The organism is Atlantibacter sp. (genome assembly GCF_032062175.1).
Classification (GTDB): Bacteria; Pseudomonadota; Gammaproteobacteria; order Enterobacterales; family Enterobacteriaceae; genus Atlantibacter.
The window spans coordinates 1-57,671 of the sequence record NZ_DAMBQK010000023.1 but is presented as its reverse complement, the minus strand read 5'-3'; the positions used below and the strand labels follow the sequence as shown (position 1 = coordinate 57,671).

The window sequence follows — 57,671 nt, the reverse complement described above, 5'->3', positions numbered from 1 at the left end:
ACAGCGAAAAATCGTCCGGCAGCGTGGAGCCGTTAAAGATCTCCTGTACCAGTTCCTTGTAGCGCGGCCCGAAGCAAATCGTGTGGTGCGCCAGCTGCGGGTGCGGCGCGTTCAGACCGAAGTACAGCACGAACAGCGAGTTGCTCATGCGCTTCCCGGCCAGCTTCTCGCCTTTGGCTTTGCCGTGCGGATTGTGGCCGAGCAGCTTTTGATAGGTGTTCACCACATCGGCATTGGAGGCTACCGCGTCGGCGGCGAATACGCGTCCGTCCTGGGCCACCACCTGAGTGACTTTCTGCTGATTCACTTCGATGCGCTCAACCGCCGTGTTCAGCTCCAGCGTGCCGCCCAAATCGGTAAACAGCTTCACCATGCCGTTGACCAGCGCCCCGGTGCCGCCGCGTGGGAACCAGACGCCCCATTCCCGCTCCAGGGCGTGGATCAGGGTATAGATCGCCGAGGTGGCAAACGGGTTGCCGCCTACCAGCAGGGAGTGAAACGAAAACGCCTGGCGCAAGTGGTCGTCCTGGATAAACCGCGACACCGCCTGGTAGACGTTCTCCCAGGCGCGTAGCCGCATCAACTGCGGGCTGACTTTGACCATATCGCTGATGTGCAAAAACGGCGTTGCGCCGAGCCGCAGGTAGCCCTCTTTAAACACCGCTCTGGAATAATCCAGAAAGCGGGCGTAACCCTGCACGTCCGCCGGGTTAAAGTCGGCGATTTGCTGCTGGAGTAGCGCCTGGTTATTGTTGTAGTCGAAGCGCTTGCCGTCCTCCCAGCACAGCCGGTAAAACGGATCGACCGGCAGCAGTTCGACGTAATCCTCCAGCCGCTTTCCCGCGCTGACGAACAGCTCCTCCAGCGCGCTGGGATCGGTGATCACCGTCGGTCCCGCGTCAAAGGTAAACCCCTGGTCGTGATAAACATAAGCGCGCCCGCCGGGCTTATCGCGCTGTTCCAGCAGCGTAGTCTGGATGCCCGCCGCCTGTAAGCGGATGGCGAGCGCCAGCCCGCCGAATCCTGCGCCAATCACCACGGTTTTTTTCATTATTTATTCCCTGTGTTTATCGCCGCCCGTAGCGCCCCGAAAACGGGGACGGGAGGCTTGCCTGTTAGTATTCGCGCTTTATCGGTCAGCGTCAGGTTACCGGCGTAGAAGCGGGCGATGGTGGCATCGGGTAAGCGATAAAATTTTTGCATCACCTGCCAGCGGCGATCCGCCTGGCCTGCCAGAAACAGCATCCGGTTGAGCAGGCGCAGGAATTTCTGGCTGCGCCACTGGCGGGTCGCCATCCCCTGAACCAGCCGGTGCAGGCCTGGCGCGTCGATACGATCCTGTTCAACGATGGCGTCGGCAAGCTGCGCCGCCAGCGGCAGAGAGTAGCCGGTGACCGCATGGAACAATCCGGCGCGCATCCCGGAACAGGGCTGGCTGGCGTGCAGCGGCGCGTCGCCCGCCAGCGTCAGCGGCAGGCAGCCGGTTTCTTCACGCAGCAGTTGCTCCAGTACCAGGCCGTGCTGTGCGGCGTACTGGCGGATGGCGTCGCGATAGGGTTCCGCCGCTAAGTCAGGCGCGTTGCTAAAGCGGGTGTCCTCAATCAGCAGCGTGTCGGGCGTCAGCGGCAGTAAATAGAAAAACCGGTAGGCGTTGTGCTGGGCCACGGTGGCATCCATCAACAGCGGGCGCGTTAAGCCGTGCGGCTCGGCAAGCCGCCACTCCTGTCCGACGAACAGTTGCCAGGCGCAGCGCCAGCCGGGCATGGCGCGCTGGCCACGCCCGTCAATCACCGCCCGGGCGCGCAGCGTGGTGCCATCGGCCAGTTTTACGCTGTCTGGCGTGACGGCAGCGACCGGGCAATTCAGCCACAGATTGTCGCCCAGCGCCTCGCGCAACCGGCTCGCAAAGCGGTCGGAGGTGACGGTGTAATAGGGCTGATCGATATCGCGCATCAACTCCGGGAAAATCACCTGATAACCGGGCCAGTGGTGGGCCACCAGTGGGGCGATCCATTGATGCTGCCCGGCGCTGAGATCGTGGTGATGAAACGACCAGGTATGGTTACCCCCCGGCGACGCCCCTTGTTCAAGCAACAAAATGTTCATTCGGGGATGGCGCTGTTTTAAACGCCAGGCGATCAGGCCGTTCGCCAGGCCTGCGCCCACTAAAATCAGGTCCAGGCTCATGGCTGCCCCGTCCCGCGATAAACCGGGCGTCCGGTGAGCAGTGCCTGTTCAACGAGAGCCGCCGCCCGCGCTGCGCCGCCCGCGTCACGCAACGCCTGGCTGGTCTCTTCCAGCCGTTTGCCCACGCCGTTATTGTCGTCCAGCAGCGCGGTGATCTCCCTGGCGATGGCTGAGGCCGTCGCCAGCCGGGAAACCCGTCGCCCCAGATTGTGATACGTCACCCGCGCCGCCACGGCAGGCTGATCGAACGCCACCGGCATCACCATCAGCGGGCGCCGGGCGGCAATGCCTTCCAGCACGGTGTTGAACCCGGCATGGCACAGAATCAGATCGGCGTTGAGAATAACGTCGCGTTGGGGAACAAAACGCTCAACGCGATGCGCGCCGTTACGGTACAGTCCGTCGGCCTGCGCGGCGTCCAGCCCGCCGCAGTGGGATATCGTCACTTCGACGCCCGCCAGATGGCAGGCCCGCGCCAGCGTGCGCAGCAGCGAATAGTGGTGTCCGTGCAGCGTGCCCAGCGTGGCGTACGCCACCGGCCTGGGATTGCGGAGCGGGGGCTGCGTCGCGTCCACCGACTGAAACGCGCCGATATAGTGAAAATGGTCGGGCAGGGCGCGGCGCGGGAAATCAAACGCCGCAGCGCCCTGGGCCACCTGGGCCAGCGGCGACAGGCAGTGATCCAGCCGATAGCGACCTGGCAATCCAAAGCGGCGGCTGTAATTGTCGATCACCCGGTAATGCGCCTGCATCAACCGGTCATACACCCGCTCGCTGCCTGCGTAGAGCTTGCGGGCCGCGTCATCATCGGCATAGTTGAAGGGCATCACCGGCAGCGGTAAGTCTGGTTCACGGTTGACGGGCAGGGCGCAGGCCGCTGACACGAACGGCAGCCCCAGATAGCTGCTGACCAGCCCGCCTGCCGGCTCCATCTGGTCGGCTATGACGCCGTCCACCTGCAAACGTTTTAACAGGCCCGGCAGCTCACGGCACAGCGCGTCGGTATGCCCGGCGAGCGTGCCGGCGATGCGGAAAAAGGTGCGCGCGGCAGGGTCGCGAAAGCGCTGCTGGGCTTCGCGAATCGCCTCCGGCAGCGGCGTACAGCCGCTGATGCGCGGATTATCGCGGGCGATCAGTTCCGGGCTAACAATAAACGTTAGCCGATGCCCTTTACCGCTCAGGTGCAGCGCCAGCGCTTCCATCGCCCGGATATGGCTGAATAACGGCGGTACGATAATGGCAAAATGGCTCATGTCAGCGACCGCACCAGATGATGTCAGCGCGTTTCAGTGCCTCCAGGCTAGGGCTGCCGGTGCAGAAACAGGCCAGTTTTAACTGATCGATGGTCAGGGAAAAACGCGCTACCACCGCCTGACTGGATTCGGTGGCGCTATCAAGGATCGCCGCTGCCTGTCCGGCGAGGCTGGCCCCGAGCCGTAGCGCTTTCGCCACATCAATACCGGTGCGGATGCCGCCGGAGGCGATCAGCGTGGCCTCCGGGTACGCCCCGGCAATTGCCTTAACCGCCTCGGCGGTAGGAATGCCCCAGTCGGCGAAGGCCATCGCCAGCGCCCGCAAGTGCGGATCTTCCGCGCGTTTGCCTTCAACCGCCGCCCAACTGGTGCCGCCTGCGCCCGCCACGTCAATGGCGCTGACGCCAGCATCAATCAGCCTGCCAGCGACGGTGGCAGAAATACCGGCACCCACTTCCTTGACCACGACCGGCACATCAAGATAACGCACCACCTGGGCGATGGCGTCGAGTTTGCCGGCCCAGTCGTGGTCGCCATCGGCCTGGAGCATTTCCTGCAAGGGGTTGAGATGGACAATCAGCGCGTCGGCTTCAATCATCTCTACCACCCGCCGTGCCGCGTCGATGCCTTTTTCACCCGCCAGCTGCGCTGCGCCCAGATTCGCCATCAGCGGAATGTCGGGTGCCAGCCTGCGCAGCGACTTGTCGATGCCGCTGTCAGACTTGCCTTCCAGGGCGATGCGCTGTGAACCTACGCCCATGGCAACCCGCAGCTCCTGGGCCGCTTCCGCCAGATGGTGATTGATAAATTTCGAGCGCTGCGCGCCGCCGGTCATGGAGCTTATCAGCAACGGCGCATTCAGGGTTTTGCCGAGAAACTGGCTGGATAAATCAATGGCCTGGTAATCAATTTCTGGCAGGGCGCAATGCACAAAACGCCAGTGTTCAAAGCCGGTGGATGTCCCCGTCACGTCCTGTGGAGAGTTAAGGATAATGTCCAGATGATCGTTTTTCCTCTGTACAATTCCCTGGTGTTTCAACGCCATGGTATTCCTCCAACCTGGCTGGTAAACGAGTGTCTAAAGGGGTTGATCAGGCGCTTTTCATGGCGGGTTTTTCTCCCGCCAGCGTAAGAGTTAACCAGGCGTGAATAAACTGGCGGGTTTCCTGCCCGGCCACGCACACGGCGGCCAGGTGTTCATTGGCGGAATGAAAATGGTGATAAACCCGATCGCAAACCCGTTCCCGGCCCAGCACGTTCACCAGCGTCGGCTTACCGGCATCTTTGTTGCGGTCTTTCCCGGTGGTGAAGTGAGAATCTGACAGGTCATCCAGCAGTTGAAACAGTTGACCAAAATCGGTGGCGAACGCCGATAACCGCTGGTGGGTGGCGTCGCTGGCGCTGGCGGCAAGGGCGATCACCTGCAACATGGCAATAAACAGCACCCCGGTTTTCAAATCGTTGGTGGCGGTAATGTCGTTGATATTCTGGGTGTGCCCGACGCCCGCGAGATCGCGAAACTGGCCGAGCACCAGCCCTTGTTCACCAACCGCATTCGCCAGCGCGCCCACCACGCGCGCTTTTTGTTCGCCGCTCAACCCGCTGGCGGCAGAGACCTGCGCGAAGGCTTTGGTCAGCAGGCCAATCGCTGCGAGGATCGCCACGCTTTCGCCATATTTTTTATGGATGGTCGGCTTGCCGCGCCGCATGTCCGCGTTGTCCATACAGGGGATATCGTCGAGGATCAGCGAGGCGCTATGGATCATCTCCACGGCGCAGGCCAGATCCAGCAGGGTCTTCTTTTCGCCCGGATACCCCAGGTCGTGCGCGATCAGCATCATCATCAGGGGGCGGATCCGTTTTCCTGGTCCTAAGACGCTCTCCTGCATCGCCATGCCCACTGCGGTTTTACTGTCGCAACTGTTCAGTAATCCGCTGAGGTGATGCTCGATAGTGCTTTTGATTTCGTGGACCGACACGCCACCGGACGGGGTGTTTTGATTCTCGCTCATTGATGAGGGACCGCCATGGAAACAGACTTGAGTATGTGTTTAACCGTAGACTGCGGCGCGGGGGTTCGCCAGTAATGCGGTGTACAAGTTTGTAACTTTACGATGTACAAGTTTGTAATCGCCAGGGCAGGCGGGATCGGGCCTGGCGTGTAAACAAAAAATCGCCATCTGACGTGTTGCCAGATGGCGATGCAAGCGTGCTTACAGCCCGCGTTGTTCCATCAGGCAGGCAAGGTCAATCAGGCGTCGGGAGAACGCCCATTCGTTATCATACCAGGCGAGGATTTTCACCAGATTGCCGCCGATGACCAGCGTTGACAGCCCGTCGATAATCGATGAACGGGCATCGCCCTGATAATCGCTGGAAACCAACGGCTCCTCGCTGTATCCCAAAATCCCCTGCAACGGGCCGTCGCTGGCGGCGGCGCGGAAGGCGGCGTTGACCTCTTCAGCGGTGACATTGCGTTTCAGCGTCACGGTTAAATCGACAATCGATACCACCGGAACCGGTACGCGCAGTGAATACCCGGTCAGCCGACCGTCAAGTTCCGGGATCACTTTGCCGAGCGCTTTCGCCGCGCCGCTGGAATAGGGAACAATCGACAGGGCAGCGGCCCGCGCGCCGCGCAGATCTTTTTCCGGCTGGTCATGCAGCGCCTGGCTGTTGGTGTAGGCGTGCGTGGTGTTCATCAGGCCATGTTCAATGCCAAATGTTTGGTGCAGCACCTGCGCCGCCGGAGCCAGTCCGTTGGTGGTGCAACTGCCGTTGCTGACCACAAAATGCTTCCCGGGATCGTACTGCTGATGGTTTACGCCCATCACCACGGTAATGTCGTCGTTTTTTGCCGGGGCCGAGATGATGACGCGCTTTGCGCCGCCGTGGGTAATGTGTACCGCCGCTTTTTCGCGTTCGGTAAAGAACCCGGTGGCTTCAATCACGATATCCACGCCAACGCTGCGCCACGGGATTTCCGCCGGATCACGTTGGGAGAACACTTTCACCGCTTTACCGTCGATGCGTAGTTCGCCTTCGCCTGCTTCGACCGCAAGCGGCAGGGTGCCCAGCAGGGAGTCGTACTTCAGCAGGTGCGCCAGGGTCTTGCTGTCGGTCAGGTCGTTAATCGCCACGATCTCGACCTGTTGATCTTTCAGGGCTGCCCGGAAGACGTTGCGCCCAATGCGGCCAAAGCCGTTAATGCCGATCTTTAACATAGTTACCTCCTGATGTGCGGTTTCTGCCATCAGGGTAGGCGTCAGGCGTAATGGCGTAAATGACAAAAAAGGATCACTTTACGCCAATTTGCGGCAGTGGAAGCGCTGGCGGTATTCGCCGGGGGTAAGGTGCAACTGTTTCTCGAAAATACGCCGTAGATTGATACTGCTGCCGAAACCGGTGATCTGTGCGATGCGCTCCAGGGTTTCGGTGGTTTGCTCCAGCCGGTCGCGGGCGGCGGCCAGACGGGCTTCGGCGACGTAGCGGGCAGGGGAGACGCCGGCTTCCCGGGTGAAAACGCGGGTGAAGTTGCGCGGGCTCATGGCGACGCGCTGCGCCAGATTTTCTACCGACAGATCCTCTGCGAGGTTCGCCAGGATCCAGGTTTGCAGCTCGCCCACTGGACCGTCATGCGCGGCCTGATCGAGCTTATAACGGCTGAACTGTAACTGCCCGCCGGGACGGCGCAGGTACATCACCATATCCTGGGCCACGTCCCGGGCAAGGGTAAAGCCGTAGTCCTCTTCCACCAGCGCCAGGGTTAAATCAAAGCCGGAGCTGACGCCACCGGAGGTCCACATCGGGCCATCCTGCACGTACAGCGGGCCGCTTTCTACTTTAACCTGCGGGTACGTTGCCTGTAGGGTTTCCAGCAAGCGCCAGTGGGTGGTGGCGCGGCGGCCATCCAGCAAACCCGCCTGCGCCAGCAGCATCGCGCCGCCGCAGATTGACGCCACGCGCCGTGCATGAGGCGCGGCCATGTGCACCCAGCTTGCTACCGCGTCGCGCTCGTCCAGATGGGTGCCGCGCCCGGTGATCATAATGGTGTCGCGGGCCTCGAACGGGTCCAGTTCAGTGAGGCGATGATCCGCCAGCAGGTTTAACCCCGACTGCCCGTGGATCACCTGGTGTGGCTGGGTCGTGGCGATAGTGATGCGGTAACGGGGCGCGCCGGACGAACCGGGATGCAGCCGGTTGGCCTGCATCAGGATGTCGGCAATACCGGCGGCTTCGAACAGCATGCCGCCATCAGGGACGATAATCAGGATAGTTTTCATGTCCTGAAATGTAGGCTTTTTACAAAATAAGTCAACCGGGCTGAGCGGCGGGCAGCCAGTTTGCGCCACCGCCCGCGGCTGGAAGGCGAGTCCGTTTAGCATAAAACGGTCAGCTTACTCCGGTGCCTGGCCTTCTCCCTGTTGGGAAGGCCATTTCCAGTTCTGCACCTCGGGCAGATCCTCGCCATGCTCACGCACGTACTGATGGTGAGCGGCGATTTTTTCCTGCAACACGTCAAGAATGGCGTCGGCTTTGCCCTGCAATGATGGAACCCGCAGGATCGCCGCCTGCGCCAGATGAAAGCGGTCCAGCTCATTCAACACCGTCATATCAAACGGCGTGGTGGTGGTGCCTTCTTCCATAAACCCGCGCACGTGGAAATTACGATGGTTGTTGCGCTGGTAAGTCAGGCGGTGGATCAGGCTCGGATAGCCGTGGAAAGCGAAAATCACCGGCTTGTCAGGCGTAAATATCACCTCAAAATCCTGCTCGCTTTTGCCGTGCGGGTGCTCATCCTGGGTTTGCAGCGCCATTAAATCCACCACGTTGACCACCTGAATGCGTAAATCGGGTAGATACTCGCGCAGCAAATCCACCGCCGCCAGGGTTTCCATGGTCGGCACGTCGCCCGCGCAGGCCATCACCACATCCGGGGATTCCCCTTGCGGCACCGTGCCCGCCCAGTGCCAGATGCCCATCCCGGCGGCGCAGTGTTCCGCCGCGTCGTCCAGCGTCAGCCACTGGGGCGCAGGCTGTTTACCGGCTACGATAACGTTAATCCGGTCCCAGGTTTTCAGGCAGTGGTCGGCGACGCACAGCAGCGTGTTGGCATCCGGCGGCAGATAGATGCGCACAATATCGGCCTTTTTATTCGCCACGTGATCCATAAAACCGGGGTCCTGGTGGCTGTAACCGTTGTGATCCTGACGCCAGACGTGCGAAGAGAGCAGATAGTTGAGCGATGAAATGGGCTCACGCCACGACAGCTTGCGCGTGATCTTCAGCCATTTGGCGTGCTGGTTAAACATCGAGTCGATAATGTGAATAAAGGCTTCATAACAGTTAAACAGGCCGTGCCGCCCGGTTAACAAATAGCCCTCCAGCCAGCCCTGGCACTGGTGCTCGCTGAGGATTTCCATCACCCGGCCATCCGGTGCCAGCTGTTCATCATAGGGTTTAAGCGGCTCCAGCCAGGTACGATTGGTCACGTTGAACACGTTGCTGAGGCGGTTGGATGCGGTTTCATCCGGCCCAAACAGGCGGAAGTTGTCCGGGTTGCGCTGGAAAATCCCGGCCAGATAAGCACCCAGCGCAGAAGTCGATTCGGCCTGGGTTTCCCCTGGCTTGACGACATCCGCGGCATATTCCCGCAATGGCGGTGTAACCAGTTCCCGGCGCAGGCGGCCGCCGTTGGCCCAGGGCGAGGCTCCCATACGCTTGTCGCCCTCAGGGGCAAGGGCACGCAGCTCAGGCTTCAGCGTGCCGTTCTCGTCAAACAGATCTTCTGGCTGATAGCCGCGCATCCAGCGTTCGAGGATCTGGCGGTGCTCGTCATTCTCGCGGCACGAGGAAATCGGCACCTGATGGGCGCGCCAGAAATCCTCGACCTTTTTGCCATCGACCGTTTGCGGGCCGGTCCAGCCTTTCGGGCTGCGCAAAATGATCATCGGCCAGCGCGGCAGTTGCTTTGGCGGATTGCCGCTGCGCGCCTGCTGCTGATACTGGTGAATGCTCTCCAGCGCCTTTTCCAGGGTTTCTGCCATCTGGCGGTGCATTTTCTCCGGTTCATGACCGCTAACGATGAGCGGCTCATAGCCGTAGCCCCGGAAAAGATGCTGTAAATCGTCATCGCGGGTGCGCCCGAGGATCGTCGGGTTGGCGATTTTATAGCCGTTAAGATGCAATATCGGCAACACCGCGCCATCGCGCGCCGCGTTAAGGAACTTGATGCCGTACCAGCTGGAGGCCAGCGGGCCGGTTTCCGCTTCGCCATCGCCAATCACGCAGGCGGCAATCAGCGATGGGTTATCGAACACCGCACCAAACGCATGGGACAGCGAGTAGCCCAGTTCGCCGCCTTCGTTGATGGAGCCCGGCGTTTCGGGAGCCGCGTGGCTGGGGATGCCGCCGGGAAAGGAGAACTGTTTGAACAATTTTTTCATGCCGTCAGCGTCAACGCTGATATCGGGATAGATTTCGCTGTAGCTGCCTTCAAGCCAGGTGTTGGCGACCATGCCGGGCCCGCCGTGCCCCGGTCCGCAGATATAAATCATATCGAGATCGCGCTGGCGGATAACCCGGTTCAGGTGCGCGTAGATAAAGTTCAGGCCCGGTGTCGTTCCCCAGTGCCCCAACAGGCGTGGCTTGATATGTTCGGGTTGGAGCGGCTCGCGCAGCAGCGGGTTATCCATCAGATAGATTTGCCCGACGGAGAGATAATTGGCGGCTCGCCAGTAGCGGTCGATTAACTGAACGTCATGGTCAGAGAGTGTTTGTGTCTGCGTCATGCTTTCTCCACGTTGTCATCGTTGTCGATTACGTAAGGTGCTGGCGCTCCTTAACAGAAATACTGATTCAAGCCTGGCATAGATCCATGGAAGGTCGGGCGTATAAGACTTTTCGGAGAGCAAAACAAAAAGCATGTTGTCGATTGCTGGATAAAAAAACACCCGTACAATAGTTCTCTCTTTGACGTATTTTTAACCGCGCCGGGCCCAATGATCCTGATTAAAACGATTTCACTCAGTCTTCTTTGCATCATCCTGCTTTCCCTTGTCGCCAGCGTCGGCCAGGCGATGTATCACCGCGATCCTGAGGCGCAGAGAGGGTGGTGGTCCGCCCGCAGCGATTCTGCCGGACTGGCGCCCGATCCGCGTAAAAATGCCGGTCTGGCGGTGGTGCAGGTCTACGCGGCACCGACCTGGGGCTGGAAAGGCGTGGTGGCGGTGCATCCGTGGATCATTTTCAAACGCGCCGGGGAGACCCAATACAACCGTTACGAGGTGATTAGCTGGGGATCGGGAGAGAAAGTCAGGCGTAATCGCAACTCGCCGGACGGCTACTGGTATGGCTCAAAACCCCGTTTGCTGGTGGAGCATCGCGGAGCAGAAGCACAAGCCATGATCCCGCAGATAGAAGCGGCGATTGCCTCTTATCCGTGGCCGGATAGCTATCGCGTCTGGCCGGGGCCGAACAGCAATACCTTTATCGCCCACATCGGGCGCGAAGTGCCTGCGCTGAAGCTGGATATGCCTGCCAATGCAATTGGCAAAGACTTCCGCTCGCTGCGTAATGTGATTGGCTTGCCGCCGTCAGGGCGTGGCGTACAGATATCGCTGCTGGGCGTTGCCGGAGTGACGCTGGGGGCGGAAGAAGGGTTTGAGGTGAATGTGCTGGGGCTAAATGTGGGCGTGGATGTCTCGCCGCTGAAGCTGAGGCTGCCGTTTATTGGCGGAGTCGGTCGGGACAATTTGCAGAAGCAGAGAGAGGGGGGCGAGGAGTAAATTACGTGCCGCCTGAGCGCCGTGAAATTCGCAAAACTCTACGGCGCGTTTGAAGGAAAAGAGATTTTGAACAACGCCGGGGAGATTGTGCAGCGTTCAGGGGAAAAATATATTGCCTGTCTGAGATAACGTCACAAACAGGCGTTACTCATTGCCCCACTGGTTGAGAAAATCAGCTATCTCATCGATACGGCCTTCATTAATCCCAGCCTCAACAGCCATCTCTTGCTGAGCCTCTTCGCTAATTTCCTCGTTATTCATCAGGCGGGTGATCAACAACTGGAAATAGTGCGCCAGGGCGTCGCGTTCGGGCTCAGAGACAGGCGTTTTTGTTTCTGTCGAGTACTCGTCGGCAATGTCATAAAATTTCAGTGGGATGGCAGGTGTCATAGTCATTTCCTTTTAGAAAGAAGCACAGGCTGGAGCATAGCATTTTTATGGGGATCTGCGGTGAGCCGATTATTGAACTTAGTGCTCCCTGTTAACAACGCGAGCCTGCTAAAATCAACGGATAAATATCCCTTTATGACAGGTTACCTCGACAATGGCTCTGATCCCCAAAAACTACGCGCGGCTGGAAAGCGGCTACCGTGAAAAAGCATTAAAAATCTATCCCTGGGTCTGCGGGCGCTGTTCACGTGAATTTGTTTACTCCAACCTGCGCGAACTCACGGTCCACCATATCGATCACGACCATACCAACAACCCGGAAGATGGCAGTAACTGGGAGTTGCTGTGTCTGTTTTGCCATGACCACGAACATTCGAAGTACACCGAAGCCGATCAGTACGGCACCACCGTGGTGGCGGGGGAGGATGCGCAAAAAGATGTTGGGGCAGCCACCTATAATCCGTTTGCCGATTTAAAGTCGATGCTCAACAAGAAATAAGAGTAAAAAAAATCCACGCCGACGCGTGGATTTTTTCATGCCCGCTAAAAAACTTAGACGTTGAACAGGAAGTTCATCACATCGCCATCTTTCACGATGTAATCTTTCCCTTCAGCGCGCATCTTGCCGGCTTCTTTTGCCCCTTGCTCACCCTTATAAGTAATGAAATCCTCATAAGCGATAGTCTGAGCACGAATAAAGCCTTTCTCGAAATCGGTGTGGATTTTACCGGCGGCCTGCGGGGCAGTCGCGCCAACCGGGATGGTCCATGCGCGGACTTCTTTCACGCCAGCGGTGAAGTAGGTTTGCAGGTTCAGCAGGGCATAACCGGCGCGGATCACGCGGTTCAGGCCAGGCTCTTCAATGCCCAGCTCGGCCATAAACTCTTCGCGGTCGGCGTCGTCCAGCTCGGCGATATCCGATTCCACGGCGGCACAAACCGGCACCACAACGGAACCTTCAGCCGCGGCGATTTCACGGACTTTATCCAGGTACGGATTGTTCTCGAAACCGTCTTCGTTAACGTTGGCGATATACATGGTCGGCTTCAGGGTCAGGAAGCTCAGGTAGCGGATAGCCGCTTTGTCTTCCGCCGTCAGGTCCAGCGCGCGCAGCATCCCGGCATTTTCCAGGTGCGGAAGGCATTTTTCCAGCGCCGCCAGCTCGGCTTTAGCGTCTTTGTCGCCGCCTTTGGCTTTCTTCTGTACGCGGTGAATGGCGCGCTCGCAGGTTTCCAGGTCAGACAGCGCCAGCTCGGTGTTGATAACGTCGATATCTTCCGCCGGGTCAACTTTACCGGCTACGTGAATGATATTGTCGTTTTCGAAGCAGCGAACCACGTGGCCGATGGCTTCGGTTTCACGGATGTTGGTCAGGAACTGGTTGCCCAGGCCTTCGCCTTTGGATGCGCCTTTCACCAGGCCCGCGATATCCACGAATTCCATGGTGGTGGGCAGAATGCGCTGGGGCTTAACGATTTCCGCCAGTTTGTCGAGACGCGGATCGGGCATTGGAACCACGCCGGTGTTCGGCTCAATGGTACAGAACGGGAAGTTAGCCGCTTCAATACCGGCTTTGGTCAGCGCATTGAACAGAGTGGATTTACCGACGTTCGGCAGGCCGACGATACCGCATTTGAATCCCATGGTTTAGATCACCTTAATTGCTTGTTTATCATTGAGTTAAAACAGGCTCAATGACTGAAAATAAATAACTTTGCCTATTATACATGTAACAGGCGTTATTCGGGGCGTATTTCACCCCGTCGCCCGATAAAAAGCCGTCTATTGCGCCTTAAAGGCGTGCAAACGGTTAGTGGCTTTGGTCAGACCTTCTTTTAACCAAATCTCGGTGCAACGCGCCGCTTCGTCTACGGCGTCATCAATTAATTTCTGCTCGGAGGTGGGCGGTTTACCCAGCACAAATCCAACAACTTTGTTTTTATCGCCGGGATGACCGATTCCCACGCGCAAACGGTGAAAATTCGGGTTATTCCCCAGCTTGCTAATGATATCTTTCAGGCCGTTGTGCCCGCCGTGGCCACCGCCTAATTTAAATTTGGCCACGCCAGGCGGCAGATCTAATTCATCGTGGGCCACTAAGATTTCATCCGGCGCGATGCGGTAAAAGCCCGCCATTGCCGCGACCGCTTTGCCGCTCAGGTTCATAAAGGTCGTCGGGACCAGCAGTCGCACATCTTCTCCGGCAAGAGACACCCGCGAGGTGTAGCCAAAAAATTTGGCTTCTTCTTTCAGCGGCGCGCGCAGGCGTTCCGCCAGTAAATCCACATACCATGCCCCGGCATTATGGCGGGTCGCCGCATATTCAGCGCCGGGGTTCGCCAGGCCGACAATCAATTTTATCGTCACGTTGTTATTCCAGTTTGCCCGTAAATCGCCAGGTAGTTTACTTCGCTCAGGTCATGATGACAAAGCGGCACGATCGGTGGCCTGATAGTATTGAATAATAACTATACTGAACCATTAGAATTTCATGCAGTTCAGCAAGTTATATGTCAAGATTTGTGAGCTCAGGCGCGTAAATGTGATCCCAGGCGCAACAGAGAACCATAACTGTTGTCTATACTTTACACACAAGGAATGGGGATATTCCCACACACCCTTTCGTTCCGGAGGTGACATATGAAACGCAAAAACGCTTCGTTACTCGGTAACTTTCTTATGGGGTTGGGCTTAGTTGTCATGGTTGTTGGCGTCGCGTATTCCATCCTGAATCAGTTGCCTCAGCTAAACCTGCCACAATTTTTCGCCCATGGAGCGGTATTAAGCATCTTTGTCGGGGCCGTTCTCTGGCTTGCTGGCGCACGCGTTGGTGGGCATGAACAGGTTTGCGACCGCTACTGGTGGGTGCGCCACTTTGATAAGCGCTGCCGCCGCGACGAACATCGTCATAGCTAACTCATCAATTTTAAAAGACGGCTCCGCAGGCGGGGCCGTTTTTTTGCTTCAACAGCCATCAGGCGCACTGATGCAGGCGCAGCGGCCCGCATCAGCGTAACGATTACAGCTCGGCGAGTGCCGCCTCGCGGTCAGGAAAGAATGCCAGACGCCCAGGGATCGGCTTGACGTGGGCGCGGGCAAGGGTGCGCAGCGGCTGGAATTCCAGATGGCAAATGCGCAGCTCGCAGCCTTCCGGCAAACGGGCGATAAAGCGTTGCAGGGCGTCCAGCCCGCCGGCATCCAGCACCGGCACCGCATCCCACTGCATCACGATGATGCGTTTCCCTTCGGCCTGCTGCATCAGCGGGCCAAATACCCCTTCAGCCGCCGCAAAGAACAGCGGACCGGTAACGCGCACCGCCAGCACATCGTCCGGCACCGTGACGTTGAGCGGCGCGAGGCGCGTCATGCGCGCGACCCGGCGCATAAACAGCAGCGAGGCCAGCACAATGCCGACGCTGATCGCGATCACCATATCGAACAGCACGGTGAGCGACATACACAGCAGCATTACCAGGATGTCGTCTTTCGGCGCATGGCGCAGCAGGCTGACCACTTTGTGGGCCTCGCTCATATTCCACGCCACCATCAGCAGCAGCGCCGCCATAGCCGACAGCGGCAGCCAGGAGAGCAGGGGAGCCAGCGCCAGCAGCGCCATAATCACCAGCAGCGAGTGGATCACGGCGGCTACCGGCGAGGTGGCCCCGGCGCGCACGTTGGCGGCAGAGCGGGCAATCGCCGCCGTGGCGGTGATCCCGCCAAAGAACGGCGCAATCAGGTTGCCCAACCCCTGACCGATCAGTTCGCTGTTGGCGTTATGTTTGGTGCCGGTCATGCCGTCGAGCACCACCGCGCACAGCAGCGATTCAATCGCCCCAAGCATCGCCATGGAAAACGCGGCGGGCAGTAGCGCCTGAATGGATGACCAGCTCAGGGTGAAACCGGAGTCGGGAATATTCCACGGCAGCATCAGTTGCGGCAGCAGTTGCGGAATGCCGCTGCCCTGGGTGCCGTCCGCCAGTACGTAATGGAAGCGGGAACCGATGGTGGCGACGTCGCCGCCGAGCATATTCACGGCGGCCATTACCGCACAACCTGCCAGCAGCGCAGGCAGATGTGGCGGCAGGCGAATGCCGAAGCGCGGCCAAAACACCAGTACGCCGAGAGTCACAATGCCGATGGCCGCATCGCCCATGTTCAGGGTCGGCATCGCCATCACTAACGCGCCGACCTTCTGTAAATAGTGTTCCGGCACGTGCGCCATTTCCAGGCCAAAGAAGTCTTTGATCTGCATGGTGGCGATGGTGATACCAATACCGGAGGTAAAGCCCAGCGTCACGGACAGCGGGATATATTCAATCAATCGGCCAAAGCGCGCCAGGCCGAACAGCACCAGAAATAGCCCGGAAATCAGCGTCGCCATTAACAGGCCCGCCAGCCCGAACTGCTGGGCCACCGGATAAAGGATCACCACAAAGGCGGCGGTAGGGCCGGAAACGCTAAAACGCGAGCCGCCGCTTAAGGCAATGACGATCCCGGCGACGGCGGAGGTGTACAGGCCGTACTGGGGCGCAACGCCGCTGCCAATGGCCAGCGCCATCGCCAGCGGGATAGCGATAATCCCGACGGTGATCCCGGCAATTAAATCGCGGCTAAAGCGCGACGCGGTGTATTTCTCCCGCCAGCAGGCGTCGATGAGGGCGCGAAATGGCAGGAAATGGGCGATTGAAGATGTTTTCACTGTGTTTCATCCATGAGCGCATCATCTGTTGAGTGTATGTCAGATGAAGGAGGCATTAGTCATACAAATACATCATGCAATAAAAAAAACCCGCCGCAGCGGGTTTCTGAACGCATGTCTATCAATGTTCGAACATTGCAGAAATAGATTCTTCGTTGCTGATACGACGAATCGCTTCTGCCAGCATGCCGGAAAGGGTCAGGGTGCGAACTTTTTCCAGCGCTTTGATTTCCGGTGCCAGCGGAATGGTGTCACATACGATGAACTCGTCGATCACGGAGTTCTTGATGTTTTCCACTGCGTTGCCGGAGAAAATCGGGTGGGTTGCGTAAGCGAAGACGCGTTTCGCGCCGCGCTCTTTCAGCGCTTCTGCCGCTTTGCACAGGGTGCCGCCGGTATCGATCATGTCGTCAACCATTACGCAGTCGCGGTCAGCCACGTCGCCGATGATGTGCATCACCTGGGATACGTTAGCGCGCGGACGGCGTTTGTCGATAATGGCCATATCGGTATCGTTGAGCAGTTTAGCGATAGCGCGAGCGCGCACCACACCGCCGATATCCGGGGAAACCACGATCGGGTTGTCGAGGTTTTTCTGGATCATATCTTCGAGCAGAATCGGGCTGCCGAAGACGTTGTCTACCGGCACATCAAAGAAGCCCTGAATCTGTTCTGCGTGCAGGTCCACCGTCAGAACGCGGTCTACGCCGACGCTCGACAGAAAATCAGCAACCACTTTTGCGGTGATCGGCACACGCGCGGAACGCACGCGGCGGTCCTGGCGAGCATAGCCAAAGTACGGGATCACAGCGGTAATACGGCCTGCGGAAGCACGACGCAGGGCATCTACCATCACAACCAGTTCCATCAGGTTGTCGTTGGTGGGGGCACAGGTGGACTGGATGATGAAAATATCACCACCGCGTACATTTTCATTAATTTGTACGCTGACTTCGCCGTCGCTAAAGCGACCGACAGCAGCGTCGCCGAGGGAAGTGTACAGGCGGTTGGCAATACGTTGTGCTAGTTCCGGGGTGGCGTTACCAGCAAAAAGCTTCATATCAGGCACGAGAAGAACCTCAGGCATGCGTCCAGTGGTGGATGACGACATCAATGCGGGTGAAGCTCGCCATCCAGGCGGTGTATTTAAAGAGCATGGCGCAACATCTGGAACAGGGTGACGTTGTCACCATTACTCAGTATGCCCGGAATTCCTGCGCTATTCGTCAACAACTACGTCAAGTGCTTGATGCAGCGGAGAGCGGTTAACTCCCCTGGCGACAAAGCCATGCAGCCATTCCGGGGCTTGTTTAAGCACCTGGCGAGCAGCGGATTCTGTGTCAAATTCAGCAAATACACAGGCCCCTGTGCCAGTCAGGCGCGACGGCGCGTATTCTAACAGCCAGGAAAGCGCGGCATCAACCTTACGAAAACGTTTTCTTGCGATAACCTCGCAATCATTGCTGAATTCACATTTTAGTAACGCTTCCAGGCTGCGTTTCGGGGTGTTTCGCGGTAAATCCGGATCGCCGAAAATCACCGGCGTGGAAATGCTCTCGCCGGGGTGCGCCACCAGATACCATTTTTCAGCCGGTTCAACGAAGGTCAGCAGTTCGCCCACGCCCTCAGCGAACGCGGCGCGGCCGCGCACGAATACCGGCACATCCGCACCCAGCGTAATGCCGAGCTGCGCCAGCTGTTCATCGCTAAAGCCGGTTTTCCACACATGGTTCAGCGCCACCAGGGTTGTCGCGGCGTTGGACGACCCGCCGCCCAGCCCACCGCCCATCGGCAACTGCTTATCGATAGCGATATCCGCGCCCAGCGGGCCAGTAAAACCGTTGTCGCGCGCATGGGCCGCCAGCATCCGCGCGGCGCGGACGATCAGATTATCTTCATCCGCCACGCCGTCCACCGGGGTCAGCAGACGGATCTGGTCATCATCGCGCGGATCGATTTCCAGGGTGTCGCCGTATTCAAGAAACTGAAACAGGGTCTGGAGAACGTGATAGCCGTCGGGGCGACGGCCAGTGATATATAAAAACAGGTTCAGTTTTGCAGGAGAGGGCCAGCGACGCATTATTTCACCGTCCAGCTATCCATCTTCAACTTGATGCGCTGATCGCCTTCGCGCAACTCCATATTAGCGGGCAGCGCCGGCTGGGTATTGGTGTCATAACTGCCGTAGGTCACGGTCCAGTTTTTGCCGTTCTGGCTGTAATTCACTTCGCGCAGGCGGTAGTTTTCATCCAGTTTGTAATCCGTGGCGTCGCCCGGGATCCCTAAAATCCACTGGCGCAGGCTGTTGAGCGGGATCGGCATCCCGGTCAGCTTGCCGATCATCTCTTCGGCGTCGGTCGCGGTATAACGCTGGCCTTTGTTATCCACCAGTTGTACCACGCCCGGCTGCGCGTTCAGCTCCAGCTCGGTGCTGCCCAGCGGGTTGGTCAGCAGCAGGCGATAGCGGTCCTGGCCAGTTTGCTGCCAGAAAAAGCGCGCATACACTTTTTGCCGGTCAGAAAGATAGGCGAACGAGCCGCGCGTCTGGTACTGGGAAATCTTCGCGACCTGCTGCTGATGCTGCTGCCACTGCGGAGAATCGGGGCTTTTGCCCGGACCTTTTGGCGTTGTCACGGCACACGCCGTTAAGATCAGGCTTGCCAGCGGTAAAAGACGGACGAACGGGAAAGGGGAGCGAATCATGGTGGCGGCAAATCCTTGAAAGTAGGTTAGCTTGATAACCTTTCATGCTAGCTGTCAGCGAGAAATGCGTCTACGGTCAAGTTATCTTAAATGATCGGTTCACCGATTGATTCAAAAGAGGTCGCTCTCTTTTATTGACCCTGCTCATCCTGTATGATGCACCAGGTTCAACCTTATCAACGCTGGTACTATTCCCGCACACATGACCCTTTTAGCACTCGGCATCAACCACAAAACGGCTCCGATTTCACTGCGAGAACGCGTTACGTTTTCGCCGGAAACGCTCGACCAGGCGCTGGAAAGTCTGCTGGCGCAGCCGATGGTGCAGGGCGGGGTGGTGTTATCCACATGTAATCGTACCGAACTCTATTTAAGCGTCGAGCAGCAGGACGATCTCCACGAACGCCTGGTGCGCTGGCTGTGCGATTACCACCAGCTTGATGAAGCCGAAGTGCGCAACAGCCTGTACTGGCACCACGACAATGACGCCGTCAGCCATCTGATGCGCGTTGCCAGCGGGCTGGATTCGCTGGTGCTCGGCGAGCCGCAAATTCTCGGCCAGGTCAAAAAAGCGTTCTCGGATTCCCAGCGCGGGCATACCCAATCCAGCGAACTGGAGCGCATGTTCCAGAAGTCGTTCTCCGTGGCCAAACGGGTGCGTACCGAAACCGAAATTGGCGCCAGCGCGGTATCGGTGGCCTTCGCCGCCTGTACCCTGGCGCGGCAAATCTTTGAATCGCTCTCGAAAGTCACCGTGCTGCTGGTCGGCGCGGGGGAAACCATCGAACTGGCGGCGCGTCATCTGCGCGAACACAACGTCTCGAAAATGATCATCGCCAACCGCACCCGCGAGCGCGCCCAGCGTCTGGCGGATGAAGTGGGCGCCGACGTTATCGAACTCAGTGAAATCGACGAACGCCTGAAAGACGCCGACATTATTATCAGTTCCACCGCCAGCCCGCTGCCGATCATCGGTAAAGGCATGGTGGAGCGCGCGTTAAAAGCCCGCCGCAATCAACCGATGCTGCTGGTGGATATCGCGGTACCGCGCGACGTAGAGCCGGAAGTGGGCAAACTCGCCAACGCCTATCTCTACAGCGTGGACGACCTGCAATCGATCATTCAGCACAACCTGGCGCAGCGCAAAGCCGCCGCCGTGCAGGCTGAAACCATCGTCGCCCAGGAAGCCAGCGAATTTATGGCCTGGATGCGCGCCCAGGGTGCCACCGAGACCATTCGCGAATACCGCAGCCAGGCCGAACAGGTGCGTGACGATCTCACTGCCCGTGCCATTGCTGCGCTGCAACAAGGCGGCGACGCCGAAGCCATCATGCAGGATCTTGCCTGGAAGTTAACCAACCGGCTGATCCATGCGCCAACCAAATCTCTCCAGCAGGCCGCCCGTGACGGGGATGACGATCGCCTGCATATTCTGCGCAACAGCCTTGGGCTGGAGTAGCACAACAATACATATAACAAGGTGAAACACCGCCTATGAAGCCTTCTATCGTTGCCAAACTAGAAGCCTTGCAGGAGCGCCACGAAGAAGTTCAGGCCCTGCTTGGTGATGCTGCGACTATCGCGGATCAGGATCGCTTTCGCGCGCTCTCCCGTGAATACGCACAGTTGAGCGATGTATCGCGCTGTTTTTTGCTCTGGCAACAGGTTCAGGAAGACATCGAAACGGCACAAATGCTGTTGGATGACCCGGAAATGCGCGACATGGCGCAGGAAGAATTAAGCGAAGCGAAACAGAAAAGCGAACAGCTTGAGCAGGAATTACAGGTACTGCTGCTGCCGAAAGATCCTGATGATGAGCGCAACGCGTTTGTTGAAGTGCGCGCCGGAACCGGCGGCGACGAAGCCGCGCTGTTTGCCGGCGATCTGTTCCGCATGTACAGCCGCTACGCCGAATCGCGCCGCTGGCGGGTCGAGATCATGAGCGCCAGCGACGGCGAGCATGGCGGCTATAAAGAAGTGATCGCTAAAATCAGCGGCGACGGCGTCTATGGCCGGTTGAAATTCGAATCCGGCGGCCACCGCGTCCAGCGCGTACCGGCTACCGAATCCCAGGGCCGTATCCATACGTCCGCCTGTACCGTGGCGGTAATGCCGGAACTGCCGGAAGCCGAGCTGCCGGACATTAACCCTGGCGATTTGCGTATTGATACGTTCCGCTCCTCGGGCGCGGGCGGCCAGCACGTTAACACCACCGATTCCGCGATCCGTATTACCCACTTGCCGACCGGCATTGTGGTGGAGTGCCAGGACGAACGCTCCCAGCATAAAAACAAAGCCAAAGCGCTGTCGGTGCTGGGCGCGCGTATCCATGCGGCGGAAATGGCCAAACGCCACCAGGCTGAAGCGTCAACCCGCCGCAACCTGCTGGGCAGCGGCGATCGCAGCGATCGCAACCGCACCTATAACTTCCCGCAGGGCCGCGTAACCGACCACCGCATCAACCTGACGGTGTACCGTCTGGATGAAGTGATGGAAGGCAAACTGGATATGCTGATCGAACCTATCGTCCAGGAATACCAGGCCGATCAGCTCGCCGCACTTTCCGAGCAGGACTAATGGAGTTTCAGCACTGGTTACGGCAGGCCGCCGCACAGCTTATTAATAGCGAATCGCCGCGTCGTGACGCGGAGATCCTGCTGGGCCTGGTAACCGGCAAAGCGCGCACCTTTATTCTGGCGTTCGGCGAAACGCCGTTAACCCAGGCGCAGTTGGCTGAGCTTGACGCGCTATTAGCCCGGCGCGCAGCGGGGGAACCCGTCGCGTATCTTACCGGCGTTCGGGAATTCTGGTCGCTGCCGCTGAGGGTTTCGCCGGCTACGCTGATCCCGCGCCCGGACACCGAATGTGTGGTAGAGCAGGCGCTGGCCCGCTTGCCCGCTGAACCCTGCCGTATTCTCGATTTAGGTACCGGCACCGGCGCGATTGCGCTGGCGCTGGCCTCCGAGCGCCCGGACTGCCGGGTGGTTGCGGTGGATAACGTGCCAGACGCGGTGGAGCTGGCGCAGCGTAACGCCGCGCGCCTCAACATCGCCAATATCGACATCCGGCAAAGCGACTGGTTTAGCGCCGTTCAGGGCCAGCGCTTTCAGCTTATCGTCAGCAATCCTCCTTATATCGACAGCGAAGATGCGCATCTCCAGCAGGGCGACGTGCGGTTTGAGCCGCTGTCTGCGCTGGTGGCGCAGGATTCTGGCCTGGCCGATATCGATTTTTTAATTCGTGAAGCGCGGGCTTACCTTGAACCCGGCGGCTGGCTGGTGCTGGAGCACGGCTGGCGGCAGGGCGAGGCGGTGCGCGCGTTGTTTCATCAAGCAGGATTTATCGCAGTAGAAACCGGTCTGGATTATGGCGGCAATGAACGCCTGACCATGGGACAAATAACATCACAGGAGTAAGTCATGGCAACGTATTTTGCGCTTAAGCACGTGCATATTCTCACCGCTTTCCTTTCTGTTAGCCTGTTTATTCTGCGCTACTGGTGGCAATATCGCGATTCAGCCATGTCGACCAAACGCTGGGTGCGGATTGTCCCGCACGTTAACGACACGCTGTTGCTGGTAACGGGTGTGGCGCTGGTGATGATCACCCATTTCTACCCATTCACCCCTCAAGGCGCATGGCTGACTGAGAAGCTTTTTGGCGTTATCATCTATATCGTTTTAGGTTTTATCGCGCTGGGCAAACGCCCGCGTAGCCAGCAGGTGCGCTGGATAGCCTTTCTGCTGGGCCTGGTAGTCATTTACATTGTGATAAAGCTGGCTACCACCAAAATACCGTTATTGGGGTTTGTATGAAGTCGTTAGCCGATTTCGAGTTTAATAAAGCGCCGTTATGTGACGGCATGATTCTGATTTCGCAGCTGATCCGCGAGGACTTCCCGACGAAGGACGTTTACGATCGGCTGCAATCGCTGGTCGCGCTCGCCCGGGAAGAGATCAGCGGCGGGCTGCACCAGGATATCCAACTGGAAAAACTGCTGGATCTGTTTTACGGCGAGTGGGGCTTCCAGGATTCCCGGGGCATTTACAAGCTGTCCGATGCGCTGTGGCTGGATAAAGTGCTGGAAAACCGCCAGGGCAGCGCCGTTGCGCTGGGGGCGATTTTGCTGTGGGTTGCCGAACAGCTGGATATCCCGCTGATGCCGGTGATTTTCCCGACCCAACTGATCCTGCGCGCCGACTGGATGGATGGCGAAATGTGGCTCATCAACCCGTTCAACGGCGAAACTCTCGACGAACATACGCTGGAAGTGTGGCTGAAAGGTAACATCAGCCCGGTGGCGGAACTGTTCGTGGACGATCTCGAAGAGTCCGAAAACGCTGAAGTGATCCGCAAGCTGCTCGACACCCTGAAAGCGGCGCTGATGGAAGAGCGGCAGATGCTGCTGGCGCTGCGCACCAGCGAGGCGCTGTTGCAGTTCAATCCGGAAGATCCGTACGAAATCCGCGATCGCGGGCTGATCTACGCCCAGCTTGACTGCGACCATGTGGCGTTGACCGATCTGAGCTACTTCGTCGAGCAGTGTCCTGAAGACCCAATCAGCGAAATGATCCGGGCGCAAATCAATTCGATTTCTCACAAACAGATTACCCTGCATTAATCGCAGCACGTTTCTGATTTACACCTGATAAGGCGAACGTATGAAACAAAAAGTGGTGAGTATTGGTGATATCAACGTAGCGAACGATCTGCCGTTCGTTCTCTTCGGCGGTATGAACGTTCTGGAATCGCGCGATCTGGCGATGCGCATCTGCGAACATTACGTCACCGTGACCGACAAACTCGGTATCCCTTACGTATTCAAAGCCTCCTTTGATAAAGCGAACCGCTCGTCGATTCATTCTTATCGCGGGCCGGGCCTGGAAGAAGGGATGAAAATCTTCCAGGAGCTGAAACAGACCTTTGGCGTGAAAGTCATTACCGACGTTCACGAAGCCTCCCAGGCGCAGCCGGTGGCCGATGTGGTTGACGTGATCCAGCTGCCGGCGTTCCTCGCTCGTCAGACCGATTTGGTCGAAGCGATGGCGAAAACCGGCGCGGTGATCAACGTGAAGAAACCACAGTTTGTCAGCCCAGGCCAGGTTGGCAACATCGTTGACAAATTTATCGAAGGCGGCAATGACAAGGTGATCCTGTGCGATCGCGGCAGCAACTTCGGTTACGACAACCTGGTTGTGGATATGCTCGGCTTCAACGTGATGAAGAAAGCCTCTGGCAACTCGCCGGTGATCTTCGATGTCACCCACGCACTGCAATGCCGTGACCCGTTTGGCGCGGCATCCAGCGGACGTCGCGGCCAGGTGACCGAGCTGGCGCGCGCCGGTATGGCGGTCGGCATCGCCGGTCTGTTTATCGAAGCGCACCCGGATCCAGCCAACGCGAAATGTGACGGCCCGTCCGCGCTGCCGCTGGCGAAACTGGAGCCGTTCCTCAAGCAGATCAAAGCGATTGACGATTTGGTTAAGAGCTTCGATGAGCTGGACACGGAAAACTAATTTTCCGCTGTGATAAAAAAATGCCCTGCAAATTTGCAGGGCATTTTTGTTTTCGCGGTCAGGCGAATATCGTCATCAGATAGGCGGCGAACAGCGCCAGATGCGCGGTGCCGTTAAGGACATTGGTGCGCCCGGTGGAGAACGAAATCTGGCACAGCACCAAAGAGGCCAGCATCACGATCATTTCTGGCGCGCCGAGACCGAAAATCAGATCGTTGCCGGTCAGGATCGCAATCAGCGTCACCGTCGGCACGGTCAGCGAGATGGTCGCCAGTACCGAGCCAAAAAACAAATTCATCGCTCGCTGCACCTGGTTATTCATCACCGCTTTAATCGCGCCCAGCCCTTCCGGGGAGAGGATCAGCAGCGCCACCAGGAAGCCGGTAAACGCCACCGGCGCATTCAGCGTGGTCAACAGCGACTCCAGCGGGCTGGCGTTCATTTTGGTCACGGCAATCACCGCAATCAGGTGCACCACCAGCCAGGCCGCGTGCCATACGTTGCTGTGCGCGGACGGCTTACCGTGGTGCGGGTCATCGCCTTCATCTTCATGCTCATACACAAACAGGCTCTGGTGGGTTTTGGTCTGGATGATCAAAAACACCCCGTACATGGCGGCAGAAATCAACGCCACCAGAATCGACTGGCCGACCGTAAAGTTGGCCTCTGGCAACGCCATCGGGAACACCAGCACAATCACCGCCAGCGGAAACAGGGCAATTAAATACTGCTTAATGCCGAACAGATTGACATGCTGCGTAGCGAATTTACGCCCGCCCAGCAGCAGCGCAAAGCCGACCAGGCCGCCGGTGACGATCATGATGATGGAATAAAGGGTATCGCGCATCAGGGTTGGCGCGGCATCGCCGGTCGCCATGAGCGCGGAGATCAAACTGACTTCAAGAATAACCACTGAAAGGCTGAGGATCAGCGAGCCGTAAGGTTCGCCCAGGCGATGCGCCAGAACATCCGCGTGGCGCACCACGCTAAATGCGCTGCTCAGGATCGCGACAAGCGCCAGCGCATTGATGCCGATAACCACTGGCAGCGACTGGCTGGCCCCCCAAAATGCCAGCACCGCCAGTGCTATCACCGGGAAAATGAGAGAGGACTCCTTATGGCGGGTTTTCACCGCCTCTTGTACTGTTTTTGTCATCTTATAACTCCAGAGAAGCAGGTTTTATCATTATAGTCATTGTGAGAAAGGTCACTAAAATAGCAAAAAACCGCATGGTCACCGGGAATATTTACGAAGTTTTACGGCCTGCGGTAAAATTTTTCCTCAGAAGGGGATAAACCGCTATCTTGTTTAGAATCCATTTAACTAACAATGAATTAATGAGAAGCTTCTGACATTTATCCCATAACCTGGCAAAACCGTACGTCCTGGCCCACACTTTGAAGTTGTCCCTGAAAAGAGAGGTTTGTATGCCGTATAAATCACGTAGCGACTTACCCGAAAACGTCACCAACGTACTGCCAGCCCACGCCCAGGATATCTACAAAGAAGCGTTTAACAGCGCCTGGGATCAGTATAAAGATGCTGACGACCGGCGCGGTGACGCCAGCCGTGAGGAAACCGCGCACCGCGTGGCGTGGGCGGCTGTAAAACATGATTACCAAAAAGGTGACGATGAAAAGTGGCATAAGAAAAAATAAATCCACTGCTAATTAATTGATAACCCTGGGCGTTGCGTCGCCAGCGCCCCACAAAATGTCTTCAAATCTCCGAAATTGTGCCAAATCAATTTTTCAACTCTTGCCAGCGTTGGGTTAATTGCCTATCGTCACAGCATAATTGCTTTCGAAATGAACAGCAGACAGGGCAAGAGGGTGTCAGGGAAGAGTGGCAGTGGTGGAGGTATGAAGTGCTAACACGTGATTTCTTAATGAAAGCGGATTGTAAGACGGCTTTTGGAGCCATTGAGGAATCGTTATTGTGGTCATCTGAGCAGCGCGCGGCATCCCTTGCGGCGACGCTGGCCTGTCGGCCTGACGATGGCCCGGTATGGATTTTCGGTTACGGTTCGCTAATGTGGAACCCGGCGCTGGAGTATGACGAGTCAGCCACCGGCACGCTGCCGGGCTGGCACCGGGCGTTTTGCCTGCGCTTAACCGCAGGCCGCGGCACCGCCTGCCAGCCGGGACGGATGCTGGCGCTGAAAGAGGGCGGTCGCACCACCGGCGTGGCGTATCGCCTGCCGGAAGCGACGCTCGATCAAGAGCTGGAGCTGCTGTGGAAGCGTGAAATGATCACCGGCTGCTATCTGCCCACCTGGTGCAAACTGGCGCTGGACGATGGCCGTACCGTCAACGCGCTGGTGTTTATTATGGACCCGCGCCACTCGCTGTATGAATCCGACACCCGCGCCGCGATCATCGCCCCGCTGATTGCCGCCGCCAGCGGCCCGCTCGGCACAAATGCCCAGTATCTGTTTTCACTGGAGCAGGAACTCGACAAGCTGGGGATGCGCGACCCGACATTAGATGAACTTATTAGTGCGGTTCGCGCGTTGCAGGCACCCCAGTCCGACGCTCACTGGCAACCGGGGTTTGCATAAACTCAGGCGGGAACGTAGCTGATGGAGTGATCCAGCGACTGGCTGTGACTGTCGATCAGCACGTTCCAGGTACCGCTGTAGGGAACGGTAAGATAAGCGTGCTTGCGGTTTTGCACGCTTAAAATATCCGCCGTACTGCTGGCTGCGCCTTTGGCGCTCATCAAATGAATGTGACAAGAATCAGAACAGCGTACCACCACCGTATCCCCGCCAAACAACGTCAGACTCGTTTTTACCATCGCCATCTCTTTACCCTCTGCCATAAAAAAGACTACCCCAGGACGTGACTCTGTTCACAAATCACGCTTATGCATAACACCAAAGAGGGGGGGCGCAGATGCTGACTTTGATCAACGAATTTCATAATCATTAAACTTTAGTTATAAATTCCCTCAAAGCATTCAGCGCTGGCAGGTTTGCGCGTGATAAATCAACAAACGAGGCGGGAAATTCTGGAAACGGGCGGCGCGTTCAGCCCGCTATTTCGCGGCGGGGTGCCGAATCGCGTTAATAGTTTGGAAACTGCCGCAGCGGGGCGCATACGGCAGCAGGCAATCAGAAGGTCAGGACTTTATCTGCCGCCAGCGTCCACTGGGCCAGTTCTACCAGCGTGCCAATCTCCACGCCATCAATCAGCGGCAGCCCGGAAACGCCGCGCCCGTCGGTACAGGTCTTACACAGCTTCACCGGCACGTTCTGCGCGGTGAGGATCTCCAGCATCTGCTGAATATTGTAGCCTTCCGCCGGTTTCTGGCCGCGAATGCCCGCCGTCACCGCATCCGACATCAAAAACAGTTTCAGACTCAGATCGTCCTGCTGCTCACGCAGGGCGATAGCCAGACGCAGGCTGTTAAACAGCGACTCACTGCCGTAAGCCGCCCCGTTAGCGATAATCACGATATTTTGCACGTTGACTCCTTTGCCGTTTGGGCATGGTTATTGCTTTGTTAATTGATGACCAGAGTAAAGCGGTAATGACTTCGGGAGTATGACATGAATCAACAGGCGCCACGCCCACAATCCGCGCTGGAATGGTTTCGCTATACCCGTCGCCAGCAACAGCAGCAGTTACAGCATCTTGCCCGGCTGGGGGAGTTCGCCACATTGATTAGCCAACTGGTGCACGCACTCCAGCGCGAGCGCGGCGCGTCCAACGTCTGGCTGTGCTCCAGGGGCGCGCTGTTTGGCACGCAATTGCAGCACAGCGCCCAGCAAGTGGATGACGCTCTTGCCGCTTTCCAGCGCTGGCTGGCCGAACATCACGCCCTGATGAACGGCAACGCGGCGGCGAAACTGGCCTGCGCATTGTGGTTTCTGGAAGGGTTAAGCGCGTTACGCGAAGAGATCCTCGCTGCGCGTATCACACCGGAGCAGGCCATGGACCGCTTTATCCGCACCGTTCAACCGCTTATGGAGATTATCCCGGAAGCCAACGACACCCTGAGCGATCCGCAGGTGGCCCAGGCGTTGACCGCGCTGTACAGCCTGATGCAGGGCAAAGAGTGGGTCGGGCAGGAACGGGCGGTGGGGGCGATTGGCTTTACCCGCGGCGAGTTCGACGCCGCGCTGCGCCAGATGCTGGTGGACCGTATCGACGCCCAGCAGCACAGCTTTTCCACCTTCCTGTCGCTGGCTGGCCCCTCTAAGGCGGCGACGTTTCGCGAGACTGCTGAGGCGACCCGGGATATCGAACAGATGCGCCGCGAGGCCTGCACCCGCATCCCGGCCAACCCGCACTCGGCGGCGCGCTGGTTTGCACTCCAGACCGAACGTCTGGACGCGCTGCGGCTGATTGAAACCCGGTTAATCGACACGCTTTCCGCCGCCGCGCAACTTTCGTTACAACATACTTTAGATGACTCGCACACCAGCGAAACGGCGCTGGCCGCGTGGGTAGTGCAGCAGAGCAGCGCCAGGGTCGCGCCGGTGGAACGTCATCTGCTGCCGCTGGTGCGCCAGCAGGCGCGCGAGCTGGAAAAACTCAGCCGTGAACTCACTTCGCTTCAGGAAACGCTGGAAGAGCGCAAAACCATTGATAAAGCCAAAAGCCTGCTGATGAGCCATCAGGGCATCAGTGAAGAACTGGCCTGGCAACAGCTTCGCAAGCTCGCCATGAACCAGAACCAGCGGATGGTGGATATCGCCCGTTCTCTGCTGCTCAGCGCCTCGCTGTGGCAGCTAACGCCAAAGCGTTAGCTGCACACCCGCGGGGCAGAGCGTGACAGCTTATGGTGCGCTGGCTCACAAAAAAGCGCTGAAACCCCGGCAAAAGCGGTGCAAATTCCTGGCACAGCAATTGCAAAACCTTAACTGACCACAACACAAAACGCAGAGAAGCCAACGGCGGCTTCCCGGCGATGAGGATAAAGGCGTCCCGCAATGTTCACGCATTGTTGGACGCCTTTTTTATTGGAGCAGCCATGAGCGAAACACAACGAGGGCTTTCCCGCCGCCGCCTGATTCAGGCGGGAGCCACACTGGGCGGCGTATTGATGATACCGGGGCTGGCGAGCAGCGTCTGGGCAGCCGGCTCTGACCAGCCGGAGCGCCAGCAGGTAAACGTCGGGTTTATCCCGCTGACTGACTGCGCGCCGCTGGTGATGGCGTCGGTGAAAGGCTTCGACGCCCGCTATGGCATCAAACTCAACCTCAGCAAAGAGGCGAGTTGGGCGGCGGTGCGCGACAAACTGGTGTACGGCGAGCTGGACGCCGCGCACATCCTTTACGGGATGGTATACGGGCTGGAGCTGGGCATCGCCGGGAAAAAGCAGCCGATGGCGAGCCTGATGACCCTCAACAACAACGGTCAGGCGATCACGCTTTCTACCGATCTACTGGACAAAGGTGTGCGCTCGCTGGGGGATCTGCCGGGTTATCTGCGCCAGTCCGCGCCAGGCAGTTACACCTTCGCCCACACCTTCCCAACCGGCACCCACGCCATGTGGCTCTATTACTGGCTGGCCTCCGAAGGCATCAATCCGTTCACCGATGTGCGCACCGTGGTGGTGCCGCCGCCGCAGATGGTGATGAACATGCGCATCGGCAACATGGTGGGCTTTTGCGTCGGCGAACCCTGGAACGCCAGGGCGATTAACGACCGCATCGGTTTTACCGCCGCCACGACCCAGGATATCTGGCCGGATCATCCGGAAAAAGTGCTCGGCTGCCGTCATGACTGGGTGGAGCAAAACCCGAACACCGCGCGGGCGCTGGTTTCCGCCACGCTCGACGCGGCGCGCTGGATTGACGCCAGCGATGACAACCGCCGGGAAACCGCACAGGTACTGGCAAAACGCGCGTACCTGAATACCAAAGCGCAGTACCTCACGGGCCGGATGCTTGGCGACTACGACAACGGCGCGGGCCGCCGCTGGCAGGACCGCCACGGAATGCAGTTCTTCCGCGATGGCGAGGTCAGCTATCCGTGGCTGTCGGATGGCATCTGGTTCCTGACCCAGTTCCGCCGCTGGGGGTTATTGAAACAGGAGCCGGATTATCTGGCCATCGCCCGGCGCATCAACCGTACCGACATTTACCAGCAAGCCGCCAGCGCCACCGGCGTCAACCTGCCGAAAGACGCCATGCGCAGCAGCCGTCTGCTCGACGGCAAAATCTGGAACGGCGCGGACCCGGCGTCTTACGCCGCCAGCTTCGACATCTCGCATCAGGGGAGCAATGCATGAAACAGCAAATTGTGACGCATAGTGACGTTGTCACGTCAGAAATCATCAGCGCCGAGGTCATCGCACTGCCGCCGGTGCAGGTGCGCAAACGCCATCCGGCCCTGCGCATCGCCGCCAACCATCTGGCGCAGCGTCTGCTGCCGGGGCTGCTGGGTTTAGGGCTGGCGCTGGTGGCCTGGCAACTGGTGTCGATCAACAGCAAAGGCTTTCCCGGCCCGCTCAGTACTCTGGATTCCGCGCTGACCCTGTTCGCCGACCCGTTTTACCGTGAAGGGCCCAACGATCAGGGCATCGGCTGGAACGTGCTGGCATCCTTACAGCGCGTGGCTATTGGCTTTGGGCTGGCGGCGCTGGTGGGCATTCCGCTCGGCTTTTTGACTGGACGCTTCGTATTCTTCGCCCGGATGTTCGGCCCGCTGATTGCGCTACTGCGCCCGGTCAGCCCGCTGGCCTGGCTGCCCATCGGGTTGCTGCTGTTCCAGCGCGCCGAACCGGCATCCAGTTGGACCATTTTCATCTGCTCAATCTGGCCAATGGTAATCAACACCGCCGACGGGGTGCGCCGCATCCCGGACGACTACCTCAACGTAGCGCGGGTGCTGCAACTCTCCGAATGGACGGTGATGCGCCGCATTCTGTTTCCGGCGGTGCTGCCGGCGATGTTAACCGGGGTGCGCCTGTCTATCGGCATCGCCTGGCTGGTGATTGTCGCCGCCGAAATGCTCACCGGCGGCCTGGGCATCGGCTTCTGGATCTGGAATGAGTGGAACAATCTCAACGTCGAAAACATCATCATCGCCATCGTCATTATCGGCGTGGTGGGGCTGATGCTCGAGCAGGCGCTGCTGTGGCTGGCGCGTCGTTTTAGCTGGCAGGAAAAATAAGGAGCGCACCATGAAACCGATTATTCAGGTCCAGAACGTCAGCCAGCGTTTCGCCACCCAGGGCGGTGAGTTCCTGGCGCTGCAAAACGTGAGCTTTGATATCGCCGCCGGGGAAACCGTTGGGCTGATTGGCCATTCCGGCTGCGGCAAATCCACGCTGCTTAACCTGATCGCGGGCATCACGCTGCCCAGCGAAGGCGGGCTGCTGTGCGATAACCGCGAAATCGCCGGGCCGGGTCCGGAGCGCGCGGTGGTGTTCCAGAACCATTCCCTGCTGCCGTGGCTGACCTGCTACCAGAACGTGGCGCTGGCAGTGGACCACATCTTTGCCCGCACCATGAGCCGCGCCGAGCGTAGTGAGTGGATCATGCACAACCTCGAACAGGTACAGATGGGCCACGCACGGGATAAACGCCCCGGGGAGATTTCCGGCGGCATGAAGCAGCGCATCGGCATTGCCCGGGCGCTGGCGATGAAGCCGAAAGTGCTGCTGATGGATGAGCCGTTCGGCGCGCTCGATGCCTTAACCCGCGCCCACCTTCAGGATGCGGTGATGCGCATCCAGCAGGCGTTGAATACCACCATCGTACTGATCACCCACGACGTGGACGAAGCGGTGCTGCTGTGCGACCGGGTGCTGATGATGACCAACGGCCCGGCGGCCACGGTAGGGGAAATCCTTGATGTGACGTTGTCACGACCGCGCAACCGGGTGCAGTTGGCGGACGATCCGCACTACCACCAGTTGCGCCAGCAAATCCTCCATTTCCTGTATGAAAAGCAGCCCAACGCGGCGTGAGGAGCGGGCGATGACGACGCAACTGGTGATTGTCGGTAACGGCATGGCGGCGGTCCGGCTGGTGGAGCAACTGCTGCAACTGGCCCCGGCGCGCTATGCCATCACGCTGATCGGCGACGAGCCGGGCGTGGCGTATAACCGCATTTTGCTGTCTCCGGTGCTCGGCGGCGAGAAAACCGCTGCCGATACCACGCTCCACCCGCTGGCGTGGTATCAGGCCCACGGCGTGACCGTGCTGAGCAATGAAAAGGTGCTGGCGGTGGACGTCGCTAACCGCACCGTTACTACCCCGCGCCAGCAACTGCACTGGGATGAATTAGTTTTCGCCACCGGTTCTGTGCCGTTTATCCCGCCGATTAACGGTCATCAGCAGCCGCACGTCCACGCGTTTCGCACCCAGGGAGATGTGGAGGCTATTTTGCGCCATGACGGCCCGGCGGTCGTGCTCGGCGGCGGGCTACTGGGCGTGGAAGCCGCCGCGGCGCTGGCCCAGCGCGGTATTCCGGTGACGCTGGTGCATCTGGCAGCCCGGCTGATGGAACAACAGTTGGATGAGCAGGCGGCGCGTCTGCTGGCAGAGCGGCTGGAAGCGCGCGGTATTCACTGTGTGCTGGGCCAGACGTTGACCGACATAGGCGCGCAAGGCGTGACGCTGAGCAACGGCGCAACGCTCCGGGCTGCGCGGGTGGTAATTGCCACCGGCGTCAAACCCAATATCTCACTCGCCAGCGCGGCGGGCGTGCCCTGTAACCGGGGAATTCTGGTGGATGGACAACTGCAAACCGCGCTGCCGGGCATCAGCGCTATCGGCGAATGCTGCGAATTTAACGGCGCGCTTTGGGGCTTAGTCGCCCCGTGCCTGGCCCAGGCCGACGTACTGGCCGCCCGATTAGCGGGCCAGCCGCAGGGCGATTTTCACTACCAGCCGCGCGGCACGCGCTTAAAAGTCACCGGTATCGATTTGTTCAGCGCGGGTGACATCAACCCCACGCCCGCATGCCAGACCCTCACCAGTTTCGACCCATTAAGCGGTCACTACCGCCGTGTGCTGGTGCGCGACGGCAAACTCTCGGCGCTGCTGATGATGGGCGATACCCACGCCGCGTCGCGCCTGATGAACCAGTTCCAGCAGCCGGTTGAACCCCACGCCGGGCTGCTTTTTGATATTGACCAACCGCAGCCGCTAGCTGCAGGAAGCGATGAAATGAGCAAAGCGACATTAGTGGTTATTGGCCACGGCATGGTAGGCCACCATTTCCTTGAGCAGTGCGTCAATGCCGGGCTGCATCAGCAGTACCAGATCATCGTGTTTGGCGAGGAGCGCCACGCTGCCTATGACCGGGTGCATCTGTCGGAGTATTTCGCCGGACGCAGCGCCGACTCGCTTTCCATGGTTGACGGCGATTTCTTTGCCCGCAGCGGCATTGAGCGACGTACCGGTTGCCGGATTGTCGATATCGACCGCGAACGCCAGGTGGTGCGCGACGCCGAAGGCCGGGAAACCTGCTGGGATCGGCTGGTGTTGGCAACCGGCTCCTGGCCGTTTGTACCGCCCGTGCCGGGCCATCAGCAGCCGGGCTGTTTTGTTTACCGCACCCTGGATGACCTGGATGCCATCCGCGAGCGGGCGAAAACCGCCACGCGCGGCGTGGTGATCGGCGGCGGGCTGTTGGGCCTTGAAGCCGCTAACGCCCTGAAACAGCTTGGGCTGGAGACGCACGTCGTGGAGTTCGCGCCGAACCTGATGGCGGTGCAGCTCGATTCTTCTGGCGCGGCGATGCTACGCCAGAAAATCAGCGCCCTTGGCGTCAGCGTACACACCAGCAAATCCACCAACGCGATCCGCGCCACGGAGACCGGGCTCGCGCTGGAGTTTGCCGATGAACAGAGCCTGGAAACCGATTTAGTGGTGTTTTCCGCAGGTATCCGCCCGCAGGATGCGCTGGCGCGCCAGGCGGGGCTGGCGCTGGGCGAGCGCGGCGGCATTGTGATTGACGACCGCTGCCTGACCAGCGATCCGCGCATCAGCGCTATCGGCGAATGCGCCCTGTGGCAGGGCAAAATTTTTGGCCTGGTCGCACCCGGCTATCAGATGGCGCGGGTGGCGGCGGCGAATCTCAACGGGGAAAATGCGCAGTTCAGCGGCGCGGATATGAGCACCAAACTCAAGCTGCTGGGCGTGGAAGTGGCCTCGTTTGGCGATGCGCATGGCGCGACGCCCGGTGCGCAGAGCTATCAGTGGACCAACGGCCCGGCACAGACCTATAAAAAAATCGTGGTCAGCGCGGATAACAAACGCCTGCTGGGCGGCGTACTGGTAGGCGACAGCAGCGACTACGCCACGTTATTGCAAATGATGCTTAACGACATGGCGCTGCCCGCTCAGCCGGAAACCCTGATCCTGCCCGCCAGTTCCCCCAGCGCCGTGAAAGGGCTGGGCGTGGCGGCGTTGCCCGACAGCGCGCAAATCTGCTCGTGCCATAACGTCAGCAAAGCCCAGATTTGCCAGGCGGTGAGCGACGGCGCAACCCACCTCGACGCACTGAAAACTTGCACCAAAGCCGCTACCGGCTGCGGCGGCTGTAGCGCGCTGGTCAAACAGGTGCTGGATTATCAGCTTGAACAGCAGGGCGTGGAGGTCAAAAAAGATATCTGCGAGCACTTCGCGTACTCGCGCCAGGAGATTTATCACCTGGTGCGTGTCAACCATATCCGCAGCTTTAACCAGTTGATTAGCCGCTACGGGCGCGGCCACGGCTGTGAAATCTGCAAGCCTTTGGTGGGTTCGGTACTGGCATCGTGCTGGAACGAGTATCTGCTCAAGCCCGGTCATTTACCGTTGCAGGACACCAATGACCGCTATTTCGCCAACATCCAGAAAGACGGCACCTACTCGATTGTGCCGCGCATGCCCGCCGGGGAAGTCACGCCGGACGGGCTGATCGCCATTGGCGAGATCGCCAAACGCTACAACCTTTACAGCAAAGTCACCGGCGGGCAGCGTATCGATCTGTTTGGCGCGCGGCTGGAACAGTTACCACCGATCTGGCGCGAGCTGGTGGCCGCCGGGTTTGAGACCGGCCACGCCTACGGGAAATCGCTGCGCACCGTGAAATCCTGCGTCGGCTCGACCTGGTGCCGCTACGGCGTGCAGGATTCCACCGGGCTGGCGGTGGAGCTGGAGCATCGCTACAAGGGGCTGCGCGCGCCGCACAAAATCAAAATGGCGGTGTCCGGCTGTACCCGGGAATGCGCCGAAGCCCAGGGTAAAGACGTGGGCGTGATCGCGACCGAAAAGGGCTGGAACCTGTACGTGTGTGGTAACGGCGGCATGAAACCGCGCCACGCCGATCTGTTCGCCAGCGATCTGGATACCGCCACGCTGCTGCGTACCGTGGATCGCTTCCTGATGTTCTATATCCGCACCGCCGACCGGCTCCAGCGCACCAGCACCTGGATGGATAACCTGGAGGGCGGGCTGGCCTATCTTCAGGCGGTGATTTTGCACGACAGCCTCGGCATCTGCGACGAGCTGGAGCGTGAAATGGCCCTGGTCATTGAGAGCTACCAGTGCGAATGGCAAACCACGCTCAACAGCCCGGACCGGCTGGCGCTGTTTAAAAGCTTTGTTAACAGCGATACGCCGGATGAAGCGGTGCAGCGCCAGATCCTGCGCGATCAGCCGCAGTTGGTGAGCGTACCGCAGCAGCAGGAGGCCGCATCCTCATCGCGTCTGTGGCAGGAAGTGTGCCGCCTCGATGAGATCCCGGCGGATGCGGGTATTGGCGCGCGGCTGGGCAACATGCAGATCGCGCTGTTCCGCTTTAACGATGCGGTGTATGCCCTGGATAACCGCGAGCCGGACAGTGACGCTAATGTACTGTCGCGCGGTATGCTCGGCGACGTCGCCGGGGAGCCGGTGGTGATTTCCCCGCTCTACAAACAAAAAATTCGCCTGCGCGACGGCTGTTTCCAGGGCAGCAGCCAGCAGGCGGTACGCGCCTGGCCGGTAAAAATCGAGGCCGATAAAGTGTGGGTCAGCAGCCAGGCGCTGATCCTGCGCGCGGAGGCGTCATGAAAACCCATACCACCTGTCCATACTGCGGGGTCGGCTGCGGCGTGGTGGTGACCCAAACCCCGGACGGCAGCGTGAGCGTAGCGGGGGACCCGGATCATCCCGCCAACCTGGGGCGGCTGTGCGTGAAAGGCGCCGCGCTGGGAGAAACCCTGGGATTAGCCGGGCGGCTGCTGGAGCCGGAAGTCGATGGGCAAACCGCTTCATGGGATCACGCGCTGGATGCCGCCGCCGGGCAACTTGCGGAAATCATCCACCAGCATGGCCCGCAGGCGGTGGCGTTTTACGCCTCGGGCCAGTTACTGACCGAGGATTACTACGCCGCCAATAAGCTGATGAAAGGCTTTATCGGCAGCGCCAATATCGATACCAACTCCCGGCTGTGCATGTCCTCGGCGGTGGTGGGCTACAAACGCGCATTCGGCGCGGACGCGGTGCCGGGCAATTATCAGGACATCGAAACCAGCGACCTGGTGGTGCTGGTGGGGGCTAATGCCGCCTGGGCGCATCCGGTGCTGTATCAACGGCTGACGGCGGCAAAAGCGCAGCGGCCAGAGATGAAAGTGGTGGTGATCGACCCGCGAACAACCGCCACCTGCGATATCGCCGACCTGCATCTGGCGCTGAAACCCGGCAGCGACGCCGGATTGTTTAACGGGCTGCTGAACCTGCTGGCGGGGCAGATCCCGCCGGAGAGCTTCGACGGACAACAGCCCGCGCTGGATGCGGCGGCAGCGTGGACGCTGGATCGGTGCGCGGCGTTTTGCGATCTGCCGCGTGAGGACGTGGCGCGGTTTTATGACTGGTTTATCAGCGCCGATCGCGCCGTGACGCTGTACACCATGGGCATCAACCAGTCGTCCAGCGGCAGCGACAAGTGCAACGCGATCATTAACGTCCATCTGGCGAGCGGTAAATACGGGCGTGCAGGCTGCGGACCGTTTTCGCTGACCGGGCAGCCAAATGCCATGGGCGGGCGCGAAGTGGGCGGGCTGGCGAACCAACTGGCCTGCCATATGGGATTTAACCCGCAGGATATCGCCCGGCTGGGGCGTTTCTGGGGCAGCGAGCGCATCGCTGAAACGCCGGGGTTGATGGCGGTGGAGCTGTTTGAGGCGATTTATCGCGGCGAGGTGAAAGCGGTGTGGATCATGGGCACTAACCCGGCGGTGTCATTACCCGACAGCGACCGGGTGCGCGAGGCGCTGCGCCGCTGCCCGCTGGTGATCGTCTCTGAAGTTTCCCGGCAAAGCGATACCGTCGCCTTCGCCGATATCGCTTTCCCGGCCCAGGCGTGGGGGGAGAAAAACGGCACCGTGACCAACTCCGAACGGCGGATTTCGCGCCAGCGGGCGTTTCTGCCCGCGCCGGGCAATACCCGCCCGGACTGGTGGGTCGTCGCCCAGGTGGCGCAGCGCCTCGGGTTTAGCGACGCGTTTAGCTGGCAGCATCCGGCAGCGATCTTCAGCGAACATGCCAGGCTGTCGGGCTTTGAAAACCACGGCTGCCGGGCGTTTGATATCAGCGGCCTGGCGTCGCTGAAGGTGGAACAGTGGGAGGCGTTGCAGCCTGTCCAGTGGCCGGTCACCGCCGACGCGCCACAGGGAACGGCGCGGCTGCTGGCAACCGGGAAGGGCTGGCATCCTTCCGGGCGATTACAGCTGGTTGCCGTTAATCCGCAAAACGCCCAGGCGCACATCACCGCGCACTATCCGTTACTGCTCAACACCGGTCGGATCCGCGACCAGTGGCACACCATGACCCGCACCGGCAGGGTGCCGCGCCTGATGCAGCACCAGCCGCTGCCCTGGGTGCAGATCCATCCCGATGACGCGGCGCAACAGGGTATTAGCGAACAGTCGCTGGTGCGGCTCTCATCGCCGCGCGGCTGGGCGCTGGGTTATGCCTGCATCACGCCCGACCAGCGCCCCGGCGAGCTGTTTATGCCGATGCACTGGAATAATCATTTCGCCAGCCAGAGCCGGGTCAACGCGCTGGTGGCGTCGGTGGTCGATCCCCATTCGGGGCAGCCGGAGAGCAAGCAAACAGCGGTGCGCCTTCAGCGGGTCAACGCGCCGTGGCAGGGATCGTTGTTTAGCCGACACGCGCTGGAGATACCCGGTTCGATCATGTGGTGGCGGCAGGCCGCTGGCTGGAAACTGGCGGCGAGCACCCAGGACGTTAGCTGGCTTGAAAGCCTCGCCGGGCGCGAAGGCTGGCAGTTACAGTACGCCCAGGGTGACACGTTCGTGCATCTGCTGGCCTGGCAGGGATCGGCGTTGCAACTGGCGCTCTATCTTAGCCGCCATGAAACCGTGCTGGATGAGCCAGCCATTGTCGCCAGTTTTGACGCGCCGATGACCGACCCGGCCCAGCGCCATCAGCTACTGGCGGGGGGCGGCGCGCAGCAAACGCCGCGCGGGCGCACGGTATGCAGCTGTATGGGGGTGAGCGAAACCGCGATTTGCGCAGCTATCGCGGCAGGCTGCAACACGCCCGCCGCGCTCGGCAAGCAGTTAGGCTGTGGCACGCAGTGCGGTTCGTGCATCCCGGAATTAAGGACGCTGATAGCCGCCTCACTGACCAAAGCGACCCACTAGCCCGGTGGCCGCCAGGGCATGGCCCTTCAGTGCCGCCAGCAATTCCTCTTTGGTCATGCCCGCGTTGAGATTAGGGTCCATATCGGTGGCAATCAGGGTAAAGGTGTAGTGGTGCGCCCCGGTGCCGGGCGGCGGGCAAGGGCCGTACCAGGTGGGGGTGCCGGGGCTGTTTTTCCCGCCGGTAAAACCCTCTTCTTTGACCAGCGCATTGGCGGCAAAGCCGGTGGTCGAGGACGGGATGTTATAGGCCACCAGATGGGTGACGCCCAGGCCTTTTGCGCCCTCGGGGTCATGCATAATCAGCGCGTAGCTTTTCGTGCCGGTGGGCGCGTGGCTCCACACCAGCGCCGGAGAGGCGTTTTCGCCGGTGCAGTTGGGGTTATCTTTGGCGTTACCGGCGAATTTTTTTTGCAGCATCGCGTTATCGGCGAAATCCGGCGACTGAAGAATAAACAGGCTGTCAGCCTGGGCTACGGGCATCGCTAACCCTGACAGCAAACAGAGTGCTGAAAACAGTGATTTTTTCATCGGGGGATCTCACACGGCCTGGATGCATTAAGCGTAGCGCAGGCCAGGGGAATACGTTTGAGGATAATCTGGAAATGACGCCTGCGGCGACCAAAACCGCCAGGGTTAACCGATTCGCGGTTTAGCCAGGCGCAAAGCTTAGCTATCATTACCCGATGGCGTTGTATAAATCACTCTTCACCCCCCTGTTTTTCAGCCTCCTGTTTACCGGAGGCGCGCAGGCCGTTCAGGGCCGCGATACCCGGCAAGCCGCCAATCCATTCGATAATAGCCAGGACACACTGCCGGATCTCGGTATGACGCCCACGGGCAACAGCAGCGAGAAGCATCTGGCGGAATTCGCCAAATCCTTCGGGGAGGCCAGCCAGACTGATAACGGGCTGGGCATCAGCGAGCAGGCGCGCGCCTACGCTTTCGATCAGTTTCGGGAAGCCGTCAGCGAACGGGTGGCGCGTGAGGCGCAGTCGCTGCTGTCGCCCTGGGGCCAGGCGGAGGTGGATTTGCAGGTCAACGATGCGGGAGAGTTCACCGGCACGCGCGGTTCGCTGTTTACGCCGCTTATTGACCGCGACGCCGGGCTAACCTGGAGCCAGCTCGGCGTCAGCCAGCAGAGCGAAGGGCTGACCGGCAACGCCGGTCTTGGCCAGCGCTGGCGCACCGGCGACTGGCTGCTGGGCTATAACACCTTCTACGACACCCGCTTTGATGACCATTTGCAGCGCGCCGGGGTCGGCGCGGAAGCCTGGGGCGAGAATTTGCGCTTTTCTGCCAATTATTACCAGCCGATCGGCAGTTGGCGCGACAGCAGCGCGGTGCAGGCCCAGCGTTTCGCTCAGGGCTACGACCTGACTGCCCAGGCGCGGTTGCCGTTTTACCGGCACATCAATACCCGCGTCAGTTTTGAGCGCTACTTCGGCGATCGGGTGGATCTGTTTGATAACGGCAATGGCTACCACGATCCGCTGGCGGTGAATGTGGGGGTGAGCTATACGCCGGTGCCGCTGGTGACGATTGACGCCCAGCACAAACAGGGTGAAAGCGGGGTGAGCCAGAATAACCTCGGCCTGAAGCTGAACTACCGCTTCGGCGTGCCGCTCAGTAAACAGCTTTCCGCCAGTGAAGTGGCCAACGCCACCTCGCTGCGCGGCAGCCGCTACGACGGCGTGGTGCGCAATAATCTGCCGGTAGTGGAGTATCGCCAGCGTAAAACCCTGTCGGTGTTTCTGGCGACGCCGCCCTGGACCGTGAGCCCAGGCGAAACCGTGGCGTTAAAGCTCCAGGTGACTAGCGTTCATGGCATCAAACGGCTGACCTGGCAGGGCGATACCCAGGCGCTGAGCCTGACCGCGCCGCCTGATGAAAACAGCATCGACGGCTGGACCCTCATTATGCCCGCCTGGAACAGCCAGCCCGACGCCACCCACCGCTGGCAGTTGTCGGTCATCGTGGAGGACAACAAAGGGCAGCGGGTGACGTCGAATGTCATCGCGCTGCAACTCTCGCCGCCGGTGGAACTCAACGACGACAGCCGCACGTATCCGCTGCTGCCGGACGAATAATCAGAAAATACGTTCCTGATGCACCCATACCGCGGCTTCGACGCGGGATTTCAGCTTCATTTTCTTCAGCAGATGCTTCACGTGCACTTTGACCGTACTCTCGGTGATGTCGAGACGGCGGGCGATCATTTTATTCGGCAGTCCCTGGGCAATATGCTTAAGAATATCGCGCTCGCGCGGCGTCAGTTGAGTCACGTCGCGATCCGAGGTGGCGCGGTTGGCGCGCAGGCTGGCGGCCAGCACCGGGGTCAAGGCTTCGCTTAACACCATCTCGCCCGCCGCCGCCTGGTGCAGCGCTTTCAGCAGCTCTTCCGGCTCCATATCCTTCAGCAGATACCCGTCCGCGCCGCGTTTCAGCGCCGTCACCACGTCTTCTTCATGGTTGGAGACGCTAAACACCACTACCCGGCCAGAGAGCGCTTTTTCGCGCAGGCGGTCGAGGGTTTCCAGGCCGTTCATACCGGGCATATTGAGATCGAGCAGAATCAGATCGGGATCGAGAGATTCCGCCATTTCGATACCCTGCTCGCCGCTCCCGGCCTCGCCAACGACGGTAATGTCCGTCGCCATGCTGATCAGCTGTTTTACGCCGGTACGCAGCATGGGGTGATCGTCAATTAACAGAATCGTTGCCGGTTCCTGATTACTCATGGACTTCTCCTCGGGCAGATAATTGGGGCGTATCGGGGATAAAGGTCACCACCACTTCGGTGCCTCCGGTTTCCCGCCGCCGGACCTGACAGTCACCGCGCAGGCTTTGGGCGCGGTCACGCATAATAATTAAACCATAGTGGTTAGTACGTTCGGCGTGTTCCGGCACACCGCAGCCGTTATCGGCAATGACCAGCCTGACCTGATTATCGTTCAGGGTCGCGGTAACGCTAATTTCGCTCGCGCCTGCATGTTTCAGCGCGTTGCTCAACGCTTCACGGGCGATTTGCACCAGGTGAATAGCCTGATGTGCCGGGACCAGGCGCGGCGGTAGATGATAGTTCAGCGCCACCGGGAAACCCAGCCGGGCGCTAAATTCCTGACAACTGCCTTCCAGCGCCGGGCGCAGGCCCGGCTCGGTAAGCTGGAGCCGGAACGTTGTCAGCAGTTCGCGCAATTGCCGCCAGGAGGTGTTCAGCTCATTGCGGATTTGCGCCAGAATCGACTGGCTCTGCTCCGGCAGGCTCTCGCCCTGCATCTGCAAACAGCTGACCTGCATTTTCATACATGACAACGACTGAGCGATGGAGTCATGCAGTTCCCTGGCGATGGCGGCGCGCTCTTCCATCACGATAAGCTGCTGCTGGCGATCCTGCTGGCGCTCCAGCGCCAGCGACGAGGTGATTTGCTCCACCAGCGTGTCGATAAGGTGCTGCTGATCCTGATTCAATGCCGATTTTTCCGGGAGACGCGCCAGCAGCAGGCCGTAGCGCGTTAGCCCGTCGGCCAGCCGCCATTGCAACGTCGCATCGCTAAGCTCGCCTTTGATCCGTTCGCGCGGGCACAGGGTGCAGCCTTTTTCATCACAGCGCGGGTCCGGCTGCCAGGCGAATTCCTGATAGTTGTCGTCATCGCCGGTCTCGTAAATCCGCAGTTCAATATCCCGCAACGGGGTAAGCTGTTGCAGGCGCGCCAGCACGGGTGCCAGCCGTTCACACAGCGGCAGCGGGCTGTGCATCCGACGGCCCGCATCCCATAAAAAGGTCAGGATCTGGTTCTTGTACTCCAGCCCGGCGGTTTTCTCTTTCACCCGCGCTTCCAGCCCGGCGTAACTTTCCGCCAGTTCGTCGCTCATGCTGTTTAACGCGCGGCCCAGAGTCGCCATTTCATCGCGCCCGTTGGCGGCCACGCGATGGGTAAAGTTGCGCTGGCCGATAGCGGTGGCCATTGCCATCAGTTGCCGCCACGGGCGCAGCAGCCGTTTGCGCAGCCAGATCACCGCCAGCAGCAGCAGCAGGGTGGTGAGGATTGCCATCGTCCAGTGCACCACAATCACCCGGCTGATGCGCTGTTCGGTGGTGTGGTCAAAGCCGCTGACCAGCGCGTCAATCTGGCTGACGAATTGCGCCACGGCGGGTTTTACCTCGTCGGTAGTGGTGGCCTCAAGCAGTGCGGGTTCAAGCTGGTCACGCCAGTAAGCGTGCAGGGCGTCAAGTTTTTGCACTTCGCCGTCGCGCTGGGCGATATGGCGCAGCTCCGGGTCCCAGGCGGTCTGTTCAATTTCGCGCATCAGCGCGTTGTCATCGCTTTTCAGCGGCACCGCTGCCAGCAGGCGATAGCTCTGCATGCGCAGGGAACCGGCCTTGTTGATGGCGTGCGCGCTGCCCTGGATACCTTGAATCAACCACGCCGATACCGCCATGCCCGCTAATCCCAACAGGGCAAGCATCAGTACCACCAGCGCAAGCTGGTTGGCGAGGGTAAGCGGGGCGCACAGGCGTTTTATCATGGCGTTCAGTTTCCTGACGGGTCGCACAAACAGGGGCATGGAAAGTAGGCCGTTATTCTCAAACATAGTATGGAGTATACCCATACCAACAAGGGGTTACTCCTTTATTGCCGGTGGGTAGAGCGTTGGAGGACCGGGTGGGCTTACCCCACGCACTGGAGTGAAAAACCACACTTTTTTTAGCCATCCTTGCTACTCACAAAGGATAATAGGCGATTTTCGCCCGCTAAACCGTCCGCTTATCCATTGATTTACATCAACTTACACGCACCGCGAACGCCTAAGGTGGCGACAGTTATTTCACGTTTCTGAGGTATCTATGAGCCAATCCTCCGTTCCGACTTCGTCATCAGGTCCGCTGATCACCGACTGGCGTCCTGAAGATGCCGCCTTCTGGCAACAGCAGGGGCAACACATTGCGCGTCGTAATCTGTGGATTTCCGTTCCCTGCCTGCTGCTGGCGTTTTGCGTCTGGATGATTTTCAGCGCCGTGGCGGTCAATCTGAACAAAGTGGGTTTTAATTTCTCGACCGATCAGCTGTTTATGCTGACCGCGCTGCCGTCGGTGTCCGGCGCGCTGCTGCGCGTACCTTACGCTTTTATGGTGCCGCTGTTCGGCGGACGCCGCTGGACTGCGCTCAGCACCGGCATTTTGATTATCCCGTGCCTGTGGTTAGGGTTTGCGGTGCAGGACAGCGCCACGCCGTTCAGCACCTTTATCATTATTTCCCTGCTGTGCGGTTTCGCGGGCGCTAACTTTGCCTCCAGCATGGCGAACATCAGCTTCTTCTTTCCGAAGCAGAAGCAGGGCGGCGCGCTGGGCATTAACGGCGGTTTCGGCAACCTCGGCGTTAGCGTGATGCAACTGCTGGCACCCCTGGCGATTTCAATGTCGATTTTTGCCTTCTTTGGCGGTGGTGGCGTGGTTCAGCCGGACGGCTCGACGCTGTACCTGGAAAACGCCGCCTGGATTTGGGTGCCGCTGCTGGCGATTTTCACCGTTGCCGCCTGGTTCGGCATGAACGACCTGGCTGCCTCGAAAGCGTCGCTGCGCTCTCAATTGCCGGTATTAAAGCGCGCGCATCTGTGGATCATGAGCTTCCTGTATCTGGCGACCTTTGGCTCGTTTATCGGGTTTTGTGCCGGATTCGCGATGCTGACCAAAACCCAATTCCCGGATGTGAATATTCTGCACTTCGCCTTCTTCGGGCCGCTGATTGGCGCGCTGGCGCGTTCGGCGGGCGGGGCGCTGTCCGATAAACTCGGCGGCATCCGGGTGACGCTGGTGAACTTTGTGCTGATGGCTATTTTCAGCGCCTTGCTGTTCACCACCTTGCCGACGGCGGGCCAGGGCGGCAGCTTTATCGCCTTCTTCGCTGTCTTCCTGATGCTGTTCTTAACCGCCGGTCTGGGCAGCGGGTCCACTTTCCAGATGATTTCGGTGATTTTCCGTAAGCTGACTATGGACCGCGTGAAAGCGGCGGGCGGCAGCGAAGAGCAGGCGATGCGCGAATCGGCCACCGACACCGCGGCGGCGCTGGGCTTTATCTCGGCGATTGGCGCGATTGGCGGGTTCTTTATCCCGAAAGCGTTCGGCACCTCGCTGGAGCTGACCGGCTCCCCGGCGGACGCCATGAAAGTCTTCCTTGTTTTTTACATTGTTTGTGTGGTGGTGACGTGGCTGGTGTACGGCCGTAAATCCGCCTGAAAATAGCGATTTAACGGTTTGTGTTATCCTTTGCGCGGCTTAGTCCGCGCTTTTTTTTGCTTCACGGCGATGCCTTTCGGGCCCAGGCCAGCGCGTCCATCAGCAGCGTTTCATCGACAGTCAGCCCCGTTTGCCAGCCAAGCTGGTGATACGCCTCCCATTGTGCCTCATCAAAAAATTGATCCCCGGTAGTCTGCTGGGGAAACAGCGAGTTACGCCGGGCATAGCGCTCGCTATCCAGCGGCATCTCTTCCAGAAGGTGTGGTTTGATGACCATCAAAACACCAGGCGCACGATCCGGGTACGCAATGCGCGCCATTAACAGCGGCGCGGCGGCTGTTCCGGCGCGCAGTTGTGCCATTTCGCCAACGTCATTAAGCGGCAGGAAGTCGTAAAAGGTGAGCCGGGTCTGGAAATCAATGCGCGCTTTACGCACCAGGTTTTCGATATCCGCAAACTGGAACGTGGGGTCCGCGCCGCAGTCGGCAACGACAATAACCGGCAACCGGCGTTTCAGTAGCGCATATACCGCAGTGTTCTCGAAGTGCCCGCCATCAGAGAGATACCATTTGGCATTGCCGAGGCCGGGAAAGCGGGCAAACATTTCACCAAACAGATAACCTGCCGGGGCGAACAGGGCGCTGAAGAATGCCCAGCAGCCATTGCGATCCGGATTGTCGCGGGCGGTGCGGATTTCGCTGGCGGGGGTTACCAGATTTTTCGACCAGTAGCCTAACCGGCCGCCAAAAAAGAACAGCAAAAACGCCAGCCCCGGCGCGGTTCGCGATCCCATCCCGGTACTGGCCGCCGCCCCGGAAATCGCCAGCCAACGTGACAGTGTCGCGTGGGTGTTATCGATCATCGGTTGCGCTTCGCCAGTGCCGGTTTCCACGCCTAAGGTACTGACAGTTAACGCAATCCCTTTACGATCGGCATTGTAATTGCCGGTGCGGTCATCCACCGTCTGGTTAATGCAGCAGGTGATGAGATGCAGCGGGCCACCGAACTGCGCGGGGTTGTAGTGGGCGAAACGGATGTCGTCGTCGGGCAGCGCGGCGGTGACTTTCTCAATCTGTTCTGCCTGTTCGCGGCTGTAAGGCTGTGCCGGATCGCAGGGGAAGCGTGGCCGTTTGCTTCCGGCAGCGGCGAAATTCGCTACCGACAGCCAGGCGCGTTCAATACGGGCGCGATAAAGATTGTGCAGGGAGCTGAGGTTGAGAAAGCGGGTCAGATCGCGCCACGCCATCAACACCAACAGCGCAGCCAGCGCCTCAATGACAGGCAGATAATGGGCGCTGACGCCAGGCCAGAACGCCGACCAGCGGTTGGTGAAGTCAATCAACCCGGCGCAGCCAAAAATCAGTACCGCAAAGGCCAGCAGGAAGCCTGCGATATTCACCCACGCCAGCGGGTTGGCGTTTTTACGGTTGCCGAAGGCGGCCAGCTTCGCGCCTAAACGCCGCAACGGACGTATTTCCCCCACCAGTTTCAGCAGTGCCAGCGTGGCGGGCAGGGCGACATAAATATCATCAATGTCGCGCTCCAGCGCATACCAGGTTGCGTATCCCAGCCGGTTCACCAGACCGATGAACAGTAGCCCGGCGGCCACCAGTAGGCAGACCGTCAGGGAACGGGTGAGGTACAACCGCAGGGCGGGAAGCCCCTTTTTGAGTATTAGGCCTTCGGCTACTGCCGGGGCGAGGCACAGCCCGGCCAGGCTCAGGGATAACCACCACGGCAGCGAGGTTCGCGTCAGGACGATCAGCAGAATAATCACGGTCATCACGGCGCTGGCGGCAAAATAGCGCCGTCGCGATTCAAAACACCAGTAGGCGCAGCATTGCCAGCCGGCAAACGCCAGCGGAACCGCCAGCGCAGTACCGAAGCCATCCAGCCACGGGCCAAACAGCGTGCGTAATCCGATAGCCAGACTGCACACCAGCGTGGAGAGCAGGGTGATCAGCATAAAGGTGAACAGGAACGCGCGCAGAATTTGCGCCAAAGATTGTGTCAGGTCGCTTATCCCGGCGGGTGTCAGGTAGCGACCGTTATTACGTAACCACCACAGCAGCAGGGTGGAATCACTGGCAAGCGCCTGCTCAACCTGCTTCGGCGTAGTGTCGGCATGAAACAGGCGGCCCAGCATCCCGCCGGTGTAACCGCCGCCCGACACGGTAGAAAGGAAATCAACGCGGCTGAGCAGGCGGTTTTTTGCCAGCGCGCGGATGATGCCGAGGCAGAAGGTGGCACTGCGGATCCCGCCGCCGGACAATGCCAGGCCAATTTCCGGCAGGTTTTTATCCACTCCCGCTTTGGCGCGCCGGTAGTCAATCCAGGTTCGCTCGGTTGAGGTAAGTTTGGCGCTGGTTTCAGGTTGGTCGGCAGACATGGGCATACTCCCTCATAGTGAGTAATAACACCGCGTTATTATTACTGTAGCGAACCGCGGTTTGCGCGGCGTCACACTTTTTACTGAGCCTCACATGCAGCACTACGCTTCTACCCCCAAATACCCCGTTATGCTGAATAACGGCGGCTAAAATCTACCCTTATCTGAAAATAACTATTCAATACAATTGCTTAAAAAATAAATTTCTCTGCCACTTTGGTGGTATTTCCCGTGTTTTGACATTTTTCAAAGGGTTACGGGGTTGATCGGTGTCAATTCTGAGCCAAAAGCGGGGAGTAACCTTGGCTCAAATTCTTGCAATGTCGATTTAGCAGAAGAGCCTACAGGCTCCTTACAGGAGAACCCCCGATGAGCAAATTTCTGGATCGGTTTCGCTACTTCAAACAGAAGGGCGATACCTTTGCCGATGGGCACGGACAGATTCTGGATACCAACCGGGACTGGGAAGACGGTTACCGTCAGCGCTGGCAGCACGACAAAATCGTGCGCTCTACCCACGGCGTAAACTGCACCGGTTCATGCAGTTGGAAGATTTACGTCAAAAACGGTCTGGTGACCTGGGAAACCCAGCAAACCGACTACCCGCGCACCCGTCCCGATATGCCGAATCATGAACCGCGCGGCTGCCCTCGTGGCGCGAGTTACTCCTGGTATCTGTACAGCGCAAACCGCCTGAAATACCCGATGATGCGTAAACGCCTGATGAAACTGTGGCGTGAAGCGAAAGCGCAACACAGCGATCCGGTGGACGCCTGGGCGGCGATCATGTCCGACAGCGATAAAGCCAAAAGCTACAAGCAGGCACGCGGTCGCGGCGGGTTTGTCCGTTCTTCCTGGCAGGAAGTGAATGAGCTGATTGCCGCGTCCAACGTCTGGACCGCCAAAACCTACGGCCCGGACCGTATCGCGGGCTTCTCGCCGATCCCGGCGATGTCGATGGTGTCTTATGCCTCCGGCGCGCGCTATCTGTCGCTGATCGGCGGCACCTGCCTGAGCTTCTACGACTGGTACTGCGACCTGCCGCCGGCGTCACCGATGACCTGGGGCGAGCAGACCGACGTGCCGGAATCCGCCGACTGGTATAACTCCAGCTACATTATTGCCTGGGGCTCTAACGTCCCGCAGACCCGTACCCCGGACGCCCACTTCTTTACCGAAGTCCGTTACAAAGGCACCAAAACCGTGGCCGTCACCCCGGACTACGCGGAAATCGCCAAGCTGTGCGACCAGTGGTTAGCGCCGAAACAAGGTACCGACAGCGCGATGGCGCTGGCGATGGGCCACGTGATGCTGCGCGAATTCCATCTGGAACGCCCGAGCCAGTACTTCACCGACTACGTGCGTCGTTATACCGATATGCCGATGCTGGTGATGCTCGAAGCGCGTGATGGTTTCTATGCGGCGGGCCGTATGCTGCGCGCCTCCGACCTGGTGGGCGGTCTGGGCCAGGAAAACAACCCGGAATGGAAAACCGTCGCCGTCGATAACCACAACGGCGAGATGATTGCCCCGAATGGCTCGATTGGTTACCGCTGGGGCGAGAAGGGCAAATGGAACCTCGAACAGCGCGACGGCACCACCGGCGAAGAGTCTGAACTGCGCCTGTCGCTGCTCGGCAGCCATGACGAGATCGCCGATGTCGGCTTCCCATATTTTGGCGGCGCAGAGAGCGAACACTTCAACAGCGTGGCGCTGGACAACGTGCTAATGCACAAACTGCCGGTTAAACGCCTGCAACTGGCGGACGGCAGCAGCGCACTGGTGACTACCGTTTATGATTTAACCCTCGCTAACTACGGTCTGGACCGTGGTCTGGGCGACGTGAACTGCGCCAGCAGCTATGACGACGTGAAAGCCTACAGCCCGGCCTGGGCGGAAGCGATCACCGGGGTATCCCGCAGCCACATTATCCGTATCGCCCGTGAGTTCGCCGAGAACGCCGATAAGACCCACGGCCGCTCAATGATCATCGTCGGTGCCGGTCTGAACCACTGGTATCACATGGACATGAACTACCGTGGCCTGATCAATATGCTGATCTTCTGCGGTTGCGTCGGCCAGAGCGGCGGCGGCTGGGCGCACTATGTGGGCCAGGAAAAATTGCGTCCACAAACCGGCTGGCAGCCGCTGGCGTTTGGCCTTGACTGGCAGCGTCCGGCGCGTCATATGAACAGCACCTCGTTCTTCTACAACCACTCCAGCCAGTGGCGCTATGAAACCCTCGGCGCGGCAGATCTGCTGTCGCCGCTGGCGGATAAATCCCGCTACACCGGCCATCTGCTGGACTTCAACGTGCGCGCCGAGCGTATGGGCTGGCTGCCGTCCGCGCCGCAGTTGGGCACCAACCCGCTGCGCATTAAAGCCGCTGCCGATGCCGCAGGCATGAACCCGGTGGATTACACCGTGCAGGCGCTGAAATCCGGCGAAATCCATTTTGCGGCAGAGCAGCCGGAAAACGGCAAAAACCACCCGCGTAACCTGTTCGTCTGGCGCTCTAACCTGCTGGGTTCTTCCGGTAAAGGCCACGAGTACATGCTCAAGTATCTGTTGGGCACCGACCACGGTATCCAGGGCGCGGATCTGGGCCAGCAGGGCGGCGTCAAGCCGGAAGAAGTGGAATGGCATGACAATGGCCTCGACGGCAAACTGGACCTGGTCGTGACGCTGGACTTCCGTCTGTCGAGCACCTGCCTGTACTCCGATATCGTGCTGCCGACCGCCACCTGGTACGAGAAAGACGACATGAATACCTCGGATATGCATCCGTTTATTCATCCGCTTTCTGCCGCTGTGGACCCGGCCTGGGAATCGAAAAGCGACTGGGAAATCTATAAAGCCATCGCGAAGACATTCTCCGAGCTGTGCGTCGGCCACTTGGGGCAAGAAACTGATGTGGTCACTCTGCCTATCCAGCACGACAGCGCCGCCGAACTGGCGCAGCCGCTGGACGTCAAGGACTGGAAAAAAGGCGAATGCGATCTGATCCCAGGCAAAACCGCGCCGCACATTATGGTGGTGGAACGCGACTACCCGGCAACGTATGAACGCTTTACCTCTATCGGCCCGCTGATGGAGAAAATCGGCAATGGCGGCAAGGGCATTTCCTGGAATACCCAGAGCGAAATGGACCTGCTGCGCAAGCTGAATTACACCAAAGCAGACGGCCCGGCTAAAGGCCAGCCGATGCTGAATACCGCGATTGACGCGGCGGAAATGATCCTCACCCTGGCCCCGGAAACCAACGGCCATGTGGCGGTGAAAGCCTGGGCGGCGCTCAGCGAATTCACCGGGCGCGATCATACCCATCTGGCGACCAATAAAGAGGAAGAGAAAATCCGCTTCCGCGATATTCAGGCCCAGCCGCGCAAAATTATCTCCAGCCCCACCTGGTCTGGCCTGGAAGATGAGCACGTGTCCTATAACGCCGGTTACACCAACGTTCATGAGCTGATCCCGTGGCGTACCCTGTCTGGCCGCCAGCAGCTGTATCAGGATCACCCGTGGATGCGTGATTTCGGTGAAAGCCTGCTGGTGTACCGTCCGCCGATCGACACCCGTTCGGTGAAGGCGGTGATGGGGCAGAAATCCAACGGCAACCCGGAGAAAGCGCTCAACTTCCTGACGCCGCACCAGAAGTGGGGGATCCACTCCACCTACAGCGACAACCTGCTGATGCTGACCCTGTCGCGCGGCGGCCCGATTGTCTGGATGAGCGAAATCGACGCCAAAGCGCTGGGTATCGCAGATAACGACTGGATTGAAGTGTTCAACGCCAACGGCGCGTTAACCGCCCGTGCGGTGGTGAGCCAGCGCGTCCCGGAAGGGATGACCATGATGTATCACGCCCAGGAGCGCATCGTGAACCTGCCGGGTTCCGAAGTGACCGGGCAGCGCGGCGGTATTCACAACTCCGTGACCCGCATCAGCCCGAAACCGACCCATATGATCGGCGGCTATGCGCAACTGGCTTACGGCTTTAACTATTACGGCACCGTGGGTTCTAACCGCGATGAGTTTGTGGTGGTGCGTAAGATGAAAAATATCGACTGGTTAGATGGTGAAGGGTGTGACCAGGTACAGGAGAGCGTTAAATGAAAATTCGTTCACAAGTCGGCATGGTGCTGAATCTCGACAAATGCATCGGTTGCCACACCTGCTCAGTGACCTGTAAAAACGTGTGGACCAGCCGTGAAGGTATGGAGTACGCCTGGTTCAACAACGTGGAAACCAAACCGGGCCTCGGTTACCCGAATGACTGGGAAAACCAGGAAAAATGGAAGGGCGGCTGGATCCGTAAAATCAACGGCAAACTGCAACCGCGTATGGGCAACCGTGCGATGCTGCTGGGCAAAATCTTCGCCAACCCGCATCTGCCGGGCATCGACGATTACTACGAACCGTTTGATTTCGATTATCAGCATTTGCACACCGCTAAAGAAGGCAAGCATCAGCCGATCGCCCGTCCGCGTTCGCTGATCACCGGTCAGCGGATGAATAAAATCGAAACCGGTCCGAACTGGGAAGAGATCCTCGGCGGCGAGTTTGAAAAACGCGCCAAAGATAAGAACTTCGAAAACATGCAGAAGGCGATGTACGGCCAGTTCGAAAACACCTTCATGATGTATTTGCCGCGCCTGTGCGAACACTGCCTGAACCCGGCGTGCGTTGCCACCTGCCCGAGCGGTGCGATCTACAAGCGTGAAGAAGACGGTATCGTGCTGATCGACCAGGATAAGTGCCGTGGCTGGCGTATGTGCATCACCGGCTGCCCGTACAAAAAAATCTACTTCAACTGGAAGAGCGGCAAATCCGAGAAGTGCATCTTCTGCTATCCGCGCATCGAAGCCGGGATGCCGACGGTGTGTTCCGAAACCTGCGTGGGCCGTATCCGCTACCTCGGCGTACTGCTGTATGACGCGGACGCCATCGAGAATGCGGCCAGCACCGAGCACGAAACCGATCTGTATCAGCGTCAACTGGACGTGTTCCTTGACCCGAACGATCCGCACGTGATCGCGCAGGCGCTGAAAGACGGGGTGCCGCAGAGCGTGATCGACGCGGCGCAGCAGTCGCCGGTATGGAAAATGGCGATGGACTGGAAGCTGGCGCTGCCGCTGCACCCGGAATACCGCACCCTGCCGATGGTCTGGTACGTGCCACCGTTATCGCCGATCCAGTCTGCTGCCGACGCGGGCGAGCTGCCGCACACCGGTATTCTGCCGGACGTGGAAAGCCTGCGTATCCCGGTTCAGTATCTGGCAAACATCCTGACCGCGGGCGACACCGCGCCGGTGCTGCGCGCCCTGAAACGGATGATGGCGATGCGCCATTACAAACGTGCCGAAACCGTTGACGGCGTTAACGATACCCGCGCGCTGGAAGAAGTGGGTTTAAGCGAAGCCCAGGCGCAGGAGATGTACCGTTATCTGGCAATTGCTAACTACGAAGACCGCTTTGTGATCCCGACCAGCCACCGCGAGCTGGCCAGCAACGCCTTCCCGGAAAGCAAAGGCTGCGGCTTTAGCTTCGGCGACGGCTGCCACGGTTCAGACAGCAAAGCCAACCTGTTCAACAGCCGTCGTATCGACGCGGTGGATGTGACGGTGAAATCGGAGTCGCGCCCATGATGGAACTCAAACTTATCTCCCGGCTGCTGGAGTACCCGGATCATGCGCTGTGGGAGCATCAACGCGAGATGTTCGACGCCATGACCGAGCTTGAGCAGATCAGTAAAGAGGAGGCCCACGCGCTGGGCCTGTTCCTGCGCGATTTGCTGTCACAGGACCGTCTGGACGTGCAGTCGCGCTACAGCGAGTTGTTCGACCGGGGACGCGCGACCTCGCTGCTGCTGTTCGAACACGTGCACGGCGAATCGCGGGATCGCGGCCAGGCGATGGTGGATTTGATGGGGCAATATGAACGTGCCGGGCTGTTTATTGACAGCCGTGAGCTGCCGGATCATCTGCCGCTGTATCTGGAATATCTGGCGCAGTTGCCCCATAGCGAAGCGGTAGGCGGGTTGCAGGATGTGGCGCCGATTCTGGCGCTGCTCAGCGCCCGTCTGAACCAGCGTGAAAGCCGTTACGCGGTGCTGTTCGATCTGCTGCTCAGCATCGCCAACAGCCAGGTTGATGCTGAAAAAGTGCAGCGCCAGTTAGCCGACGAAGTTCGCGACGATACGCCAGCGGCGCTGGACGCGGTATGGGAAGAAGAGCAGGTGAAATTCTTTGCCGATCAGGGCTGCGGCGATTCCGCCATCGCCTCCCATCAACGCCGGTTTGCGGGCGCGGTCGCCCCGCAGTATTTGAATATCACCACAGGAGGACAGCAATAATGCAGTTCCTGAATATGCTTCTCTTCGATATCTATCCGTATATTGCCGGCACCGTGTTTTTAGTGGGCAGTTGGCTGCGCTACGACTACGGCCAGTACAGCTGGCGTGCAGGCTCCAGCCAGATGCTGGATCGTAAGGGGATGAACCTGGCGTCTAACCTGTTCCACTTCGGCATCCTGGGTATTTTCGTCGGCCATTTCTTCGGGATGCTGACGCCGCACTGGATGTACGAATCGTTCCTGCCGATGGACGTGAAGCAGAAGATGGCGATGATCATGGGCGGGGCAAGCGGCGTGATGACGCTGGTGGGCGGCCTGTTGTTGCTGAAGCGCCGGCTGTTTAACCCGCGTATTCGCGCGACCTCTACCACAGCGGATATCCTGATCCTGTCGCTGTTGATGCTGCAATGCGCGTTGGGCCTGTTAACCATTCCGTTCTCTGCGCAGCATATGGACGGCAGCGAAATGCTGAAACTGGTTGGCTGGGCGCAGTCGGTAGTGACTTTCCACGGCGGCGCGTCTGCACATCTGGACGGCGTGGGCTTTGTGTTCCGTCTGCACCTGGTGCTGGGGATGACGCTGTTTGTGCTGTTCCCGTTCACCCGGCTGGTGCACATCTGGAGCGCGCCGGTGGAGTACCTGACGCGTAAATACCAGGTGGTCAGAGCGCGTCGCTAAGGGGTTTGCCATCAAACACCGCTTACCGGGGTAAGCGGTGTTATTTCGCCGCGTTAACCACTTTCGCCCGCTTTTCTCCCCATCCCAGGTTGTTTCCCGACGCCGCCAGCAGAATCAACACCCCGCCAGCCAGTTGCACCAGGCTTAGCGAATGGTTAAACACCAGCTTATCCACCACGACCGCCACCAGCGGGTAGATAAACGACAGCGAACCAACGATCGGCGTCGGCAGTTTCTGGATCGCCGCGTACAGCAGTTGATACATAATGCCGGTATGCACAATCCCCACGGTGAGCAGGATCCCCCACTGCATCGGTTGCAGGTCAAACGTGATGTGTACCAGCGGCAGCAGCATCAGCGTGCCAGTCACCATCTGAACCAGGGCGATTTGCTGCGGTGAGACCTGGCGCAACTGGCGGGTAATCAACGCCGTCAACGCATAGAAAAATGCCGCGCCCAGCGCCATCACAACGCCCAGCAGCCCGTTGCCCTGATGCGATGCGCCCAGCTCGCTGGATAGCACCAGCACCACGCCGCCGAACGCCAGCGTCAGCCACGCCCATTTCACGCTAATGACCCGTTCCCCGAGCAGCATGCTCATCAACACCAGCATAAAGGGCTGGGTGTTGTAGATAACGGTGGAAAGGCCGATAGAAAGATGGCGGTAGGAAGCGAACAGCAGCAGCCAGTTAATCACCACCGCCACGCCGCCCGCCGCCATCAACAACAGGGTGAGTCGGCTTAACCGCGCCAGCGGCTCGCGGCTGAGGCGGATAAACATATACAGGGTGATGCCGCCGATCAGGCAGCGTGCGAATACTACTTCCATCACCGGTAATCCTGAAAGCAAAACGAACGCGCCGATAGAGCCGGATATCAGCATCGCCAGGCTCATCTGTCCGACGCCGGGTTGAATATTACGCATAGGGTATCTCCTCTGTGAGAGCGCTATTGTGTAAAAATTGTGGCGCGGGTTACAGAGGGGAGATAAGGTTCAATTGATGATTATCCTTTCATAATTAGGATTAAATGATGGAATGCCTTATCGATGATACTGACAGGCTAATTCTCGCCTGCCTGGCGGAAGATGCGCGGATGTCGTTAAAAGTGTTGAGTGGGAGAGTGGGGCTGTCATCGCCCAGCACTGCTGAACGTTTAAAGCGGCTGGAAGAAAAGGGCGTGATTCAGGGCTATGGCGCGAGGATTAATCTCGCCGCGCTGGGCTATTCGCTACAGGCGCTGGTGCGGGTCAAGCCGCTGCCGGGGATGCTTCACAAGGTCGAGAAAATGATTCAGGCGATGCCAGAGTGCATTGAGTGTGACAAAGTCACCGGAGAGGATTGCTTTGTAATGCGACTGGTGGTGCGCTCTATCGAACAACTGGACGTGGTGCTGGATGGCCTGACGGATTATGTGCAGAGTAATACGTCGATTGTGAAGAGTTCACCGGTAAAGCGGCGGCTGCCGCCGCTACAATGAGTAGGGTTATTCAAATCAGGAGAACACACGATGTCTGACCGTCCAGCGATTGCACTTATCGGCCCGGGGGCTATCGGGACTACCATCGCCGCTGCACTTCACGAGGCTGGCCGTACGCCAGTGCTTTGCGGGCGTACCGCGCATCCGAGGCTTATTCTGCGTCACGATGAGGGAGAGGTGGTAGTGCCTGGCCCGGTATTAAACGATCCGGCAACCCTCGGTGAACCGGTCGATTTGGTGTTCGTGGCGGTGAAAACCACCCAGATCGCTGACAGCGCCAACTGGCTGGCTGCGCTGTGCGATCGGAACACGGTGGTGTGCGCGCTGCAAAACGGCGTTGAGCAACCAGCCCTGCTGGAGCCCTATGTTTACGGTGCCACGGTGCTGCCTTCGGTGGTGTGGTTCCCGGCGCAGCGTGAGCCGGATGCCTCGGTATGGCTGCGTGCAAAACCGCGCCTGACGCTGCCCGACGTCCCGGCGGCGAAACGGGTGGTTGATGCGCTCAACGGCACGCGCTGCGCGGTGGCGCTGTCAGGGGATTTTATCTCCATCGCCTGGCGCAAACTGTTGCAAAACGCGGTGGCAGGGCTGATGGTGCTGTCAAATCGCCGTGCCGGAATGTTTTCGCGCCAGGATATCACTGAACTGGCGCAGGCTTATTTGCGTGAGTGTCTGACCGTCGCCCGTGCGAAAGGCGCGGTTCTGGAGGATACGGTGGTGCAGGAGATCCTGGACGGTTTTCATCGTGCCCCTGCGGATTTAGGCACGTCTATTCTCGCCGACAGACAGGCGAATCGGCCGCTTGAGTGGGACATCCGCAACGGCGTGATTCAGCGGTATGGGGCTGCGTTGGGGATTGCGACGCCCATTAGCGATGTGGTGGTTCCGCTACTGTCGGCAGGGAGTGAAGGGCCGGGTTAAAATCGTTGCCTGCGGCAACGCTTTCTCGCTGGCGCTCGAATCGAACCTTCGTCGAAGCTTCTCATCCTTCCCCGTCCGGTGAAGTCTGTGATTTTCGCTGGTTTAGGTGATTTCAGTAGCGTCTTTAAGATGGTGGTGGGGGAAGGATGACTCAGCGCTGCGCGCTTCGCCCTTCGGGTCGTTGCCTGCGGCAACGCTTTCTCGCTGGCGCTCGAATCGAACCTTCGTCGAAGCTTCTCATCCTTCCCCGTCCGGTGAAGTCTGTGATTTTCGCTGGTTTAGGTGATTTCAGTAGCGTCTTTAAGATGGTGGTGGGGGAAGGATTCGAACCTTCGAAGTCGATGACGGCAGATTTACAGTCTGCTCCCTTTGGCCGCTCGGGAACCCCACCAGGGGTAATTCATATTGTTGAGGTACTGCCTGAGATGGTGGTGGGGGAAGGATTCGAACCTTCGAAGTCGATGACGGCAGATTTACA

At 59.1% G+C, this 57,671-nt stretch carries 47 protein-coding genes, 1 tRNA gene, 2 other RNA genes and 2 pseudogenes (1 of these 52 running past the window's edge); 26 read left to right on the top strand and 26 right to left on the bottom strand.

Annotated features, from left to right (window positions below; all coding sequences use genetic code 11):
• The 8 genes from RT120_RS17760 to RT120_RS17725 all read right to left on the bottom strand — a co-directional run.
• Positions 1 to 1,051 carry the 5' portion of a phytoene desaturase gene (locus RT120_RS17760; protein ID WP_312984687.1) on the bottom strand. 428 nt of this gene lie to the left of the window's left edge, so 1,051 of the gene's 1,479 nt are visible here — the first part of the coding sequence; it begins with the start codon at positions 1,049 to 1,051; its stop codon lies off the left edge, out of view.
• Positions 1,051 to 2,187 carry a lycopene beta-cyclase CrtY gene (gene crtY / locus RT120_RS17755; protein WP_312984686.1) on the bottom strand — a complete coding sequence of 379 codons (1,137 nt, stop codon included), beginning with the start codon at positions 2,185 to 2,187 and terminating at the stop codon, positions 1,051 to 1,053. Before crtY ends, RT120_RS17760 begins: the two co-directional genes overlap by 1 nt.
• Positions 2,184 to 3,440 carry a glycosyltransferase gene (locus tag RT120_RS17750; RefSeq protein ID WP_312984684.1) on the bottom strand — a complete coding sequence of 419 codons (1,257 nt, stop codon included), beginning with the start codon at positions 3,438 to 3,440 and terminating at the stop codon, positions 2,184 to 2,186. The genes crtY and RT120_RS17750 overlap by 4 nt, the downstream gene beginning before the upstream one ends.
• Position 3,441: 1 nt before the next feature.
• Entirely contained in the window at positions 3,442 to 4,479 is a 1,038-nt protein-coding gene (fni, locus tag RT120_RS17745; protein WP_312984735.1) for a type 2 isopentenyl-diphosphate Delta-isomerase, read from the bottom strand.
• A 52-nt stretch (positions 4,480 to 4,531) separates the two neighbouring features.
• Positions 4,532 to 5,452 (bottom strand): polyprenyl synthetase family protein, encoded by a 921-nt coding sequence (locus RT120_RS17740; protein ID WP_312984682.1) that lies wholly within the window; start codon positions 5,450 to 5,452, stop codon positions 4,532 to 4,534.
• A 201-nt stretch (positions 5,453 to 5,653) separates the two neighbouring features.
• The gene (gene gap, locus RT120_RS17735) at positions 5,654 to 6,664 is read right to left on the bottom strand and encodes a type I glyceraldehyde-3-phosphate dehydrogenase (RefSeq protein WP_312984680.1); all 1,011 of its coding nucleotides are present in this window, start codon (positions 6,662 to 6,664) and stop codon (positions 5,654 to 5,656) included.
• Positions 6,665 to 6,742: 78 nt separating this feature from the next.
• The gene (locus RT120_RS17730) at positions 6,743 to 7,723 is read right to left on the bottom strand and encodes a helix-turn-helix domain-containing protein (RefSeq protein WP_312984678.1); all 981 of its coding nucleotides are present in this window, start codon (positions 7,721 to 7,723) and stop codon (positions 6,743 to 6,745) included.
• A 114-nt stretch (positions 7,724 to 7,837) separates the two neighbouring features.
• On the bottom strand, positions 7,838 to 10,231 hold the full coding sequence (locus RT120_RS17725; RefSeq protein ID WP_312984676.1) for a phosphoketolase family protein: 2,394 nt from the start codon (positions 10,229 to 10,231) through the stop codon (positions 7,838 to 7,840).
• Positions 10,232 to 10,441: 210 nt separating this feature from the next.
• On the opposite strand from RT120_RS17725, the gene RT120_RS17720 reads away from it, so the two are divergent.
• Positions 10,442 to 11,227, top strand: coding sequence for a DUF3750 domain-containing protein (locus RT120_RS17720; protein ID WP_312984674.1), 786 nt, complete (start codon positions 10,442 to 10,444; stop codon positions 11,225 to 11,227).
• Positions 11,228 to 11,356 (top strand): annotated as a pseudogene (locus RT120_RS17715) (MBL fold metallo-hydrolase); the annotation flags it as partial.
• Between the two features lie 15 nt (positions 11,357 to 11,371).
• Here RT120_RS17715 and RT120_RS17710 read toward each other — a convergent pair.
• Positions 11,372 to 11,617: a YmjA family protein gene (locus RT120_RS17710; protein ID WP_312984672.1), complete on the bottom strand. Its 246-nt coding sequence runs from the start codon at positions 11,615 to 11,617 to the stop codon at positions 11,372 to 11,374.
• Between the two features lie 154 nt (positions 11,618 to 11,771).
• Here RT120_RS17710 and yajD point away from each other — a divergent pair, with 154 nt between their 5' ends.
• A complete protein-coding gene (yajD, locus tag RT120_RS17705; RefSeq protein WP_125295381.1) occupies positions 11,772 to 12,116 on the top strand; it encodes an HNH nuclease YajD in 345 nt (114 codons plus the stop codon).
• A gap of 53 nt (positions 12,117 to 12,169) precedes the next feature.
• Here the strand turns inward: yajD and ychF are convergent, their stop codons facing one another.
• The gene (gene ychF, locus RT120_RS17700) at positions 12,170 to 13,261 is read right to left on the bottom strand and encodes a redox-regulated ATPase YchF (RefSeq protein ID WP_144129263.1); all 1,092 of its coding nucleotides are present in this window, start codon (positions 13,259 to 13,261) and stop codon (positions 12,170 to 12,172) included.
• 138 nt (positions 13,262 to 13,399) lie between these two features.
• Complete coding sequence (gene pth / locus RT120_RS17695) at positions 13,400 to 13,984, bottom strand: aminoacyl-tRNA hydrolase (RefSeq protein ID WP_312984669.1); 585 nt, start codon at positions 13,982 to 13,984, stop codon at positions 13,400 to 13,402.
• 273 nt (positions 13,985 to 14,257) lie between these two features.
• Between pth and ychH the strand changes: the two genes are divergently transcribed.
• Positions 14,258 to 14,533, top strand: a complete 276-nt coding sequence (gene ychH, locus RT120_RS17690; RefSeq protein WP_125295384.1) for a stress-induced protein YchH — start codon at positions 14,258 to 14,260, stop codon at positions 14,531 to 14,533.
• Between the two features lie 103 nt (positions 14,534 to 14,636).
• Here the strand turns inward: ychH and dauA are convergent, their stop codons facing one another.
• From dauA to lolB, 4 genes are all read right to left on the bottom strand, one after another.
• Positions 14,637 to 16,316: a C4-dicarboxylic acid transporter DauA gene (gene dauA / locus RT120_RS17685; protein WP_312984666.1), complete on the bottom strand. Its 1,680-nt coding sequence runs from the start codon at positions 16,314 to 16,316 to the stop codon at positions 14,637 to 14,639.
• A 121-nt stretch (positions 16,317 to 16,437) separates the two neighbouring features.
• Positions 16,438 to 17,385 carry a ribose-phosphate diphosphokinase gene (prs, locus tag RT120_RS17680; protein ID WP_002437209.1) on the bottom strand — a complete coding sequence of 316 codons (948 nt, stop codon included), beginning with the start codon at positions 17,383 to 17,385 and terminating at the stop codon, positions 16,438 to 16,440.
• A 150-nt stretch (positions 17,386 to 17,535) separates the two neighbouring features.
• Positions 17,536 to 18,396 (bottom strand): 4-(cytidine 5'-diphospho)-2-C-methyl-D-erythritol kinase, encoded by an 861-nt coding sequence (gene ispE / locus RT120_RS17675; RefSeq protein ID WP_409515067.1) that lies wholly within the window; start codon positions 18,394 to 18,396, stop codon positions 17,536 to 17,538.
• The gene (lolB, locus tag RT120_RS17670; RefSeq protein ID WP_312984665.1) at positions 18,396 to 19,019 is read right to left on the bottom strand and encodes a lipoprotein insertase outer membrane protein LolB; all 624 of its coding nucleotides are present in this window, start codon (positions 19,017 to 19,019) and stop codon (positions 18,396 to 18,398) included. Before lolB ends, ispE begins: the two co-directional genes overlap by 1 nt.
• Positions 19,020 to 19,221: 202 nt before the next feature.
• On the opposite strand from lolB, the gene hemA reads away from it, so the two are divergent.
• Genes hemA through kdsA form a run of 6 tightly spaced genes read left to right on the top strand, consistent with a single transcriptional unit; the run spans position 19,222 to position 24,535 of the window.
• Entirely contained in the window at positions 19,222 to 20,478 is a 1,257-nt protein-coding gene (gene hemA, locus RT120_RS17665) for a glutamyl-tRNA reductase (protein WP_312984663.1), read from the top strand.
• 35 nt (positions 20,479 to 20,513) lie between these two features.
• Positions 20,514 to 21,596, top strand: coding sequence for a peptide chain release factor 1 (gene prfA, locus RT120_RS17660; RefSeq protein WP_312984661.1), 1,083 nt, complete (start codon positions 20,514 to 20,516; stop codon positions 21,594 to 21,596).
• Positions 21,596 to 22,435, top strand: a complete 840-nt coding sequence (gene prmC / locus RT120_RS17655) for a peptide chain release factor N(5)-glutamine methyltransferase (RefSeq protein WP_312984659.1) — start codon at positions 21,596 to 21,598, stop codon at positions 22,433 to 22,435. The genes prfA and prmC overlap by 1 nt, the downstream gene beginning before the upstream one ends.
• A gap of 3 nt (positions 22,436 to 22,438) precedes the next feature.
• Complete coding sequence (locus RT120_RS17650) at positions 22,439 to 22,834, top strand: SirB2 family protein (protein WP_312984658.1); 396 nt, start codon at positions 22,439 to 22,441, stop codon at positions 22,832 to 22,834.
• Complete coding sequence (sirB1, locus tag RT120_RS17645; RefSeq protein ID WP_312984656.1) at positions 22,831 to 23,640, top strand: invasion regulator SirB1; 810 nt, start codon at positions 22,831 to 22,833, stop codon at positions 23,638 to 23,640. The genes RT120_RS17650 and sirB1 overlap by 4 nt, the downstream gene beginning before the upstream one ends.
• 40 nt (positions 23,641 to 23,680) lie before the next feature.
• On the top strand, positions 23,681 to 24,535 hold the full coding sequence (gene kdsA, locus RT120_RS17640) for a 3-deoxy-8-phosphooctulonate synthase (protein ID WP_312984654.1): 855 nt from the start codon (positions 23,681 to 23,683) through the stop codon (positions 24,533 to 24,535).
• Positions 24,536 to 24,593: 58 nt separating this feature from the next.
• Here the strand turns inward: kdsA and chaA are convergent, their stop codons facing one another.
• A complete protein-coding gene (chaA, locus tag RT120_RS17635) occupies positions 24,594 to 25,691 on the bottom strand; it encodes a sodium-potassium/proton antiporter ChaA (protein WP_312984652.1) in 1,098 nt (365 codons plus the stop codon).
• Positions 25,692 to 25,963: 272 nt separating this feature from the next.
• Between chaA and chaB the strand changes: the two genes are divergently transcribed.
• Both chaB and RT120_RS17625 read left to right on the top strand, forming a co-directional pair.
• Complete coding sequence (gene chaB / locus RT120_RS17630) at positions 25,964 to 26,194, top strand: putative cation transport regulator ChaB (RefSeq protein WP_144129267.1); 231 nt, start codon at positions 25,964 to 25,966, stop codon at positions 26,192 to 26,194.
• Positions 26,195 to 26,403: 209 nt separating this feature from the next.
• A complete protein-coding gene (locus RT120_RS17625; RefSeq protein ID WP_312984650.1) occupies positions 26,404 to 27,096 on the top strand; it encodes a gamma-glutamylcyclotransferase in 693 nt (230 codons plus the stop codon).
• A 2-nt stretch (positions 27,097 to 27,098) separates the two neighbouring features.
• Here the strand turns inward: RT120_RS17625 and RT120_RS17620 are convergent, their stop codons facing one another.
• Both RT120_RS17620 and RT120_RS17615 read right to left on the bottom strand, forming a co-directional pair.
• Positions 27,099 to 27,341 (bottom strand): hypothetical protein, encoded by a 243-nt coding sequence (locus tag RT120_RS17620; protein ID WP_312984730.1) that lies wholly within the window; start codon positions 27,339 to 27,341, stop codon positions 27,099 to 27,101.
• Between the two features lie 310 nt (positions 27,342 to 27,651).
• Complete coding sequence (locus tag RT120_RS17615) at positions 27,652 to 28,005, bottom strand: DsrE/DsrF/TusD sulfur relay family protein (RefSeq protein ID WP_312984648.1); 354 nt, start codon at positions 28,003 to 28,005, stop codon at positions 27,652 to 27,654.
• An 84-nt stretch (positions 28,006 to 28,089) separates the two neighbouring features.
• Here RT120_RS17615 and RT120_RS17610 point away from each other — a divergent pair, with 84 nt between their 5' ends.
• From RT120_RS17610 to RT120_RS17585, 6 genes are all read left to right on the top strand, one after another.
• Positions 28,090 to 29,292, top strand: a complete 1,203-nt coding sequence (locus RT120_RS17610; RefSeq protein WP_312984646.1) for a nitrate- and nitrite sensing domain-containing protein — start codon at positions 28,090 to 28,092, stop codon at positions 29,290 to 29,292.
• 224 nt (positions 29,293 to 29,516) lie between these two features.
• Positions 29,517 to 30,779, top strand: a complete 1,263-nt coding sequence (locus RT120_RS17605) for a CmpA/NrtA family ABC transporter substrate-binding protein (protein WP_312984644.1) — start codon at positions 29,517 to 29,519, stop codon at positions 30,777 to 30,779.
• Positions 30,776 to 31,663 (top strand): nitrate ABC transporter permease, encoded by an 888-nt coding sequence (gene ntrB / locus RT120_RS17600; protein ID WP_312984642.1) that lies wholly within the window; start codon positions 30,776 to 30,778, stop codon positions 31,661 to 31,663. Before RT120_RS17605 ends, ntrB begins: the two co-directional genes overlap by 4 nt.
• Before the next feature lie 10 nt (positions 31,664 to 31,673).
• Positions 31,674 to 32,462 (top strand): ABC transporter ATP-binding protein, encoded by a 789-nt coding sequence (locus RT120_RS17595; RefSeq protein WP_312984640.1) that lies wholly within the window; start codon positions 31,674 to 31,676, stop codon positions 32,460 to 32,462.
• A gap of 10 nt (positions 32,463 to 32,472) precedes the next feature.
• On the top strand, positions 32,473 to 36,540 hold the full coding sequence (gene nirB, locus RT120_RS17590; protein ID WP_312984638.1) for a nitrite reductase large subunit NirB: 4,068 nt from the start codon (positions 32,473 to 32,475) through the stop codon (positions 36,538 to 36,540).
• A complete protein-coding gene (locus RT120_RS17585) occupies positions 36,537 to 39,137 on the top strand; it encodes a nitrate reductase (protein WP_312984636.1) in 2,601 nt (866 codons plus the stop codon). The genes nirB and RT120_RS17585 overlap by 4 nt, the downstream gene beginning before the upstream one ends.
• On the opposite strand, the gene RT120_RS17580 is transcribed toward RT120_RS17585, so the two are convergent.
• Complete coding sequence (locus tag RT120_RS17580) at positions 39,114 to 39,665, bottom strand: YbhB/YbcL family Raf kinase inhibitor-like protein (RefSeq protein WP_312984634.1); 552 nt, start codon at positions 39,663 to 39,665, stop codon at positions 39,114 to 39,116. The genes RT120_RS17585 and RT120_RS17580 overlap by 24 nt on opposite strands.
• A 155-nt stretch (positions 39,666 to 39,820) precedes the next feature.
• Between RT120_RS17580 and RT120_RS17575 the strand changes: the two genes are divergently transcribed.
• The gene (locus RT120_RS17575; protein WP_312984632.1) at positions 39,821 to 41,224 is read left to right on the top strand and encodes a YchO/YchP family invasin; all 1,404 of its coding nucleotides are present in this window, start codon (positions 39,821 to 39,823) and stop codon (positions 41,222 to 41,224) included.
• Here RT120_RS17575 and narL read toward each other — a convergent pair whose 3' ends face one another.
• Together narL and narX are read right to left on the bottom strand one after the other, a co-directional pair.
• Complete coding sequence (gene narL, locus RT120_RS17570) at positions 41,225 to 41,875, bottom strand: two-component system response regulator NarL (protein WP_125295406.1); 651 nt, start codon at positions 41,873 to 41,875, stop codon at positions 41,225 to 41,227. It lies immediately after the preceding gene.
• Positions 41,868 to 43,664: a nitrate/nitrite two-component system sensor histidine kinase NarX gene (gene narX / locus RT120_RS17565; RefSeq protein WP_312984630.1), complete on the bottom strand. Its 1,797-nt coding sequence runs from the start codon at positions 43,662 to 43,664 to the stop codon at positions 41,868 to 41,870. Before narX ends, narL begins: the two co-directional genes overlap by 8 nt.
• Positions 43,665 to 43,983: 319 nt before the next feature.
• Between narX and RT120_RS17560 the strand changes: the two genes are divergently transcribed.
• Positions 43,984 to 45,372, top strand: coding sequence for a NarK family nitrate/nitrite MFS transporter (locus RT120_RS17560; RefSeq protein WP_312984628.1), 1,389 nt, complete (start codon positions 43,984 to 43,986; stop codon positions 45,370 to 45,372).
• Positions 45,373 to 45,433: 61 nt separating this feature from the next.
• On the opposite strand, the gene RT120_RS17555 is transcribed toward RT120_RS17560, so the two are convergent.
• Positions 45,434 to 47,761 carry a patatin-like phospholipase family protein gene (locus RT120_RS17555; protein WP_312984625.1) on the bottom strand — a complete coding sequence of 776 codons (2,328 nt, stop codon included), beginning with the start codon at positions 47,759 to 47,761 and terminating at the stop codon, positions 45,434 to 45,436.
• A 369-nt stretch (positions 47,762 to 48,130) separates the two neighbouring features.
• On the opposite strand from RT120_RS17555, the gene RT120_RS17550 reads away from it, so the two are divergent.
• From RT120_RS17550 to narI, 4 genes are read left to right on the top strand one after another with little or no spacing between them, the layout of a single operon-like run.
• Entirely contained in the window at positions 48,131 to 51,877 is a 3,747-nt protein-coding gene (locus tag RT120_RS17550; protein WP_312984623.1) for a nitrate reductase subunit alpha, read from the top strand.
• Positions 51,874 to 53,409, top strand: coding sequence for a nitrate reductase subunit beta (narH, locus tag RT120_RS17545; RefSeq protein ID WP_312984621.1), 1,536 nt, complete (start codon positions 51,874 to 51,876; stop codon positions 53,407 to 53,409). The genes RT120_RS17550 and narH overlap by 4 nt, the downstream gene beginning before the upstream one ends.
• Positions 53,406 to 54,116 carry a nitrate reductase molybdenum cofactor assembly chaperone gene (narJ, locus tag RT120_RS17540; RefSeq protein ID WP_312984619.1) on the top strand — a complete coding sequence of 237 codons (711 nt, stop codon included), beginning with the start codon at positions 53,406 to 53,408 and terminating at the stop codon, positions 54,114 to 54,116. The genes narH and narJ overlap by 4 nt, the downstream gene beginning before the upstream one ends.
• Positions 54,116 to 54,793 (top strand): respiratory nitrate reductase subunit gamma, encoded by a 678-nt coding sequence (gene narI, locus RT120_RS17535; RefSeq protein WP_312984617.1) that lies wholly within the window; start codon positions 54,116 to 54,118, stop codon positions 54,791 to 54,793. The genes narJ and narI overlap by 1 nt, the downstream gene beginning before the upstream one ends.
• Before the next feature lie 40 nt (positions 54,794 to 54,833).
• On the opposite strand, the gene RT120_RS17530 is transcribed toward narI, so the two are convergent.
• Positions 54,834 to 55,718, bottom strand: a complete 885-nt coding sequence (locus tag RT120_RS17530) for a DMT family transporter (RefSeq protein ID WP_312984615.1) — start codon at positions 55,716 to 55,718, stop codon at positions 54,834 to 54,836.
• Positions 55,719 to 55,825: 107 nt separating this feature from the next.
• On the opposite strand from RT120_RS17530, the gene RT120_RS17525 reads away from it, so the two are divergent.
• A complete protein-coding gene (locus RT120_RS17525) occupies positions 55,826 to 56,272 on the top strand; it encodes an Lrp/AsnC family transcriptional regulator (protein WP_312984727.1) in 447 nt (148 codons plus the stop codon).
• 30 nt (positions 56,273 to 56,302) lie between these two features.
• Positions 56,303 to 57,130, top strand: a pseudogene (locus RT120_RS21775) (oxidoreductase); the annotation flags it as partial.
• Between the two features lie 37 nt (positions 57,131 to 57,167).
• On the opposite strand, the gene RT120_RS17510 reads toward RT120_RS21775, so the two are convergent.
• From RT120_RS17510 to RT120_RS17500, 3 genes are all read right to left on the bottom strand, one after another.
• A non-coding RNA gene (locus RT120_RS17510) (RtT sRNA) lies at positions 57,168 to 57,279 on the bottom strand.
• Between the two features lie 44 nt (positions 57,280 to 57,323).
• Positions 57,324 to 57,455, bottom strand: a non-coding RNA gene (locus RT120_RS17505) — RtT sRNA.
• A 44-nt stretch (positions 57,456 to 57,499) separates the two neighbouring features.
• Positions 57,500 to 57,584, bottom strand: a tRNA-Tyr gene (locus RT120_RS17500).
• Positions 57,585 to 57,671 lie beyond the last annotated feature (87 nt).

What these genes read in the sequence shown, in the direction of transcription:
- prmC (WP_312984659.1), top strand. Translation starts at nt 21,596, where the DNA reads ATGGAGTTTCAGCACTGGTTACGGCAGGCCGCCGCACAGCTTATTAAT.
- ispE (WP_409515067.1), bottom strand. Translation starts at nt 18,396, where the DNA reads ATGCGTCGCTGGCCCTCTCCTGCAAAACTGAACCTGTTTTTATATATC.
- RT120_RS17580 (WP_312984634.1), bottom strand. Translation starts at nt 39,665, where the DNA reads ATGAAAAAATCACTGTTTTCAGCACTCTGTTTGCTGTCAGGGTTAGCG.
- RT120_RS17710 (WP_312984672.1), bottom strand. Translation starts at nt 11,617, where the DNA reads ATGACACCTGCCATCCCACTGAAATTTTATGACATTGCCGACGAGTAC.
- RT120_RS17575 (WP_312984632.1), top strand. Translation starts at nt 39,821, where the DNA reads ATGGCGTTGTATAAATCACTCTTCACCCCCCTGTTTTTCAGCCTCCTG.
- RT120_RS17725 (WP_312984676.1), bottom strand. Translation starts at nt 10,231, where the DNA reads ATGACGCAGACACAAACACTCTCTGACCATGACGTTCAGTTAATCGAC.
- ychH (WP_125295384.1), top strand. Translation starts at nt 14,258, where the DNA reads ATGAAACGCAAAAACGCTTCGTTACTCGGTAACTTTCTTATGGGGTTG.
- nirB (WP_312984638.1), top strand. Translation starts at nt 32,473, where the DNA reads ATGACGACGCAACTGGTGATTGTCGGTAACGGCATGGCGGCGGTCCGG.
- narX (WP_312984630.1), bottom strand. Translation starts at nt 43,664, where the DNA reads ATGATAAAACGCCTGTGCGCCCCGCTTACCCTCGCCAACCAGCTTGCG.
- RT120_RS17605 (WP_312984644.1), top strand. Translation starts at nt 29,517, where the DNA reads ATGAGCGAAACACAACGAGGGCTTTCCCGCCGCCGCCTGATTCAGGCG.
- ychF (WP_144129263.1), bottom strand. Translation starts at nt 13,261, where the DNA reads ATGGGATTCAAATGCGGTATCGTCGGCCTGCCGAACGTCGGTAAATCC.
- RT120_RS17550 (WP_312984623.1), top strand. Translation starts at nt 48,131, where the DNA reads ATGAGCAAATTTCTGGATCGGTTTCGCTACTTCAAACAGAAGGGCGAT.
- RT120_RS17730 (WP_312984678.1), bottom strand. Translation starts at nt 7,723, where the DNA reads ATGAAAACTATCCTGATTATCGTCCCTGATGGCGGCATGCTGTTCGAA.
- chaA (WP_312984652.1), bottom strand. Translation starts at nt 25,691, where the DNA reads ATGACAAAAACAGTACAAGAGGCGGTGAAAACCCGCCATAAGGAGTCC.
- narL (WP_125295406.1), bottom strand. Translation starts at nt 41,875, where the DNA reads ATGAGTAATCAGGAACCGGCAACGATTCTGTTAATTGACGATCACCCC.
- RT120_RS17555 (WP_312984625.1), bottom strand. Translation starts at nt 47,761, where the DNA reads ATGTCTGCCGACCAACCTGAAACCAGCGCCAAACTTACCTCAACCGAG.
- crtY (WP_312984686.1), bottom strand. Translation starts at nt 2,187, where the DNA reads ATGAGCCTGGACCTGATTTTAGTGGGCGCAGGCCTGGCGAACGGCCTG.
- kdsA (WP_312984654.1), top strand. Translation starts at nt 23,681, where the DNA reads ATGAAACAAAAAGTGGTGAGTATTGGTGATATCAACGTAGCGAACGAT.
- RT120_RS17620 (WP_312984730.1), bottom strand. Translation starts at nt 27,341, where the DNA reads ATGGCGATGGTAAAAACGAGTCTGACGTTGTTTGGCGGGGATACGGTG.
- prfA (WP_312984661.1), top strand. Translation starts at nt 20,514, where the DNA reads ATGAAGCCTTCTATCGTTGCCAAACTAGAAGCCTTGCAGGAGCGCCAC.
- RT120_RS17650 (WP_312984658.1), top strand. Translation starts at nt 22,439, where the DNA reads ATGGCAACGTATTTTGCGCTTAAGCACGTGCATATTCTCACCGCTTTC.
- RT120_RS17595 (WP_312984640.1), top strand. Translation starts at nt 31,674, where the DNA reads ATGAAACCGATTATTCAGGTCCAGAACGTCAGCCAGCGTTTCGCCACC.
- ntrB (WP_312984642.1), top strand. Translation starts at nt 30,776, where the DNA reads ATGAAACAGCAAATTGTGACGCATAGTGACGTTGTCACGTCAGAAATC.
- narH (WP_312984621.1), top strand. Translation starts at nt 51,874, where the DNA reads ATGAAAATTCGTTCACAAGTCGGCATGGTGCTGAATCTCGACAAATGC.
- yajD (WP_125295381.1), top strand. Translation starts at nt 11,772, where the DNA reads ATGGCTCTGATCCCCAAAAACTACGCGCGGCTGGAAAGCGGCTACCGT.
- RT120_RS17720 (WP_312984674.1), top strand. Translation starts at nt 10,442, where the DNA reads ATGATCCTGATTAAAACGATTTCACTCAGTCTTCTTTGCATCATCCTG.
- RT120_RS17525 (WP_312984727.1), top strand. Translation starts at nt 55,826, where the DNA reads ATGGAATGCCTTATCGATGATACTGACAGGCTAATTCTCGCCTGCCTG.
- RT120_RS17585 (WP_312984636.1), top strand. Translation starts at nt 36,537, where the DNA reads ATGAAAACCCATACCACCTGTCCATACTGCGGGGTCGGCTGCGGCGTG.
- gap (WP_312984680.1), bottom strand. Translation starts at nt 6,664, where the DNA reads ATGTTAAAGATCGGCATTAACGGCTTTGGCCGCATTGGGCGCAACGTC.
- chaB (WP_144129267.1), top strand. Translation starts at nt 25,964, where the DNA reads ATGCCGTATAAATCACGTAGCGACTTACCCGAAAACGTCACCAACGTA.
- sirB1 (WP_312984656.1), top strand. Translation starts at nt 22,831, where the DNA reads ATGAAGTCGTTAGCCGATTTCGAGTTTAATAAAGCGCCGTTATGTGAC.
- RT120_RS17750 (WP_312984684.1), bottom strand. Translation starts at nt 3,440, where the DNA reads ATGAGCCATTTTGCCATTATCGTACCGCCGTTATTCAGCCATATCCGG.
- hemA (WP_312984663.1), top strand. Translation starts at nt 19,222, where the DNA reads ATGACCCTTTTAGCACTCGGCATCAACCACAAAACGGCTCCGATTTCA.
- RT120_RS17530 (WP_312984615.1), bottom strand. Translation starts at nt 55,718, where the DNA reads ATGCGTAATATTCAACCCGGCGTCGGACAGATGAGCCTGGCGATGCTG.
- lolB (WP_312984665.1), bottom strand. Translation starts at nt 19,019, where the DNA reads ATGATTCGCTCCCCTTTCCCGTTCGTCCGTCTTTTACCGCTGGCAAGC.
- narJ (WP_312984619.1), top strand. Translation starts at nt 53,406, where the DNA reads ATGATGGAACTCAAACTTATCTCCCGGCTGCTGGAGTACCCGGATCAT.
- RT120_RS17740 (WP_312984682.1), bottom strand. Translation starts at nt 5,452, where the DNA reads ATGAGCGAGAATCAAAACACCCCGTCCGGTGGCGTGTCGGTCCACGAA.
- narI (WP_312984617.1), top strand. Translation starts at nt 54,116, where the DNA reads ATGCAGTTCCTGAATATGCTTCTCTTCGATATCTATCCGTATATTGCC.
- RT120_RS17610 (WP_312984646.1), top strand. Translation starts at nt 28,090, where the DNA reads ATGAATCAACAGGCGCCACGCCCACAATCCGCGCTGGAATGGTTTCGC.
- RT120_RS17560 (WP_312984628.1), top strand. Translation starts at nt 43,984, where the DNA reads ATGAGCCAATCCTCCGTTCCGACTTCGTCATCAGGTCCGCTGATCACC.